The following is a 57,671-nucleotide window of genomic DNA, read 5'->3' as shown; positions in this document are numbered from 1 at the left end:
CCAGCAAGTGGGGCTACACCTACACCGCCGACTGGCGGATCCACGCCGAGCACCCCGAGATCAAGGACCACAGCGTCGCCGCGTACGACCGGCAGGTCGTGGAGACCCGCCGACTGCTCGGCGACCATCTCGACATCTACCAGGTGCACTCCATCACCCCCGACAGCACCGCGCTGACCGACACCGTCCTGCACCGCAGACTCGCCGCGCTCGCGGCCGAGGGCGTCACCGTCGGGCTGTCCACCAGCGGACCCGGCCAGGCGGACGCCGTCCGCGCGGCGCTCGCCGTCACCGTGGACGGCGAACCCCTCTTCCGCAGTGTCCAGGCCACCTGGAACCTCCTGGAGCCGTCCGTCGGCCCGGCGCTCGCCGAGGCCCACGCGAGCGGCCGCTTCGTCATCGTCAAGGAGGGCCTCGCCAACGGCCGGCTGGCGGTGGGCGGAGAGGCGACCGACCGGGTGCTCGGCCCGATCGCCGAGGCCGCCGGCGTCTCCTACGACGTCGTCGCCCTCGCCGCGATCCTGCGTCAGCCCTGGGCCGGCACCGTGCTGTCAGGTGCGGCCACCACCGCCCAGCTCACCTCCAACCTGCGGGCCCGAAGCCTCGACCTCACCGAGGAGCAGCTCGCCGCCCTCACCGAACTGGCCGAACCCCGCGACACCTACTGGGCCGAGCGATCCCAACTGCCCTGGAACTAGGGTTTGTCCGGCCCAGTGGCGGCCCAGCGGCGACCTGGCCGTGAGCGGTGGGGTCCGGTCCTCGTCCCGCCCGGTCCCGGTGGGGCGGCGGCGGGCGCCCGGCAACCGGGTGCGGAGATTCCGGGGTGTCCCGGGCGGGTCGGCGCGCCGGTCCGGCGGGCGCGGTCCGTAGCGTGTTTCCCGACCGGTCCGTCCGGGCCGCCCTCATCCGTCCCGGTCGGTCGCCGATGGTCGGCCTTTCCGTGTTCGCGGCTTTCGATCCTTACCGGAATCGCCACGGAGACCTGCTCGCGAAGGAGAGTGCCATGACCAGCACGCCGCCGCCCGTCACCGCCGGGGCCACCGTGTACGGCCATCCCCGTCAGGGTGGCAGCCGGGAGTTGAAGAGGGCGGTCGAGGGGTACTGGCGGGGCCGGGTGACGGCTGGGGTGTTGGGGGAGGTGGCGGCGGGGTTGCGCCGGGCGAACTGGCGGCAGCTGGCCGAGGCGGGCATCGATGAGGTGCCCACCGGTGATTTCTCCTTGTACGACCATGTGCTGGACACCGTGGTGATGGTCGGTGCTGTTCCGGAGCGGCACCGGGCGGCGGTGGCCGGTGCCGCGCTGGGCGGTTATTTCGCGATGGCCCGCGGTACCCAGGATGCGGCGCCGCTGGAGATGACCAAGTGGTTCGACACCAATTATCACTATCTGGTGCCGGAGGTGGGTCCGGGCACGGTGTTCACGGCGGATTCGACGCGGCAGGTGGGTGAGCTGGCCGAGGCACTGGCGCTGGGGTATGCGGCGCGGCCGGTGCTGGTCGGTCCGGTGACGTTCCTGCTGCTGGCCAGGCCCGCGCCGGGCGTGACGGCGGGTTTCGAGCCGTTGTCGCTGCTGGAGCGGCTGCTGCCCGTCTACGCGCGGGTGCTGGCGGATCTGCGGGCGGCGGGGGCGGAGTGGGTGCAGTTGGACGAGCCGGCTCTGGTGCAGGACCGCAGTGGTGCGGAGCTGGAGGCGGCTGCGCGCGCTTACGCGGTTCTGGGTGGTCTGGGTGACCGGCCCCGGCTGCTGGTGGCCTCGTATTTCGGCCGGCTGGGTGAGGCGTTGCCGGTGCTGGCCGGGTCGCCGGTCGAGGGGCTGGCGGTGGATTTCACCGGCCCCGCCGCCGGGAACCTGGCGGCTCTGGCCGCTGCCGGGGGGCTGCCGGGCAGGCGGCTGGTGGCGGGTGTGGTCGACGGCCGCAATATCTGGCTCAACGACTTCGAGGAGTCCCTGGCCACCCTGAACACCCTGCTGGGTTTGGCCGGGCGGGTGGATGTGGCCGCTTCCTGCTCGCTGCTGCACGTCCCGCTGGACACCGCGCCGGAGACGGACATCGATCCGGCGGTGCTGTCATGGCTGGCCTTCGCCCGGCAGAAGACCGCCGAGGTCGTCACCCTCGCCCGTGGCCTGGCTCAGGGCCCGGGTGTGATCGCGGCGGAACTGGCCGCCAACCGCGCCGCCCTCGCCTCCCGGGCGGACTCGCCGATCACGCATGATCCGGTGGTGCGGGCCCGGGCCGCCGCCGTCACCGACGCCGACACCCGCCGCCCCCAGCCCTACGCCGAACGCACCACGGCCCAGCGCGAGCACCTCAACCTGCCGCTGCTGCCCACCACCACGATCGGGTCGTTCCCGCAGACCGCGGAACTGCGGACCGCGCGGGCTGATCTGCGGGCGGGGCGGATCGACGCCGCCGGCTACGAGGCACGGATCAGGGCGGAGATCGCGGGGGTGATCGCGTTCCAGGAGGAGGCCGGTCTGGATGTGCTGGTGCACGGCGAGCCCGAGCGCGGTGACATGGTGCAGTATTTCGCCGAGCAGCTCACCGGGTATGTGGCGACCCGGCACGGCTGGGTCCAGTCCTACGGCACCCGCTACGTGCGGCCCCCGGTGCTGGCCGGTGACATCTCCCGCCCCGGGCCGATGACCGTGCGCTGGACCACCTACGCCCAGTCGCTGACCGACCGGCCGGTCAAGGGCATGCTCACCGGCCCGGTCACCATGCTCGCCTGGTCCTTCGTCCGGGACGACCAGCCCCTGGGCGACACCGCCCGCCAGGTCGCCCTCGCCCTGCGCCAGGAGGTCACCGACCTGGAAGCCGCCGGCACCCCCCTCATCCAGGTCGACGAACCCGCCCTCAGGGAAACCCTCCCGCTGCGCGCCGCCGACCGCCCCCCGTATCTGGCCTGGGCCACCGAGGCGTTCCGTCTCACCACCAGCGGCGTCCGGGCCGAAACCCAGATCCACACCCACATGTGCTACGCCGAGTTCGGCGACATCGTCTCGGCTATCGACGACCTCGACGCCGACGTCATCAGCCTCGAAGCCGCTCGCTCGCGCATGCGGATCGCCCACGAACTCGCCGCCCACCACTACCCCCGCCAGACCGGCCCCGGCGTCTACGACATCCACTCCCCCCGCATCCCCACCACCAACGAAACCACCACCCTCCTCCGCCAAGCACTAAACGCCATCCCCGCCGACCGCCTCTGGATCAACCCCGACTGCGGCCTCAAAACCCGCACCTGGCCGGAAACCACGGCATCCCTCCACAACCTCGTCACCGCCGCCCGCCAGATCCGAGCCGAACTCGCCTCGACAACCTCCTGACGTCCCACGGAGCCGTCGGCGCGCCCAACACGGCCCGCCCGTACGACCGCTGTTCGGACGCCCCCCGATCGGCGGCCGCGTATTCGGCCGTCCCGGTGGACCTGACGGTCACCCAGCGCGTGCGGCCCGTCCGGGCACTGCGTAGTGGTGAACGTATTCCGGAGCGTCCGTCAAACCGAGCGGGCGCGCGGAGAGATGGGGCGTGATGGGCGTAGAGCGCATCGACACCCGACTGCTGGAACAACTGACCGAGCAGTCACAGGACTTGAACAGCGATGCCGTACGGATCACGGCGGACGCGCTGAAGGACTACGCCGAGACGCCGCCGTCGCCGTCGCGCCGATGGTGGCGGCGCGGCGGTGTCATGGCCGGGGCGGTGGGGGCCGGGGCGCTGCTGACCTCCGGACGGGCCGCCGCGGCGACGACCAACAACGACATCATGGCGCTCCAGACGGCGGCGTCGATCGAGAACCTGGCGGTGAGCGTCTACCGGACCGCCGCCGGGCTGTCGTTCATCAAGAACGGCAACAAGACGGTGGCGACCTTCATCAGCAAGACGATGGCCCAGCACCAGGCGCACGGCCTGGCGTTCAACGCGGCCGCGACCCAGGCGGGCGGCAAGGCGCAGCACGCACCCGACCCGAAGTACGCGGCGGTCGTCAAGCAGGCCCTGCCGTCCATCAAGACCCCGGCCGACGTGGTGAAGCTGGCGCTCACCCTGGAGGACGTGGCCGCCCAGACCTACACCAAGAACGTGAGCCAGGTGAGCAGTTCGACGCTACGCAGGCTCTTCGGCTCGGTCGCCCCGGTGGAAGCACAGCACCGCGCCACGCTGCTGACGGTGCAGGCGCTGCTCGCCGACAACATGGCCAACCTCATCGCCATCCCGACCGATGTCGCCAAACTGCCGGCCGAGATCGGCTCCGTCGGCATCCCCGACACCTTCTACCCGACCGTCAACGCCTCGCCGATCACTGAGGGGGCCGTGAAGTGACCGCGACGCACGACGGCTGGGAACTGCCGATCAGCGAGGAACAACTCGCCGGCCTGACCCGCGACATGGAGACCGCCCACTTCGAGACGCTGCCCGCCATGCGGGCCGGTGCGGTGGACCTCGCCGAGGAGATCCGCACCACGGGCGACGCCGCTCCCGGTGACGGCCCCCGTGACCCCGGCCGGCGCCGCTTCCTGCTCGGCGCGGGCGGAGTCGCCGCCGCCTTCGCGCTGGCCGGCTGCGGCGGCAGCGACACCTCGAGCGCCCCGATCACCGGCGCGGGCGCCAACTCGCCGTCCAGCAGCGGTTCGGCGAGCACCAACTCCAGCACGTACACGGGTGATCTGAAGGTCGTCGCCCTCGCGGTCGCCTTGGAGAACCAGGCCGTCGGTGCCTACAAGGCGGCCCTGGCCGCGGGCAAGGCCGGCAAGCTCGGCTCGGTGCCACCGGCGGTCTCCACCTTCATGACCACCGCGATGGCTCAGCACGCCGATCACGCCAAGGCCTGGAACGCGGTGCTCACCGCGGCGGGCAAGCCGGCGATCAGCAACGTCCCGCTCTCCAACCAGGCCAGTGTCACCAGCGCGCTCAACAGCGCGTCCAGTGTCGGCGCGGTCGCCCAACTCGCCCTGCAACTGGAGAACCAGGCCGCGCAGACGTATCTGTCCGCGCTCTCCAGCCTCACCGGCAAGGCCGGGATCGCGACCGCGGCCACCATCGCCCCGGTGGAGGCGATGCACGCGTCGATCCTGCACTTCGTGCTGGGCCAGTACCCGGTTCCGGACACCTTCCTGCCCACCGACAAGGCCGCCAACCCGGGGCTGCTGACCGTGTGAGCGACTGAACCGCACCGCACGAGGTGGCGGCCCGCCGATTCCCGGCGGGCCGCCCCTCGTTTCCGCGAGGGGCGCGGCCGGGGCGCGGGGGCGTCAGGCGAGCTGGTTGACGACCGTCGCGAAGAGCGCCGGGAAGCGCGCGGCCGTCGGCACGATCCGGGCCGCGCACCAGGGGTGGGCGCGCAGCCCGAGCAGTGAGCCGGTCAGCAGCCGGTAGCGCCGTGACACCTGGCGCCAGGCCCGGTCGTAGTCCTGCGGGCGGTCGGCCCGCACACAGCGGACGAGTTGCGCGGCGGCGCCGAGCGCCATCGCGATGCCCTCGCCGGTGAGCGCGTCGACGTAGCCGGCCGCGTCGCCGACCAGCAGCACCCGGCCGGCCACCCGCGACCGTACGCGCTGGCGCAGCGGTCCCGCGCCGCGGGTGGCGGTCACCGCGCCGGACGGCAGCCGGGCGGCCAGCCGGGGAAAGCGGGCGAGCTGTTCCTCGAAGGGGGCGCGGTCGCCGGTGAGGATCGCGACCCCGACCAACCCGGGCCCCACCGGGGTGACATAGGCCTCGGCCCGCGCCGACCAGTGCACCTCGACGCAGTCGCTCCACGGCGCCACGGCGAAGTGGCGGCGCAGTCCGTAGCGGGCCTGCCGCGGATCGCCGCGGACGCCGAGCCGCAGACCGCGCCGGATCGGCGAGTGCAGACCGTCCGCCGCCACCAGGTAGCGGGCGGTGACGCCGGCCGCGGTGACGCGGTCGGCGTCCTGGTGGAGCCGGTCCACCCGCAACGGCAGGATGGGCACGCCGAGTTCGGCGGTCCGGCGCAGCAGCGCGGCATGCAACTCGGTCCTGCGGACACCGCGCCCCGGCGAGGAGCGGAAGCGTGCCTCGGCCTCCACTCGGTCGTCCAGGTAGCGGATGCCGCGGAAGGGATGGCCCTCGACGGCGACACCGAGTCCGGTGAGCGCGCGGACGGCGGCCGGCATCAGCCCCTCGCCGCACGCCTTGTCCACCGGGCCCGGCCGCGGCTCCGCCACCACCACCCGCAAGCCGGCCCGCGCCGCGTGGATCGCGGTGGCCAGCCCGGCCGGGCCGCCGCCCGCGATGAGCAGGTCGATCACGAGGCCGCGACGGCCGCGCCCGGGGCCGCGCCGCCGGCCACCCCGGGGCACTCGGCCGTCGCCTCGCCCAGCGCGGCGTTCTCGCAGCGCAGCCGCACCGCGAGCAGCGGCAGGTCGGCGAGCGTGAAGCAGACCGCGGTGAGCCAGCAGCCGTGCACCAGCGGAAGCGCGGCGCCTTCGACGACGACCGCCAGGTAGTTGGGATGGCTCAGCAGACGGTACGGCCCGGCCGCCACCAGCGGCAGTCCGGGCACGACGATGACCCGGGTGTTCCAGCGCGGCCCGAGCGTACGGACGCACCACCAGCGCAGGGCCTGGGCGGCCAGCGCGAGGGCGAGCATCGGCCAGCCCAGGGCGGGCAGGAACGGCCGGTGCGCCCAGTGCGCCTCGGCGAGGCAGCCGGCCAGCAGCCCGGTGTGCAGCAGGACCATCACCGGGTAGTGGCCCCGGCCGGACTCCGTGCCGCCCTGCCGCAGGCTCCAGCGGGCGTTGCGCCGGGCGGTGGCGAGTTCGGCGAGCCGTTCGGCGGCCACGAGCGCGATGAGCAGGGTGTAGGGGGACATCAGCGGGCCTACCAGCGGAGGAGGACGAGTTCGGAGCAGAACCCCGGGCCCATCGCGAGCAGCAGCCCGTAGGTCCCGGTCAGCGGGCGACGCAGCGCCAGGGTGTCGCGCAGGATGTGGAGGACGGAGGCGGAGGAGAGGTTGCCGACCTCGGCGAGCGAACGCCAGGTCAGCTCCAGGGCGCGGGCCGGGAGATCGAGGGCGTCCCGGACCGCTTCGAGCACCTTCGGGCCGCCGGGGTGGCAGATCCAGGCCGTCACGTCCTGCGGCTTGAGGTCGTGTTCGGCGAGGAACGTGCGGACCTCGGTGCCCAGATGCCGCCGTACCAGCTCGGGCAGTTCGCCGTCGAGCACGATCTGGAAGCCGCGGTCGCCGATGTTCCAGCCCAGCAGGTGCTCGGTGTCCGGGTAGAGGTGGCTGCGGGTGGCCACCACGGTCGGGCCGCCGAGGTTGCCTCTCCGGGCGGCGCCGCTGCCGTCGTTGTCGTTCCGGTCGCTGTCACTGTCGCCTTCTTCGTCGTCCCCGCGGCCGCCCGGGTGGTCCCGCCCCACCGCGACGACCGCCGCCGCGCCGTCCCCGAACAGCGAGCCGGCCACCAGGTTGGCGAACGAGGAGTCGGCGGGCTGCAAGGTCAGCGAGCACAGTTCCACCGACAGCAGCACCGCCACACCGTCCGGCCGGCCGGCCAGGAAGTCGTGCAGCCGGGCGATCCCGGCGGCCCCGGCCACACAGCCGAGCCCGAACATCGGTACCCGCCGCACATCCGGGCGCATGCCCAGCCGCGTCGCCAACCGGGCGTCGATCGAGGGCGCGGCAATACCCGTCACCGAGGTGAAGATCACCAGATCCACCTCGGCCGGGCGCACCCCCGCCTCGTCGAGCGCGGCGGTCACCGCCCGCTCACCGAGCTCCATGGCCACCTCGATGAAGGTGTCGTTGGCCTCCCCGAAGCCGCTCATCGCGACGCAGCGCGCCAGCGGCACCGCCAGCCGGCGGGACCGGACCGTGGAGGCGGCGTGCAGCCGGTCGAGCAGCTCGCGCTCCTCCTCCCGCACCAGCCCTATGGCCACCAGCGCGTCCCTGATCTCGTGCTGTTCGTACCGATACGGCGGGAGCACTCCGTGAACGGCGGCGATTCGGGTCATTTCGCCAGCATAGGCCCGCAACCGTATGAAACCTCCGGATGAGGGCGCGTCAGCACCCGGTGTCACAACCGGTCGTGCCGATCCGCCCGAGGTACCCGGCGGCGGCCCGGGCCGCGACCCAACCGCCCCGCGCCGCGGGGTATCCGCTCCCGCGCGCTGATCCACCGACCGGGACGCGGCAGCGCTTAGCATCACGACGTGTCCAGCACCCCGGCCCCTCCCGCCCCGGCGCCGGAGGCGCTGACGCCGCCCCGACCGGCCCGCCCGGTGGCCGGCCTGCTGCGGGCCTGTCATCCGGAGCCCACCGTCGCGGTCACCGCGCTGATCACCGCGCTGGCGGCGGCCTCGGGGCGCGGCCGGCTCGCCTGCCTGCTGATCGCCGCCGCGGTGTTCACCGGCCAGCTCTCGGTCGGCTGGAGCAACGACCGGATCGACCTCCAGTCGGACCGGGCGGCGGGCCGCCACGACAAGCCGCTGCCGTCCGGCGCGCTGCGGCCGGTCACCGTGTCGGTCGCGGCCGGCTGCGCGCTGCTCCTGTGCGTACCGCTGTCGCTGGCCACCGGTTCCGTGCCGGCCGGCGCCGCCCACCTGACCGGAGTCGCCGCGGCGTGGGCGTACAACTTCGGCGTCAAGGGGACCGTCCTGTCCTGGCTGCCCTACGCCCTGGCCTTCGGGCTGCTGCCGGCCTTCATCACCCTGGGACTGCCGGGCCGGCCCTTGCCGCCGCTCTGGTCGATGGCCGCCGGCGCGCTGCTCGGCGTGGGCGCGCACGTCACCAACGTGCTGCCCGACATCGACTCCGACCTCGCGGCCGGCATCCGTGGCCTGCCACAACGGCTGGGCAGGCGCCGGAGCAGAAGCCTGGCCCCCGTGCCGCTCGTGGCCGCCTCGGTGGTCCTCGTCTTCGGTCCGCCCGGCCCGGCCGGGCCCGCCGGGTGGACCGCGCTGGCCGTCACCGGCGGACTGGCCGTGGCCACCGTCCTCCCGGCGCGGGCCGGCTCGCACAGCCGGCGCCCGTTCCTCGCGACCCTGGCGATGGCCGTGACCGCGGTGGCGCTGCTCGTGCTGCACGGCGCCGCGCTGGCCTGAGATCGGGCGCACCGGCCGGTCGGCCCGTCACCCCGCGGGCAGGCCCGGCCCGGTCACCCCTCCTGCGGCGGCAACCAGGGGTCCTGCCACGGCGGATGCCCCGCCACCAGGGAGTGCGCCGCGGCCGGCCCCCAACTGCCCTGCTCGTAGGGCTGCACCGGAGTGGGGTGGTCGAGCAGCGGCTGGACGATCCGCCAGGTCTCCTCGACGCTGTCCTCCCGGGCGAAAAGCTGCGGATCGCCGATCATGGCGGCGTAGAGCAGCCGCTCGTACGGCTCGCGCGGCTTGCCCAGCTCCTCGGCGAAGGGGGTGTCGAGATGGACCGGGTGCCAGGTGTCCCCGGCATGTCCGGCGAGCTGCATCCGCAGACCGGGTTTCTTGTCGATACGCACCACGATCTGGTTCCGCTCCACCTGGTGGGAGGTGTGCAGGAAGGACAGGGTGGGCGTGCGGTGCAGGAGCAGCCGGACCTCGGTGACGGTCTCCGGCATGGCCTTGCCCGCCCGCAGGAAGACGGGGACGCCGGACCACCGCCAGTTGTCGATCTCCAGCCGCAGGGCGACGAAGGTCTCGGTGGCCGACTCCCCGGCCACGCCGGGCACATCGAGATACCCCTGGTACTGGCCGCGCACGCAGCGCTTGGGGTCGATCGGCGGGATGGACCGGAAGAGCTCGGCCTTCTTGTCACGCAGGTCGTCGGCGTCCGCGCCGACCGGGGGCTCCATGGCGACCAGCGCCAGCACCTGGAGCAGATGGTTCTGCACCACGTCGCGCAGCGCGCCGACGGCGTCGTAGAAGGAGCCGCGGTCCGCCACGCCGAAGTTCTCCGCCATGGTGATGTGGATGGCGGACACGCTCCTGCGGTCCCACACGTCGGCCATCGCGAGGTTGGCGAACCGCAGATACTCCAACTGGATGACCGGCTCCTTGCCGAGGAAGTGGTCGACCCGGAGGATCTGGTCCTCCCGGAGCACCTTGCGCAAGCGGGCGTTGAGTTCGCGGGCGGACGCCAGATCGTGCCCGAAGGGTTTCTCGACGGCGACCCGGGCGTTGCGCAGCAGGTCCGCGGCGGCGAGGTGCTCGACGATCGGCGCGAAGAGGAAGGGCGGCATCTCCAGGTAGAACAGCGGCCTGCTGTCGCGGTCGATCATCCGGCCGAGCTCCTCGTAGAGCGCGTCGCCGGTGACATCGCCCCGCAGATACGTCAGCCGCCGGGCGAACCGGTCGAACACCCGCTCGTCGAGATCCTCGCCGCCCTCGGTGATCGCCTGCCGGGCGCGGTCCACGAGGTCCTGCCGGGACCAGTCGGCGCCGGCGATCCCGATGATCGGGCAGCCGAGCATCTTCCGGCGCTCCAGGCGGTAGAGCGCGCTGAAGGTCATCTTGCGGGCCAGATCCCCGGAGATGCCGAAGATCACCATCAGGTCGGCGGTGCCGCCGGCGCCGCCCCGCGGGGTCTCGTTCTTCGTACCGGTCGCATCGCTCGCCATGGCCATGTCCCACCTCCGGGATCAGCAGGACCCGGTTCGGCCGCGGAGCCCGGCCGTCACAGCTCGTCCTCCTCCTCACCACAGCACACCCTGGGCCCGGCGGCTACCACACGCACCTGACGGTGCGGGCCGGGGCCCGGCAATACGGCCGAATGGTCGCAGTCCCGGCCGTCCCGGCCGGCGCTGGATCGCCTGACGGCGAGCACCGGACCGAAGCTCTCCTCCCGCGCGATGACGGAGGCGTGGCCGACGTCGGCGACGACAGTGGGCCTGACGCGCCGGTCTCCAGACCCGCCGACTGCCGGGTGGTCTGCCGCCCCGGGGGCGGTCGGAAGGGGCCGCGACCGGCAGCCGCGCTGTAGCGGGCCCACCGGCGGCCCGGGACCGCTAGTGTCTGCACCACTTCCTCCCGGCCCCAGTCGGTTCTTCCCACGGGCCGACTCCGCCCTGACCGGTCAGCCGGCGCCCGATCCCGCGGCGCCGGCCCGGCGCCGGCGGTTCGGGACGGCGCACCCCAAGATCGGCAGAGCGACAAGGTGACCATGAGACGATTATCCGGAACCGGCGGCATACCCCTTGAAGCCGCTGAACCCGCTGCACCCGCCCGGTTCGGGCCGCGTGCGGCGCGTCGACCGGGCGCGGCACGCGGACGGCGCGGACCGCGCGCGTCGCGCGGGCTGCGGGTGCTGCTCACGCTGGTGACCGCGGCCGGCCTGGCCGGCGTCTTCGGTGTCACCGGCCAGGCCGCGGCGGCCACCACCATCCCCAACACCGTGGTGCCCGTGCCGGTGAGCGAGACCGCCAACGGGCAGACCTTCACCCTGGCGTCCTCGGCGACCATCAGCTCCGCCGACGCCAACGTCGGCGGCTATCTGGCCGGTGTGCTGCGCGCCTCCACCGGATACGCGCTGCCGCTGACCGTCGGCTCGGGCAGCGGCGGCACCGTCTCCCTCCAGCTCTCCGGCGCGCCGACCGGCACCGGGACCGAGGGCTACCAACTCACCACGACCACCAGTGGGGTGGTGATCCGCGCCAACCAGAGCGCCGGACTCTTCCACGGAGTCCAGACGCTGCTGCAACTCCTGCCGCCCGCGGTGATGAGCAGCACGGCGCAGAGCGGTCCGTGGACCGTCCCCGGCGGGACCGTGCTGGACTACCCCCGCTATGCCTACCGCGGCGCCATGCTCGACGTCGCCCGCCACTTCTTCACCGTGGCCCAGGTCAAGCGCTACATCGACGAGTTGTCGCTGTACAAGGTCAACTACCTGCATATGCACCTGTCGGACGACCAGGGCTGGCGGATCGCCATCAACAGTTGGCCCAACCTGGCCACGCACGGCGGCAGTACGCAGGTCGGCGGCGGCGCCGGCGGCTACTACACCCAGGCCGACTACAGCGCGATCGTGGCCTACGCGACGGCCCACTACATCACGGTCGTCCCGGAGTTGGACATGCCGGGGCACACCAACGCGGCGCTCTCCTCCTACGCCCAGCTCAACTGCAACGGCGTGGCGCCCGCCCTCTACACCGGCACCAGCGTCGGGTTCAGCTCGCTGTGCGTGGCGCTGCCCGTGACCTACACCTTCATCGACCAGGTGGTCGGCGAACTGGCCGCGCTCACCCCCGGCCCGTATCTCAACATCGGCGGCGACGAGGCGAGTTCGACCCCGGCCGCCGACTACGCCACCTTCGTCAACCATGTCCAGCAGATCGTCGCGTCGCACGGCAAGACCGTGGTGGGCTGGCACGACATCACCCACGCCACGCCGTTGCCGTCGACCGTCGCCCAGTTCTGGGGCACGGGCACCACGGACTCCGCCACGGCGGCCGCCGCCGCCAACGGCACCAAGGTCATCATGTCCCCCGCGAACCGGGCGTACCTCGACATGAAGTACACCAACTCGACCCCGCTCGGGCAGACCTGGGCGGGCCTCATCGAGGTGAACAAGGCGTACGACTGGAACCCGGGCGCGTATCTGAGCGGCGTCGGCGAGTCGTCGGTACTCGGGGTGGAGGCCCCGCTGTGGACCGAGACGATCGTCACCTCGGCCAATATCGACTACATGGCCTTCCCGAGGCTCCCGGCCCTCGCCGAACTCGGCTGGTCGCCGCAGAGCACACACAGCGTCTCCGCCTTCGACCAGCGGGTGGGCGCCCAGGGGCCGCGATGGAAGGCGATGGGCGTCGGCTACTTCCACTCGACGCAGATCACCTGGCCGACCGGCTCCTGACCCGGCCGCAGGCCCCACCGCCAGAGCCGTTCCCCGGCGCCGGCCCTGCCCTGACCACCGGGCGGGGGCGGCGCCCCGGGAACCGCCGCCACCCGGTTGGCCGGGTGGCCGGGCGCCGCGCCGCGGTCGTCCCTAGGCTGCGTATTCATGACCATCATCGAGGAGTCCGTCGATGTCCGGGTTCCGGTCCGGATGGCGTACAACCAGTGGACGCAGTTCGAGAGCTTCCCCCGGTTCATGGACGGTGTGCTGCGGGTCGACCGGCCGAAGTCGACGCTGACCCACTGGGTGACCCGGCACTGCGGGGTGACCCGCGAGTTCGACGCGGAGATCGTGGCGCAGACCCCCGACGAGCGGGTCGCCTGGCGCGGCCTGGGGACGGCCCGGCATTCGGGGACGGTCACCTTCCAGTCGTTCGGCGACGAAAGGACGCGGGTGACGCTGCGGGTCGACTTCACGCCGCGCGGCGTCGTGGGATGGCTCATGGTCCTCACCGGCGCGATCCGCCGGCGGGTGCGCGGCAACCTGCGGTGTTTCAAGCTGTTCATCGAGGGGCAGGGCCGGGAGACCGGCGCGTGGCGCGGGGTGATCAGCGAGAGCCGGGTGCGGCCGGATTCGGGGCAGGATCCGCCGCATGTCCCCGATTGGCCGAGTGGCTGACACCCGAGCGCCTGATTTCGGGTACGCCCATACGGTGATGACGGCGATGACGGTGATGACGGCGATGACCATGGCGACGAAGGCGATGACGGCGAGAGGCTGAGCGGATGAAGAAGCCACCGACCGCGGACCAGGCTGGGGAACCGACCGGCGACAAAGCCGAGATCACCCCGCCCAAGACCTGGGCGGCCGGTGTTCCCGCGGTGGCCCACGCGCTCACCTACTCGCTGACCGAGACCTCCGGTGTGCGGACCGCGCGGACGCTGCTCAGCCTCAACCAGACCAGCGGCATCGACTGCCCCGGCTGCGCCTGGCCGGACCCCGAGCCCGGCCACCGGCACAAGAACGAGTACTGCGAGAACGGCGCCAAACACGTCAACGACGAGGCGACCACACGGCTGATCACCGCCGACTTCTTCCGTACGTACTCGGTCGCCGAACTGGGCCGCGCCTCCGACCAGTGGCTCAACCAGCAGGGCCGGCTCACCGAACCCATGGTCAAGCGCCCCGGCTCCGACCACTACGAACCGGTGAGCTGGCACGACGCGCTCGGGCTGATCGCGGACGAGCTGAAGGACCTGGACTCGCCGGACGAGGCCGTCTTCTACACCTCGGGGCGGGCGAGCAACGAGGCCGCCTTCGTGCTCCAGCTCTTCGCCCGGGTCTTCGGCACCAACAACCTGCCCGACTGCTCCAACATGTGCCACGAGTCGAGCGGCGCCGCGCTGCACGAGACGCTGGGCGTCGGGAAGGGCAATGTCAGCCTGACCGACCTCTACGACGCCGATCTGATCATCACCCTGGGACAGAATCCGGGCAGCAACCATCCGCGGATGCTCTCGGCGCTTGAGGAGAACAAACGCCGGGGCGGCCGGATCGTCGCGGTCAACCCGCTGCCGGAGGCCGGGCTGCTGCGGTTCAGGAACCCGCAGAAGCCGCGCGGTGTCATCGGCCGCGGCATCGCGATCGCCGACGACTTCCTGCAGATCCGGCTCGGCGGCGACCTGGCCCTCTTCCAGGCGGTGAACCTGCTGCTCCTGGAGGCGGAGGAGAACGCGCCGGGCGCCGTCCTCGACCGGTCCTTCATCGACTCCCACACCCATGGGTTCGCCGACTTCGCCGACCACATCAGGGCGACGGTCCGCTGGCCGGACGTGCTGGCCGCCACCGGGCTGACCCGGCGGCAGATCGAGCGGCTGCGCGATCTGATCCTCGGCAGCGAACGGGTCGTCATCTGCTGGGCGATGGGACTGACCCAGCACAAGCACGCCGTACCGACCATCCGCGAGCTGGTGAACACCCTGCTGATGCGGGGAAACATCGGCAAGCACGGCTCGGGCGTCTGCCCGGTGCGCGGCCACAGCAATGTGCAGGGCGACCGCACGATGGGGATCTGGGAGCAGATGCCCCAGCGGTTCATGGCCGATCTCGGCCGGGAGTTCTCCTTCACCCCGCCGGCGGCGCACGGCCTGGACACCGTGGACTCGATCAGGGCGATGCGCGACGGCCGGATCAAGGTCTTCCTCGGTCTGGCCGGCAACTTCGTCCGGGCCACCCCCGACAGCCGGGTCACCGAGGAAGCGGTACGGCGCTGCCGGCTCACCGCGCACATCTCCACCAAGCTCAACCGCTCGCACACGGTCTGCGGCCGGACGGCGCTGATCCTGCCGACGCTCGGCCGCAGCGAACGGGACATCCAAAGCGGCGGCGAGCAGTTCGTCACCGTCGAGGACTCGATGAGCATGGTGCACACCTCCCACGGCCGCGTCGAGCCCGTCTCCAAGCAGTTGCTCAGCGAGGTGGCGATCCTCTGCCGGCTGGCCCGCCGGACGGTCGGCGACCGGGTGCCGGTGCCCTGGGACCGGTTCGAGGCGGACTACGGCTCGCTGCGCGACCGGATCGCCCGGGTCGTGCCGGGCTTCGAGAACTTCAACGTCAGGGCGGCGAAGCCGGGCGGTTTCCCGCTCGCCAACCCGGTGAACGAGGGAGTCTTCGCGACGCCCAGCGGCAAGGCCGAGTTCAGCCGCAACGACTTCGCGATGCTGAGCGCCCCCGCCGGGCATCTCATCCTCCAGTCGATCCGCTCGCACGACCAGTGGAACACCGTCCCGTACACCAACAACGACCGCTATCGCGGCATCCACGGTTCGCGCCGCGTCGTCCTGGTCAACGCCGCCGATCTCGAGCGGCTCGGCCGCTCCGACGGCGAGCGGGTCGACCTGGTGAGCGTCTGGTCCGACGGCGCCGAGCGGCGCGCGGCGGACTTCCGGCTGGTCGCCTATCCCACCGCCCTCGGCTGCGCCGCCGCCTACTACCCCGAGATCAACGTCCTGGTGCCGCTGGACAGCGTGGCCGCGATCAGCAACACCCCGACCTCGAAGGGGATCACCGTACGCCTGGAACCACTGCGCGCGGCGGCGCCCGCCGCCGGGTGAGCGGGGGCGCCGGGTGAGCGGTGGGCGCGGGCTGAACTGCGGGCGCCGGTCGAGTCAGTCCTGTGCGGCCACCCACGCGTACCAGCGGTCCATCCCGGTGCCGGCGGTCGCGGACACCGTGAGAACCCCGACGTCCGGGTTGACCGAGCGGGCGTACTTCTCGCACAGGTCGACGTCGAAATCGACATAGGGCAGCAGATCGACCTTGTTGATGACGATCAGGTCGGCGGCGGCGAACATATACGGGTATTTCAGGGGCTTGTCGGTGCCCTCGGTGACCGAGATGATCACCACCCTGCTGTGCTCGCCGAGGTCGAACATCGCCGGGCAGACCAGATTGCCGACGTTTTCCACCAGGATCAGCGCGCCGCTCACCGGGGACAGCTCGGTCAGCGCGCCGCGCATCATCTCCGCGTCGAGATGGCACCCGGCGCCGGTGTTCACCTGGACCACCGCGCAGCCGGCCCGTCTGATCCGGTCGGCGTCGAGCATCGTCTCCTGGTCGCCCTCGACGACCGCCACCGGTCGCCGGCCGGAAAGCTCGCCGACGGTGCGTTCGAGCAGGGTGGTCTTGCCGGCACCCGGCGAGCTCATCAGATTCACCGCCGTGACGGACCGGGCGGCGAGCCAGGCCCGATTGCGCTCCGCGAGCGTCTCGTTCTTGGCCAGCACCCGCTGTTCGAGCGTGACGGTGCCGCCGTGCTCCGCCGGGTGGAGGTGCTCATGCGCGTGTCCGCCGTCGTCCGCTCCGCCGCAACCGCAGCTACCGCACATACCTCAGCCCACTTTCATGGAGATGATCTGGAGTTCCCGCCCCGAGGTGATGGCCACGTCCGCACTGCCGCAGGGACAGAGCAGCACCAGGTCCTTCAGGGTGAAATCGGCGGCGCACGAGCGGCAGTGTCCACCGCCCGGCGGCTGCTCGATGTCGAGCGTGGCGCCCTGCGCGACCGTCCCGTCGGTGATCAGGTCGAAGCAGAATCGCATGGAGTCGGCCACCACCGCGGTCAGCGCGCCGACCCGCAGTCTGACCGAATGTACCGGGCGGCCCGCGGCGCGTTCGCACACCGCGTCGACAACGCTCTGGGTGATCGACAGTTCGTGCATCGCCGCCTCCTTCTCCGGCCGCCACCTGAATGGGCCATTTCGCGCTTTCGGCAAACCCGGCTGTTCCGGCGGAAGACGGCGAACGATGGCGAACGATGTGCGGATTCCCGTGTTGACAGGCATCTTGAGCGGAGTCTAGATGGTAGCAATGTGAGCGACACCACAGGTGCGGGGCGAAAGTCGTTCGCTACGACGCAAGGGATCGGTCAACGGCCCCGGAAGGCGGCACCGCTATGCCGACAGAACAAGCAGTCACAGCTGAAGACACCCTGATCCATGTGCTGTGGATCAATGCCGGCCTGAGCTGCGACGGCGATTCGGTGGCGCTGACCGCCGCGACTCAGCCGAGCATCGAGGAGATCGCGCTCGGCGCGCTGCCCGGCCTGCCGAAAATCGCCGTGCACTGGCCGCTCATCGATTTCGAATGCGGACCCAACGGCGGCGCCGACGACTTCCTCGAATGGTTCTTCAAGGCGGACCGGGGCGAGCTCGATCCCTTCGTCCTGGTGGTCGAGGGATCGATCCCCAACGAGAAGCTGCACGGCGACGGCTACTGGTGCGGCTTCGGCAACGATCCGGCCACCGGACAGCCGATGACCACCAGCGAGTGGCTGGACCGGCTGGCGCCCAAGGCCACCGCGATCGTCGCCGCCGGCACCTGCGCGACCTACGGCGGTATCCACGCCATGGCGGGCAATCCGACCGGCGCCATGGGCGTGCCCGACTATCTGGGCTGGGAGTGGAAGTCCAAGGCGGGCATTCCCATCGTCAACGTGCCGGGCTGCCCGATCCAGCCGGACAACCTCTCCGAGACGCTCACCTATCTGCTCTACATGGCGACCGACCAGGCGCCCATGATCCCGCTGGACGAGGCGCTGCGGCCGAGCTGGCTCTTCGGCCAGACGGTGCACGAGGGCTGCGACCGCGCCGGCTATTACGAGCAGGCCGACTTCGCCACCGAATACGGCTCGCCCAAGTGCATCGTCAAACTGGGCTGCTGGGGCCCGGCCGTCAAATGCAATGTGCCCAAGCGCGGCTGGATGAACGGAATCGGCGGCTGCCCCAACGTCGGCGGGATCTGTATCGGCTGCACCATGCCCGGATTCCCGGACAAGTTCATGCCCTTCATGGACGAGCCGCCCGGCGGAAAGCTCTCCACCAACTCCGCCAAGGCGTACGGATCGACCATGCGCCGGCTGCGGCAGATCACCACCCACACCCTCGACCGGGAGCCGAAATGGCGCCGGCCGGGCAATACCCTCACGACCGGTGCCACCCGCACCTGGTGACCCACCGCGACACAAGGAAAGATGAGGCGGCGCAATGACGGCGACGCGGAGCAGGGGTGGCGGCCGCACGCAGGGCAAAGACGAACTGGTGGAGATGGCGTGGGACCCCATCACCCGTATCGTCGGCAGCCTGGGCATCTACACGAAGATCGACTTCAAGCAGCGTGTGGTGGCCGAGTGCCACAGCACCAGCTCGATCTTCCGCGGCTATTCGGTCTTCATGAAGGGCAAGGACCCGCGCGACGCCCACTTCATCACCAGCCGGATCTGCGGTATCTGCGGTGACAACCACGCCACCTGTTCCTGTTACGCGCAGAACATGGCCTATGGGGTCAAGCCGCCGCACCTCGGCGAATGGATCGTCAACCTCGGCGAGGCCGCCGAGTACATGTTCGATCACAATATCTTCCAGGAGAACCTGGTCGGGGTCGACTACTGCGAGAAGATGGTCGCCGAGACCAATCCCGGAGTGCTCGAAAAGGCCAACCGGACCCCCTCCCCGCACGGCGACGACCATGGCTACAAGACCATCGGCGACATCATGCGCTCGCTGAACCCCTTCACCGGCGAGTTCTACCGCGAGGCGCTCCAGGTGAGCCGGCTGACCCGGGAGATGTTCTGCCTGATGGAGGGCCGGCACGTGCACCCCTCCACGCTCTACCCCGGCGGTGTGGGCACGGTCGCGACCATCCAGCTCATGACGGACTACATCACCCGGCTCCAGCGCTATGTCGAGTTCATGAAGAAGGTCGTGCCGATGCACGACGACCTCTTCGACTTCTTCTACGAGGCGCTGCCCGGCTACGAGATGGTCGGCAACCGGCGGGTCCTGCTCGGCTGCTGGGGCTCCTTCCAGGACCCCGAGCACTGCAACTTCGAGTACAAGGACATGACCGACTGGGGCCGGAAGATGTATGTGACCCCCGGCGTGGTCGTCGACGGGAAACTCGTCACCACCGACCTGGTCAAGATCAACCTGGGGATCCGCGTCCTGCTCGGCTCGTCGTACTACGGCGACTGGGAGGACCAGGAGATGTTCGTGACCCACGACCCGCTCGGCAACCCGGTCGACCGGCGGCACCCGTGGAACCAGCACACCAACCCGCGCCCGCAGAAGCGCGACATGGACGGCAAATACAGCTGGGTCATGTCGCCCCGGTGGTTCGACGGCAAGGACTACCTCGCCCTCGACACCGGCGGCGGCCCGCTGGCCCGGCTGTGGACCACCGCGCTGGCCGGCCTGGTCGACATCGGCTACATCAAAGCCACCGGACACAGCGTCCAGATCAACCTCCCCAAGACCGCGCTCAAGGGCCCGGTCGAGCTGGAGTGGCGCATCCCGCAGTGGAGCAACACCATCGAGCGCAACCGGGCCCGTACCTACTTCCAGGCGTACGCGGCGGCCTGCGCGCTGCACTTCGCGGAGAAGGCACTGGTGGAGATCCGGGCCGGCCGGACCAAGACCTGGGAGACCTTCGAGGTCCCCGAGGAAGGTGTCGGCTGCGGCTTCACCGAGGCGGTGCGCGGCGTCCTGTCGCACCACATGGTGATCCGGGACGGCAAGATCGCCAACTACCACCCCTATCCGCCCACTCCGTGGAACGCGAGCCCCCGCGACAGCTACGGGACGCCGGGCCCCTACGAGGACGCGGTGCAGGGCCAGCCGATCTTCGAGGAGAACGACCGGGAGCACTTCAAGGGCATCGACATCATGCGCACGGTCCGGAGCTTCGACCCCTGCCTGCCCTGCGGTGTGCACATGTATCTCGGCGAGGGCAAGAAGCTCGAACTGCTCCACTCCCCGACCCAGTCCGCGGGTGCGTGACGTGACCGAACAGCTTCCCCCGACGGCCGCCGACCGGCACACCACCGGCGACCGGATCGACACCCTGCTTGCCGCCGCGGCGGCGGGCGGGACGATCGCCCGCGAACGGAGCGAGGAACTCGTCCGGCTGGTCACCGATTTCTACGGCGCCGGACTGACCAGGCTGCTCGAACTCGTCCATGAGCGGGGCCGTCTCGACGACGACACGCTCGCCGCCCTGGCCGCGGACGACCTGGTGGCGAGCATCCTGCTGGTGCACGGACTGCACCCGTACAGCGTGGAGACACGGGTGGAGGCCGCGCTGGCGAGCGTACGGCCCTACCTGGGCTCCCACGGCGGCGATGTCGAACTGCTCGGCATCACCGACGACGGCGCCGTCCGGCTGCGCCTGCTCGGCAGTTGTGACGGCTGCCCGTCCTCCTCGGCCACGCTCACGCTCGCCGTACGGGGAGCGGTCGAGTCGGCCGCCCCGGAAATCCGTACGATCGAGGTCGAGTCCGCCGCCGACGCGGCGTCGACCGCCGCCGGACCGCTGGTCCCGGTGGACGCCCTCTTCGCCCGGCTGCACGAGCCGGCCCCGGCGCCCGACGAGGCCGGTGCCACCTGGCAGCCCGTGCCGGAGCTGGTCGGCCTGGACTCGGGCGCGGTCACCCGGCTGACGGTCGACCAGGTCCCGGTGCTGGCCTGCCGGATCGGCGCGGACCTCTTCGCCTTCCGCGACCGGTGCGCCCGCTGCGAGCAGCCGCTGGCGGGCGCGGTCCTGGCCCGGCGGCTGGGCGGCGGACCGGCAGACGCGGTCCTGCGCTGCCCCGCCTGCGCGGCGCACTACGACGTACGACGGGCCGGCGCCTGCCTGGACGCGGACGACCTGCACCTGGACCCGCTGCCGCTGCTCGCCGACGGCGCCACCGTCTCGGTCGCCGTCCCGGCCCCGGTGGCGACATGATCCTCCACGGCCGCCGCTCCTCACCGGCCGCCGCACTGCTGAGGATCCGGCACCGCCCGCGCCCGGTCACCGCCGAGCGCTGCGAGATGTGCGCCGAGCCGGTCCGGCCGGACCACTCCCATGTGGTGAACCTGGACACCCGGGCCCTGATGTGCAGTTGCCGGCCCTGCTACCTGCTCTTCGGCGACCAGGACGCGGAGTTGCGCTACCGGGCCGTACCCGAGCGGTATCTGCGCTTCGACGATCTCATCCTCGACCAGCGGACCTGGGACGAACTCCAGATCCCGGTCGGGCTCGCGTTCATCTTCCGCAACTCCCGGCTGGGCCGCGCGATCGCCTTCTACCCGGGGCCCGCGGGCGCCACCGAGTCCGAACTGCCCCTGGACACCTGGGACACCCTCGTCGCGGCCAACCCCGAACTGGCCGCGCTGCACGCCGACGTGGAGGCCCTGCTGATCCGCCGCTCGGACCGGCCGGGCGCCTCGACCTGCCATCTCGTGCCCATCGACGCCTGCTACGAACTGGTCGGCCGGCTGCGTACTCTGTGGCGCGGCTTCGACGGCGGCCGGCAGGCGCACGACGCCATCGACGCGTTCTTCGCCCGGGTCGGAGAACGCAGCACGGGCGTAGACCTGGTGGGTCCGTCATGAGCGGCCTCGGCTTCTCGGTGCTGGACATGTTCGCCGAGCCGTACACCGTCGTACCGCAGTTGACCGCGCGGCTGCGGATCGAGGACGGGACGGGGGAGCGGATCCACGCGATCGTGCTGCACTGCCAGGTCCGGATCGAACCGCAGCGCCGCCGCTACGACGACGCCGAAGGGGACGGCCTGCGCGGCCTGTTCGGCGGGCGGGAACGGTGGCCGGACACCCTCAAGCCCTTCCAGTGGATGCGCTGCGACACCACCGTGCAGGGCTTCACCGGCGCCACCGAGGTCGATCTCGCCCTGCCCTGCACCTACGACTTCGACGTGATCGGCTCCCGCTATCTGCACGCGCTCGGCGACGGCGAGGTGCCGCTCACCCTGCTCTTCTCCGGCACGGTGTTCACCCGGGGCGGGGCGGGCTTCGGCGTACGGCAGGTGCCCTGGGAGTGCGAGGCCCGGCACGCGCTGCCGGTCGCGGTGTGGCGGCGGATGATGTCGTTCCACTTCCCCAACTCCGGCTGGATCAGGCTGGATCAGGACGTCATCGACGAGATCGCCGACTTCCGCGCGCGCCGCGGGCTGATCGGCTGGGACGAGACGGTGCGGGTCCTGCTGGCCGGCGCGGGCGAGGTGGTCGTGTGACCGCCTTTGATCCGGCAGGTCCGGCAGGTCCCGTTGGTTCGGCCGGCCTCGACCGGGTCCGTGCGATCGCCGACGCGGTGCTCTACGAGGGATATCTGCTCTACCCGTACCGCGCCAGCTCGCACAAGAACCGGTCCCGCTGGCAGTTCGGCGTCCTCGGCCCGCCGTCCGCGTCCCCGGAGAGCTTCGCCGAGGATCCCGGCATGGCGACGCAGGTCCTGCTGGCGCGGTCCGACAAAGGGCCGGCCGGGCCGGCCGGGGCCACCGGGCCTGCCGGGTCGGCCGCCGTCACCGTCCATCTCCGCTTTCTCCAGCTCCAGATCCGCGAGGTGCAGCGGCCCGGCGCCGACGGCGACTGGATCCCGGTCGGCGAACTGCGGGTCGACGGCGGGTCGGTGCTGAGCTGGGACGAGGCGGTGGAGCGGGAAGTCGTGCTGCCCGCCCTGGCGTTGACGCAGCCGTACGACGCGCGCCACACGGTCCCGGGCGGCGCCGACATCGAGCCGCTGGCGGCCGCGGACGGCACACCGGTCGGCCGGATCGTCAGACGCCGTGAACCGCTCACGGTCCGGATCCGCGCCTCGGCGACGGCCGACGACGGCTTCGTCCGGCTGTCGGTGGCGGTGGCGAACGAGCACCCGGAGACCGCGGCCGGCAAGGACGCCGCGATCCGCACCTCGCTCATCGGCTCGCATCTCATCCTCCAGGCACACGGCGCCGAGTTCGTCTCCCTGCTCGAACCGCCGCAGCAGGCGGTGGCCGCCGCGGCCCGCTGCCGGCAACGCCGCTGCTGGCCCGTACTGGCCGGCCCGCACGGCTCGACCGACGTGGTGCTCGGCGCGCCGATCATCCTCTACGACCACCCCGAGGTGGCCGAGCAGAGCCCGGGCGCGCTCTTCGACTCCACCGAGATCGACGAGATCCTGACGCTGCGGGTGATGACCATGACCGAGGAGGAGAAGGCCGAGGCGCGCGCCACCGATCCGCGGGCGCGGGAGATCATCGACCGCTGCGACGCCATGTCGGCGGCGGACCTGCAACAGCTGCACGGTCTGCTGCGCGATCCACACCCGGCACCCGCCGTCGCGAGCGCGGGCGCGGGCGTGGGCGTGGGCACGAGCGCGGGTATGGGCACGGGCGCCGGCGGCGACCTGCGCGACACCGAGCCGCCCGCCTTCGACACCGGGGGCGCGCCCTGGTGGGACCCGGCGGCCGACGCCCTGGTCGATCCCGCCTCCGACGCGGTCGTGATCGACGGCGTCCGCGTCAGCAAAGGCGGCCTGGTGCGGGTCCACCCCTCCCGCCGCGCCGACGCGCAGGACCTCTTCTTCGCCGGCCAGGTGGCCCGGGTGACCGGTGTCATCTCCGACGTCGACGGGGGTGTGCACGTCGCGCTCGTCCTCGTCGACGACCCGGCGGCCGACCTGCACGACTGGTACGGCCGCTATTTCTACTTCGCCCCCGACGAGCTGGAACCACTGGCCGTCGACGCCCCCGCCGACCCCCGAGAGGAGAGCCGACCATGAAGGTCCTGGGCATCATCAGTACCGCGCTGGCCGCCGTAGGGGCGGTCACCGCCCTCGTCGTCGGCGTGATGTCGATCCCCGACATCCGCCGCTATCTGCGCATGCGTTCGATGTGAGCGCGGCGGGCGCCGAGAGATCCCGCGCACGCACCGAGGAAGAGGAAGAGACCGAGGAAGGGGATGCGATGACCGAGAAAACCGGGAAACCGGGCAGGCCCGGCGACTGGCTGACCGAGGAGCCGCAGGAGGCGCGGGGTCCGAAGGGCTCCCGCGACACCGGCTCCGACAAGCCCGGCGCCGGCCCCGCCGACCGGCCGGAGAGCGCGGCCGACAGGCCCGATGAGAAGGCCGACACCTCGGTGCGGCCCCAGGGCCCGATCGACCCGGACGCGCCCCCGCTCCAGTCCGGCGGAGGCTGACCGGTGGCCGGCGGGGTGCTCGTGGCGGGCATCGGCAACCTCTTCCTCGGCGACGACGGCTTCGGCCCCGAGGTGGTGCGACGGCTGGCCGCGTCCGACGGCCTGCCGCCGCGCGTCAGGACGGTCGACTACGGCATCCGGGGCATGCACCTGGCCTACGACCTGCTCGACGGCTACGAGGCGCTGATCATCGTCGACGCCTACCCGGGAGCCGGTCCGCCCGGCGCCCTGACCGTGCTGGAGGTCGGCCCGGCGGACCTCGGCAATGGTGCATTCGACGCACACGGTATGAATCCGGTGGCAGTACTGGCAAATCTGGGCTCAATGGGCGGTATCCTGCCGCTCACCTACATCGTCGGATGCACCCCCGCCGGGGTCGAGGAGGGGATCGGCCTCAGTGAGGCCGTCGCCGCCGCGGTCCCGGCGGCGGCCGACGCGGTACGCACCTTGGTCCGGCGGCTGGTGCCGGCCGAACCCGCCGAACCCAGGAGCTCTTGAAGATGTGTCTTGGCATCCCCGGCCGAGTCGTGGAGATCGTGGACGGATACGCCGGCCAGCTCGCGCTGGTCGATGTGGAAGGGGCGCGGCGGCGCGTCAACATCGGGATGCTCGACGAACCCCCGGGCCCCGGCGCGTGGGTGCTGCTCCACATGGGCTTCGCGGTCGAGGTCGTCGACCGGGCCACGGCCGAAGAGGCCCTGTCGGGGCTGGAGATGATGGGGCGGGCCAGGGACCGGCGGATCCGCCGGCGGTTCGAGGTGCGCGGCGTGGTCCAGGGCGTGGGTTTCCGGCCCTTCGTCTACGTCACCGCCTCGCGCCTCGCGCTGGCCGGCTCGGTCGCCAACACCAGCGCCGGCCTGGTGGCCGAGGTGGAGGGGGGCGCTGAGGCCGTGGCGGAGTTCGGCCGGATCCTGCGCGCGGACCCACCGCCCCTGGCGGTGGTGGAGCGGGTGGACTCGTGCGAGCTGCCGACGCGGGGCGGCACGGAGTTCACCATCGAGGACTCCACCGAGGGGGACCGGGCCCGCACCCTGGTCTCACCCGACGTCGCCGTCTGCCGGGACTGCCGGCAGGAGATGAGCGATCCCGCCGACCGGCGGTACCGCCACCCCTTCATCACCTGCACCCACTGCGGCCCCAGGTTCACCATCGTCACCGGCACGCCGTACGACCGGTCGGCCACCACGATGGCCGCCTTCACGATGTGCGGGGACTGCCAGGCGGAGTACGAGGATCCGGGCGACCGCCGCTTCCACGCCCAGCCGATCTCCTGCCACAACTGCGGCCCCCGGCTCGAACTGGTCCGCGGCGACGGCGGAGCCGCGGTGACCGGCGCCGACGCGCTGCGGGCGGCGCGGGACCTGCTGGCCGCCGGACGGATCGTCGCGGTCAAGGGCGTCGGCGGCTATCACCTGGCGTGCGACGCCGGCGACGACCGGGCGGTGGGCGAACTGCGCCGCCGCAAAGAGCGGGGCGGCAAGCCGTTCGCCGTGATGGTCCGCGACCTCGCCGTGGCCGCCGAACTCGTCACCTTGACCGAGGCGGAAGAAGAGCTGCTCACCGGGGTCCGCGCGCCGATCGTGCTGCTGCCGCGCCGTCCCGGCGGCGCCGGGGTCTGCCACGCGGTGGCGCCGGACAATCCCGATCTCGGGCTGATGCTCCCCTACACCCCGCTGCACGTCCTGCTCTTCGGGATCGGGGACGACCACCCGGGGCCCGACGCGCTGGTGATGACCTCCGCCAATCCGGCCGGCGAACCGATCGTCACCGACGACGCCCGGGCGCTGACCGAACTGGCGCCGCTGGCCGACGCCTGGCTGCGGCACGACCGGACCATCCATGTGCCCTGCGACGACTCGGTCAGCCGATACGCGGCCGGCGCCGAACTGCCGCTGCGCCGATCACGCGGCTACGCCCCGCTGCCCCTCGTACTGCCCTTCGACGTGCCGCCGACGCTCGCCGTCGGCGCCGACCTGAAGAACACCTGCGCGCTGGGCGAAGGCCGCTACGCATGGGTCAGCCAGCACATCGGCGACATGGCGGGACTCGCCACCGTCGACGCGCTGACCCGCACCGAGGAGCACCTGGAACACCTCACCGGTGTGCGCCCCGGCCAGCTCGTCGCCGACCAGCACCCCGACTACGGCTCCGCCCGCTGGGCCCGCGGGCACGCGGCCGGCCGGCCGGTGCGCACCGTGCAGCACCACCACGCGCACATCGCCTCGGTGATGGGGGAGCACGGCCTGGGCGCCGACGAGAAGGTGATCGGGATCGCCTTCGACGGCACCGGATACGGCTCCGACGGCGCGGTGTGGGGCGGCGAGGTCCTGGTGGCCGGCTACAAGTCCTTCCGCAGGGCGGCGCACCTCGGCTACGTACCGCTGGCGGGCGGCGACGCGAGCGTACTGCGGCCCTACCGGATGGCCCTGGCCCACCTGCACGCCGCCGGTGTGGACTGGGAGCCCGGCATGCCCGCCGTCGACGCCTGCCCGGTCAGGGAACGTGCCGTACTCGCCCACCAGTTCGGCACCGGCTTCGGCTGTGTGCCCACATCGAGCATGGGCCGCCTCTTCGACGCGGTCGCCTCACTGGCCGGTGTCCGGCACGAGGTGACCTACGAGGCGGAGGCCGCGGTCCAATTGGAGGGGCTGGCCAGGTCCGGGGGAGCGGCCGCCACCGGTCCCGGCGGCGGCTACGCGTTCCGGATCGGGCTCGCGGAGGTCGGCGAACCCGCCGTCGCCGACGCCGGCCCGGTGATCCGCGCCGTGGTGGCCGACGTACGGGCCGGCGTACGGGCCGGGCTGATCGCCGCGCGCTTCCACGCGTCGGTCGCGGCCCTGGTCGCCGACCTCGCCGAGATCTGCCGGGTGCAGACCGGCCTCGACGTGGTGGCCCTGGGCGGCGGGGTCTTCCAGAACGCCGTACTGCTCACCGAGGCCCAGCGCACCCTCACCGAGCGGGGGTTCACCGTACTGCGGCCCCGGCTGCTGCCGCCGAACGACGGCGGGCTCGCGCTGGGGCAGCTACTGATCGCCGCGGCGGGCTGACCGCACCGGCGAGATCGGATCCACCGAGAAGAGGGACCATGTGTCTGGCAGTTCCGGGGCGAGTCCTCAGCACAGCGGAGGTCGACGGCACCTTGATGGCCGAGGTCGACTTCGGCGGCGTGCGCAAGGAGGTCTGCCTCCAGTACATCCCCGACGTGACGATCGGTGAATACGTCATCGTGCACGTCGGGTTCGCCATCCAGCGCCTCGACGAGCGGTCGGCCCGGCGGACGCTGGCCGACTTCGACCGGCTCGGCCTGCTGGCCGAGGAGTTCGGCGACAGCGCCGAACCCGGCGCCGAACCCGGCCCGCGGCGGGACCGGTTGACGGAAGGAGCGGGCCGTTGAGGTATCTGGAGGAGTTCAGCGACCCGGATCTGGCCGGCAAGCTGCTCGACGAGATCCACGCCGCCACCACCCGGCCATGGGCCATGATGGAGGTCTGCGGCGGCCAGACCCACTCCATCATCCGGCACGGCATCGACCAACTGCTCCCCGAGGGTGTGGAGATGATCCACGGCCCGGGCTGCCCGGTCTGTGTCACACCCCTGGAGATCATCGACCGGGCCCTGGCGATCGCCGCCCGCCCCGGAGTGATCTTCTGCTCCTTCGGCGACATGCTGCGGGTGCCGGGCAGCGGCCAGGACCTCTTCGCCGTCAAGAGCGCGGGCGGTGACGTCCGGGTGGTGTACTCGCCGCTCGACGCGCTGCGCCTGGCCAGGGAGAACCCCGACCGGGAGGTCGTCTTCTTCGGGATCGGGTTCGAGACCACCGCGCCCGCCAACGCGATGGCCGTCCACCAGGCCAGGCGCCTCGGGGTGCGCAACTTCTCGCTGCTGGTCTCCCATGTGCTGGTGCCGCCGGCGATGGCCGCCATCATGGAATCCCCCACCTGCCGGGTCCAGGCCTTCCTGGCCGCCGGGCACGTGTGCAGCGTGATGGGCACGGCGGAATACCCGCCGCTCGCCGAGCGGTACGAAGTCCCTATCGTGGTCACCGGTTTCGAGCCGCTCGACATCCTCGAAGGCATCCGCCAGACGATCGTCCAGCTCGAAACAGGCCGCCACGAGGTGAGCAACGCCTATCCGCGCGCCGTGCGCGAGGAGGGCAACCTGCCGGCGATCGCTATGCTGCGGGACGTCTTCGAGGTGACCGACCGCACCTGGCGCGGGATCGGCGAGATCCCGCTCAGCGGCTGGCGACTGGCCCCGAAATACAAGGAGTTCGACGCCGAACTGCGCTTCGACGTCAGCGCGATCCGCACCGCGGAGTCGGCCCTGTGCCGGTCCGGCGAAGTGCTCCAGGGCCTGATCAAACCGCATGAGTGCGCGGCGTTCGGCGCCCAGTGCACCCCGAGGAACCCGCTCGGCGCCACGATGGTCTCCGCCGAGGGCGCGTGCGCCGCCTACTACACCTACCGCCGACTGGAACTGGTCGATACGAAGTGATCGAAGCGACTGAAGTGACGCCCCACGCCCCGGCCGGCCTCGACTTCGAGAGCTGGGTCTGCCCGGTGCCGCTGCGCGACACGCCCCTGGTCGTCATGGGCCACGGCGGCGGCGGGGCGATGTCGGGGGAACTGATCGAGCACCTCTTCCTGCCCGCCTTCGGCGCCGCGGCCGCCGCCGAACTCGGCGACTCCGCCGTCCTCTCGGTCGGCGACGGCACCCGCCTCGCCTTCTCCACCGACTCGTTCGTGGTCAAACCGATGTTCTTCCCCGGCGGGTCGATCGGCGACCTCGCGGTGAACGGCACCGTCAACGACCTGGCCATGTCGGGGGCGTCGCCGCTGTTCATGTCGACCGCGTTCATCCTCCAGGAGGGCACCGAGCTGGCCGAACTCGGCCGGATCGCCCAGGCGATGGGCGCCGCCGCGCGGGCGGCGGGGGTGCGGCTGGTCACCGGGGACACCAAGGTCGTCGACAACGCCGGCGGCGACGGTGTCTACGTCAACACCTCCGGCATCGGACTGATCCCGGACGGCGTCGACATCAACCCGCGGCGCGCCCGGCCCGGTGACGCCGTGCTCATCAGCGGCGACATCGGCGTGCACGGGGTGGCGGTGATGAGCTGCCGGGAGGGCCTGGAGTTCGGCACCACGGTGGAGAGCGACACCGCCCCGCTGCACGGTCTGGTCGCCGCGCTGATCGCCGCCGGCGCCGATCCGCACGTGCTGCGCGACCCCACCCGCGGCGGTGTCTCGGCCGCTCTCAACGAGATCGCCCGCGCCTCGGCCGTGGGGGTCGAGCTGATCGAGCGCGAGCTGCCCATCCCGCCGGCGGTGGCGGACGCGTGCAGCCTGCTCGGGCTCGACCCCCTCCAGGTCGCCAACGAGGGCAAACTCGTCGCCTTCGTGCCCGCCGCGGCAGCGGATCAGGCTCTGGCGGCCCTGCGGGCGCACCCGCTGGGGCGGTCGGCACGCCGGATCGGCACCTGCGTGGCCGAGCACCCCGGCATGGTGGTGGCCAGGACCGGGCTCGGCGGCACCCGGGTGGTGGGCCTCCCGATCGGCGAACAGCTCCCGAGGATCTGCTGAATGAGCACACCGGGCGCGCTGCTGTTCGCGCGCTACGCCTACCCGCCCAATGAGCTGGGGTACTGCGGCCCCCCGGACGCCGCCGCGCTGCTCAGGCCCGACGGGGCGGCCGGCATCGAGGAGCGGGCCCGGCGGTTCGAGGGCGCCTGGTGCTACCTCGAAGTCCTCGCCGAGGCCGCCGGGCTCGCCGACCCGCTCGACGTGAGCGTCGTGGAGGCGTACTGGATCGGGAACGAGCTGCTCGACCGGGTCGACCCGGCGGTCCTCCTCGACCGGCTGCGCGAGCGGTTCAGGGGCCAGCTCGGCGGCACCTGGCGCCAGGCGGCCCACCGCGCCCTCGCCCACCACAGCTTCCAGGTGTTCGACGTGTACCCGTGGGCCGAGATGCTCCGGCGCACCGGCAACCCGACGGCGCTGTCCGTACTCGACCAGTGCCGTATCCGGGGCGGCGTGGTCCTCGGCGTCGAGGGCGAGGCGGCCACCGTGGAGTCCCGCCCGCTCCGCTGGGACGGGACGGGCATGGTCACCGGGGCGCCCCGGCGCGAGGTGGTTCGCTGGTCGACCGGCGGCCGCTCGCTCATCGCCGCGCCACGCCCGGGCGATCGGGTGGCGCTGCACTGGGACTGGCTCTGTGACGTGCTCACCGAGGGGCAGGCCGGGCGGGTCGAGGCGCTTGAGCTGCGCCGACGGGAGGAGCTCAGCGGGCTTGTGCCGTGAATCCGGCGCGCTTCCCGGCTTCCGGCGCCGGGCCGGCCGCGTCCTGCCCGCCTCTCCGCCTTCGTACGGATGGCATCGCCACCGTACGGAGGGTGGAGAGGCCCGGCACGGGGGATGATGGAGGCATGGCTGAGTCGCAGCAAGCTCTGTTGGACAGGCTGGCCGTCCGTGTCGCCGCCCGGACCGGCCTGGATCTCGATGCCGCACGCGCCGCCGTCGACGAGGCGCTCGTCCAGCGGGGGGAGTATCTGCTGGTGGTCCGGGCCGAGGTATCCGCGATGGTCGAGGAGGTCGCCGAGCCGATCAGGGCCGCCCAGCGCTCCTTCAGCGAGGCCCTGCGGCGGGCCTGCGCGACCGCGACGCCTGTCGCGGAGGCCGGCCACGACGACATACCGGCCGGCGGGCGGTCGGGCCTGCGCGAGCATGACCGGGGCCTGCGGATGGTGGCCCACCACCCGGATCTCGCCGAGCTCGACCGACTGCTGAACGCGCTCTACGAGCGTCCTGACGCCTGAGCACGCGCGGACACCGCCCGACCCCCGCGGCCAGGCGCCGCTTCCGCCGCCGCACGCCGCAGCATCATGCCGGCCGGCGCGTCTTCGCCCACCGCGGTCCCAGCCGTGCCGGCCGCCCCGGCCGTCCTCGGTCAGAACCGGGCGCCGGCTCCCGGTGTCGCTTCTCGATGTCGTCACATCGTGTTGACAGAGCCCTCCCCGTCCGGACGGACTTCTACACCTGATCCGGTGCCTTCTGCCTCCGGCACCTGGCCGCCCCGGCTCCGCACCCCCACGCGAAAGCGGACAATGCCTCCGTTTTGCGGTGATTTCATCGCCGCAACCGGATCTGGCCACCGGCAATTCCCCGCCATGCTCGCTCAATCCGGCCATGTTCGGTCCAGAATCGTTCCCGAGCGGCGTTCAGATCCAGCGGTTCCCGCGGACCGCCCGGTTCCACCGACGGTGCACCTCGGCCAACGTGCCCACCAACCAGGGAGAACGCAATGTCCGAAAAAGACACCACCGAGAACGTGAGCTTCGACCTCCAGGATCTGGACCTCAGCGACCTCACCGTCACCTCGATGCGCGACACGGTCGCGCTCCCCGAGAACGGCGCCTCGTGGGGCAACTGCTCCTGCCAGGGCTCCTCTTCGTGTGCTGAGGCACGGCTGATCGAGCCCATCGCGGAGTAAGGCCGGCCGGATCCACCGGGACGGTACGCCTCCGTGACCACAGCCGCGGTCCTCGCCGGGACCGCGGGAGGCCCTACCCGACCACGTACCGGACGGCGCGCTGAGCGCTGTTGACGGTCACGGTCGCACGAGAGCTCCGTGCGACCCGTGATCGTCGCGCCGGGCGCGGCGGCTCGCCGAGGAGGCCCGCCGGCCCGTTCCACCCACCGCAGCCGCCACCTCGACGGGAGACGGGACGACTGTCATGGCGCACTCCGCAGGGTCCGGCGCCGCGGACGGCTGCCACGGCACCGCGGACCACCACCCCACCGCCGACGGCAACGGCGACAGCCCTAGCGGCTGCACCAGCCACAGCGGCTGCACCAGCTATACGGTCCGGTCCGCGCCCTACGCCCTGCTGCGCGCCACCGTGCTGCGGTATCCCGCCCAGAGCCCGCCCGCCGCCGTGTTCCGTGCCGAACTGGCCGAACTGGCCGCGCTGGAGGCCGAGACGGCGGCGCTGCTGCCCGCGCTGTGCGACAGCCTCCACGACGCCCAAGGCGGGCACCCCCAGACCTTCCACCGCGATGTGGTCCTGCCGCTGCGCCGCGCGCTCCACAACGGACGCGAACCGCGGCCCGCACTGCTGGACCGCCTCGGTGACCTGCCGGAACGGGTGCCGCAGCTCACGACGTGGCTCACCCTCCGCGGTCGCCGGGCCGCCCTGCTGGCCCGGCTGCCCGCCGTCGCGGACGACGCGCTCGCCGCCGAACGCGAAGCCCTGGCGGCGCTCTGCCGGGAACCCGCGCTTGGCCGCGCGGTGGCGCTGACCAGCGCCGATCTGCTGCGGGCCGTCGAACGCGCGGGCACCGGCGCCGCCGACCGCAAAGCGCGCAAGGAGGAGCCCGGCGTGCTGCGGCACGTCGTACGGGCGGGCACCAGGACGAGCCCGCTGTCGTGGTTCACCGCCGTCGGCTGGGGCGCCCTACCCGTTGGTGCCGCTGCCGCTGCCGCTGCCGCTGCCGCTGCCGCCGGTGCCGGTGCCGGTGCCGGCGCCGAACGCGGGCGTGGCGTCTGGGACGGGGACGGACTGCCGGTCGCCGCGCTGACCTCGGTGGTCAGCGCCAACCGGACGCTGGTGACCGCCCTGACCGAGGCGCTGGTCGCCGATCCGCGCCGCCGCGCCACCCTTCCGCACCGGATGGCCAGCAGCGCGCGGATCGCCGACGGCCGCGCGGCCTTCGCCGCCGGCCGGGTGCGGTTCGCCGGCGGCCGTTATCTGATCACCACCGAGGACGAGGTGGCGCTCGGCGCGAGCGCCGCCCTGGACCTCATCGTCTCGCGCACCGAAAAGCCTTCTCCGCTGGAGGAGTTGGCGGACGCGCTGAACACCGCGTCGGGCGGCACGGCGGCGTCGGTGTTCCTGCACCGCCTCACCGAGGCCGGTCTGCTGGTCCCCTCCGACCCGGTGGACCCGCAGGACCCGGACCCGCTGGCCGGCCTCGCCCGGTGGCTGCGCGCCGGGTCGGACAGCGCCTCGCCCGAGGAGGCGGCCCTGGCCGACCGGATCGACGCGATCGCCGGTGCGACACGGGAGTTGGCGGCGACGCGGCCCGGGCTGCGCCCCGCGCTGCTGGCGGGTGTCTCGGCGCGCTGGCACACCCTGCTGGCCGAAGCGGGCAGCCCGGTGCCGGCCGGCTCCGCTTCGTTGACCGTGCTCTCCGAGGACGTGGTGGCCCCGGAGCCGGTCCCGCTCGACGGCTGCCTCGGCGCCGCCGATCACCAGGCGCTGGGCGAACTGACCGCGCTGGCCGAACTCTTCGACGTGGGCCACCTCATGCGGCGGTGCGCCCGGGACCGCTTCGTGGCGCGTTACGGCACCGGGGGCGTCTGCCGCCATCCGTGGGAATTCGGCGGCGAGGTCGCCACGGCCTGGGAGGAGGCCGGCCGACTGGCCGCCCTCGCTCCAGCGGACCAGGGCCGCTTTCCGACCGGCGGCGCCGAACTCATCCCGCTGCGGGCCGCGTTGGCCGATGCGGTGCGCGGCGGCCCGGACGGCACGGGGGAAGGCGCCGGGGAAGCCACGAGGGAAGCCACGGGGGAGGGCGGCCCGGCCGCGGATGCCGATGTCGTACTGCCGACCGGGCTGATCCGCGGCCTCGGCGACCGGCTGCCGCACTGGATGCTCCAACGCCCGGTAAGCTACGCCTACTTCCTCCAGCGCGGCACCCCGGACGGACTGCTCTGCGTCAACCATGTCTACGGCGGCTGGGGCCGGTTCAGCAGCCGCTTCCTCGACGCGCTGCCGCCACAGGCCACCGCCGAGGTGGCCCGGCAGATCCGCCGCGGACTCGGCGCGGAAGCCAGGGCCGCCCAAGTGCGCCCCGTCGGGGGCTTCAACGCCAACCTCCATCCGCTGCTCGTCCCCGACGAGATCGGCCCCGACCGCACCTGGGCCTCCGTCGGGGAGCCCGAAGTGGACCTCGTCCACGACGAGGCGAGCGATCAGGTGCGGCTGCGGCTGCGCGCCACCGGGGAGTTGCTCGACGTGCTGTACCAGGGCTTCCTCGCTCCCGTCCTGCTCCCCTTGCGCATCGCGCCGCTGCTCTGCGACCATCCGGGCGGCATGGTCGACTTCCGGGCACTGCTGCCGAAGTCGGCCACGCGGGCGCCGGGCGGCCGGGTGATCCGCACACCCCGGCTGCGCCACCGCCACGTGGTCCTCCATCGCCGCCGCTGGCACCTCCCGGCGGGCGTGGTCCACGCGCTGCGCGCCGACCTCACCGCCGAGCCGGGCGTACCGGTCGCCGTCACCGCCCGCTGGCGCGTCCTGCTGGGCCTGCCGGAACAGCTCTTCCTGCACCCGGCGCCCGCGGTCGCCGCCGGCCGGCCCGCCGAGGACTTCCTCAGCCAGGTAGGGCGGCCCAAGCCGCAGTTCGTGGACCTCGGCAACGCGCTCCATCTGCGCTCGCTGGCCAAGTGGCTCGCCCGCCACCCCGACGGCGCCGTACTGGAGGAGGCGCTCCCCGCCCCCGGCGGCCGGGACCGGGCCGGGCGGGCCGTCGAACTCGTACTGGAGACCTACCGCGCCGGGCGGCCGTCCGCACCGCCCGGGTCCCGCCCGACCGGACCGACCAGGAGACAACCGTGACCGAGCCCGCAGCCGATCCGCGGGACGCCGCCGCCCGCGACGTGGTCGCCTACTACCACCAACCGGTCAAGGGCCCGCTGCTGCGCGAGGCGTTCCTGCCGCTCGCCGACCGCTGCTCGGCGCGCGGCCTGACCGTGCACGTGGAGCGCCACTGGCTGCACGGCCCGCACCTGCGGCTGCGGCTTCGCGGACCGGCCGACCAGGTGGCGCGGGCCGCGGCGGACGGCGCGGCGGCCGTCCAAGGCTGGATCCACGACCACCCCTCGGCCGCCGGCCTGAGCACCGCGGAACTGCTCGCCCAGGCGGCCGAGGCGGGCCGCGCCGAGCTGATCGCGCCGCCCTACGGCCCCGTACTGCCCGACAACACCGTACGGGTCGAGCGCGTCGACCTCGCCCAACTGCGGGCCCTGATCGGCGCGGACGGGGTGACGCTGCGCAACGACCTGCTGCACCTGGGGCTGCCCGCGCTGCGCGCCGCGTCGGGATTCCTGGCACAGCAGGGCGACGGCGCGCCGGCCCGGCTCCAGGTCGCCGTCGCGGCGCTGGCGGCGCACGCGGCGGGCCATCCCGGCGGGCTGGTCGGCGGCCACTACTCCTACATCTCCCATCTTGAGGACTTCCTCGTCCACGACGACCAGGACGGGCGGCTCCGGCGGGCCTTCGACAGCCGGTGGCAGAGCGTGGGCGGAGCGGTGACCGCTCTCGTCGGCCGGATCGCCGAGGGGGGCGCCGCCGGGTGGGAACGGGAGTGGGCCGCCTGGTCGGCGGCGGCCTGGCAGCTCGCCGAGGGGCGCCTGGCCACCGGGGCGAACCTCGCCGGCCATCCGCACGAGTACCGGGCCCGGGCCGCCGCCACCGGTGACCCGGCGGCGGCCGAACGCTGGGACCCCGAACTGCGGACGCGCTACAGCGAGTTCCACCAGTTGCTGCGCCGCTCCGACCCGGCCGGGGCGATGTGGACCCGGCCCGCCTACCTGGTCTACCGGGCCTGTACCAACGGCCTGTACCGGCTCTTCGCCATCTGCGACATCACCCCCCTGGAGCGCTACTTGGCCGCCTACCTCGTCATCCGGGCCGTCCCCGCGCTCACCGGCCACGAGTGGCGCACCGAGGTGACCGCCGTCGTCGACGCGGTGGAGCGCGCGTCGTGACGGGGGCGGCGGGTCCCGGGTCCGATGGGGTCGATGGGCTGGCGGGTTGGTTGTTGCGGCTTGGGGTTGGGGTCACTCCGCTGCGTGCGTGGTGGTCGGGTGCCACTTCGGCGGGGAGCCGGGCGTTGCCGGCGTTGCGGCGCCCGGCCTGGGCCGCCTCCCTGGGGCGGGCGTCGTGACCGGGGCGGGCGAGCGGTCGGGGGAGGCGGGTCCTGGGCTTGACGCTGTTGATGGGCTGGCGGGTTGGCGGCTGCGGCCGGGGGTCGGGGTGACGCCGCTGCGCGATGGTGTTCATCTGCGCGCGTGGCGGTCGAGTGTCACTTTGGAAGGCAGTCGGGCGTTGCCGGCGTTGTGGCGGATCCTGGCGGAGGCGCTGCGCACCGGCGAGCAGGCCGCACTGTCGCGCCAGGCCCCGGCCGGCTCCCCGGTGCGGGCCGCGCTCGGCACGGTCATCGAGCAGCTACGGGCGCACGACGTGCTGGTGCGCCAGACCACTGAACCGGAGGGGGTGGCCTCCCGGTGGCTGCATGCGGTCGCCGAGGACCCGGGCGCGGCGGCGACGGCGCTGGCGGCCGCCAGGGTGCGCGTACTCGCGGCGGACCCCGAAGGGTCGTTGGCGCAGGCCGCCGGGCGGGCGCTGACGGCGAGCGGGGCAGTGCCTTCGTACGGTGAGGAAGGGGACGTGCCCGGCCAGATCCTCTTGCTCGCGGACGGGCCGGGGGAGGGCCACCAACTCGCCGTCGCCGCAGCCGTGTCGGGCGGCACGGCATTCGTCACCGCCCCCGGCAGCCCGGCGCAGGCGCGGGCCGACGCGACGGCACTCACCGCCCGGCTGCGCCTGAGCTCGGACTCCGCGCCCGACCGGGGCGAGCCGGTGCGGTCCGGAGTGCTGGGCCCGTCGGCTGTGTCGGGCGCGTCCGCCCTGCCGGTGTCGCCTGGCGTGCCGGCGCCGTCCGCCGCGCTGGGCCCGTCGGCCGTGTCGGGTGCGTCCGCCCTAACCGTCCGGCCTGTCGCGCCGGGCCGGGGCGAGCCGGGCCCGCCCGCCTTATCGGTGCCGTCTGCCGTGCTGGGCCCGTCGGTCGTGTTGGTACCGTCCGCCCTACAGACGTCGCCTGGCGTGTCGGCGCCGCCTGCCGCGCCGGGCCGGGGTGAGCCGGGCCGATCCGCCCTACCGGTGCCGTCTGCCGTGCTGGACCCGTCGGCTGTGTCGGGCCCGCCCGCCCTACCGGCGGCGCCTGCCGTGCAGAGCCCGTCGGTCGTGTCGGGTGCGTCCGCCCTAACCGTCCCGCCTGCCGTGCAGGGCCCGTCCGTGCCGGAGCTGTCCAACTTGCAGGGTCCGTCTGTCCTGCCGGAGGCGCGGGCTCTGCCAGACCCGCAGGGGCCGCTGGTCGCGCTGGTTGCCGGGGCGGCAGCCCATCGGCTGGTTTGTGCGGTTGCCGGGCTGCCGGACCCGGCGGAGGAGGGCGAGGACCAGCGGGTTCTGGCTGACCGGCCGGCGGTCCTCGTCGCCGGCGCCCGGCCGCTGCGGGCCGACTACCACGCCTGGCTCGGGCCGGACCTGCTGGACGCGGATCGCTCGGCGCCGCCGGCCGTCCCCGGCACCCTTGCCGAGGCGTTGGCGCGGGTGGCGGCGCTCGGTGACGAGCTGGTCGGGGTGCTCCCGGCGCCGACGCCGGGCGCGTTGCCGCAGCTTCCGGTGGCACTGGTGACCTGCCCGGTGCGGGGCGGCACCCTCTGCGCCGGATCAGCTCGGGTCGACCTGGCCCGCCTCGACGCGATCTGCCGGGCGGCCGAACTGCGCCTGGCAGCACCGGACTCCACGGTCACGGTTGGCGTGGACCTCGACCACGCATGGGGACGTGCCCTGCGACGAGAGGCCGCGCGCCTGCCCTGGCCGGCCGGGCCCGAGCTGCCGGCGGCGGAGTGGGCCGCCCACCCCCAGGCCCGTCACTGGTGGACCACCCTCACCGTACGGCTTTGCACATCCGCGACGCTGAGCGTCGTCCCGCTCGCGCCGGGGGAGGCCGTCTGCCGCGCCACCGTCCGGGACGCGTCCGGTCGGCTGCTCGGGGTCGCGGTGGAGGCGACCCCGGGTGACGCGGCGGCTTTCGCGGCGCTGGCGGCGACGGCCCATGTGCAGTCCGTAGCCACTGGAATGACGGTGCGTCAGCAAACCGCACCCAGCGGCGCCGTCACCCCGATCGCCACCGCCGGTACGGAATCCGCCGGTTGGGAGGACGACGGCTGGACCACCGCCTGGCTGGCCGGACTCGCCACCCGCGAGGCCCCGTTGCAGTCGGCCCTCCGCCGTCTCACCGGTCTCCGCCCCCAGCGAGAGAACCCCCGGGGACCCGACCCCGACCCCGAAGCCCGCGCCATCACCGCCGCCCTGCACGGCTGCGGTTTCGCCATCCTGACCACGCCCGGCGGCGCCGAGTGAATCCGCCGACCGAAGCGAGCGGTGTTCCCGAGCCGGGCCCCGCCGAGGGCCCGCCCCGCCCGGGGAGTTGGCCCGGTGCGCGCGGCAGCAACTGCCCGATCCGCCCGCCTGGTCACCGTGGCCCGATCCGAGCGGGACGCCGCACCCCCACCGGGGCGGGAAACGCCGGTGGGCGGCACAAACAGAGTGCGCGCCGGCCGGACGGCGTCCGCCCCGCCCGCCCGGGTCCCACCGCTTTCGTGGCGGCTACGCCAAGCACCTGCGGAGGTCCGCGATGACCGCGCCCATCACCCTCGTGCCCGGCGGCATCGACGGCAGCGACGCCGCCGCCGGCTCGATCAGGGTGCCGGACGGCGTCCAGGTGGTGGACGCGGAGCGCGCGCTCGCCCTCACCGAGGGGGCCGCCGTCGTCGTGCTGGCGGAGTGGACGCTCGCCCTCGGCGCTGAGTTGAGCCGGCACGCGCTCAAGCACCCGGTGGTTCTGCTGCCGGTGCGGTTCGACGGCGCGCTCACGGTGGTCGGACCGGTGCTGCGGCCCGGGGCGGCGGCCTGCCTGGCCTGTACGGAGTACCAGCGGCTGGCCACCGCCGGGGGCCGTGTGCCGTACCGGAGCCCCGGCCTGGTCATGGCCGGGCTGCCCGCTCCCGCCCTGGCCGAGGCGATCGGGGCGCTGGCGGCTGACCTGCTGCTCGAAGAGCCGGAACCGGCGGCCGGCGCCACCGTCCAGGTGGTGCACAACGGCCGGGCCACATGGTCCACCCACCAGGTCCGCCCCGTCGGCGGCTGCGCGGTGTGCCGACCGCTGCCGCCCGACACCGAACAGGACGCGGTGATCCCCGAGGTACCGCGCCCGCTGCCCGACCCGGCCGTACTGCGCGGCGCCAACCCCCGTACCGGCAACGCGAGTCTGCGGGCCGCGCTGTACGACGAGCGCTTCGGGCCGGTCCGCCGGCTGATCAGGTCCGAGCACTCGGTCTTCGGCCTGAGCAGCGCGTTCGTCACCGACGGGCGGCTGCTCGACGACGGCGGCTACGGCCGGTCCACCGACTTCGAGAGCGGCGAGCGGGTGGCCCTCTTCGAGAGCGTCGAACGGCTCGCCGGGATGCGGCCGACCGGGCACCGCACCGTGCTGCGCGCCTCGTTCGCCGCGCTGGGCGCCGAGCGGGCGCTCGACCCGGAACGGCTCGGCCTGCCGGAGCCCGCCCACCACGGTCACCCCGCCTCGCGCACCGTGCCGTACACACCGCGACTCGAACTCGACTGGGTACAGGGCTGGTCGCTCACCCGCCGACGTCCCGTCGCCGTCCCGGAACACGTCGCCTACTGGGACGTGCCGGGGCCCGACCGCCCCCGGGTCGTCTACGAGTCCTCCAACGGCTGCGGCCTGGGCAACAGCCGCCAAGAAGCCGTTCTCTACGGCCTGTTCGAGGTCGCCGAGCGCGACGCCTTCCTGATGGCGTGGTACGCCGCCACCCCGCTGCGCCGGATCGCGGTGCCCGCCGACGACCCCGAAGTCGCCGCACTCGCGGACCGCGCGGCCCTGGCGGGCTACCGGCTCACCCTGCTGGACGCCACCAACGACTTCGGTGTTCCCGCGGTCGTCGCGCTCTGCCGCTACCGGGGCGGCCACCCGGCGGCCCCCCGGGCGTTCCTCGCCGCGGGCGCCCACCACGACCCGCGCGCCGCCATCCGTTCCGCCGTCGCCGAGGTGGTCACCAACGTCCACGAGGCCGCCGCGCGGGCGCTCGATCCCAAGCGCCCGCACGGGCCCGAACGCCTGCGCCCGATGGTGGACACCCCCGAACTCGTGGTCTCGCTCGACGACCATGTCGGCCTCGGCACCCTCCCGGAGACCCAGTCCCGGCTCGACGTCCTCGTCTCCGACGCCCCGGCGGCCGACTGGCGCGAGGTGTGGCCGGGCGGGCCGGCCCCGGTCACGGACCTGACCGCGCTGCTGACCGAGACCGTGCGGCGGCTGTCGACCCAGGGACTCGAAGTGATCGCCGTCGCCCAGGACGAGCCCGGCGTACGCGAGCGACTCGGCCTGCACTGCGCCAAGGTGGTGGTGCCCGGTTCGCTGCCGATGACCTTCGGGCACGTCAACCACCGCACCCGCGGGCTGCCCCGGCTGCTGGAGGTCCCCTACCGGCTGGGCCGCACCGACCGGCCCCTGAGCTACGACGAGTTGGCCATCCACCCGCACCCGTTTCCGTGAGGACACCCCGTGACCGACGGCCCCGCACCCGCTGACCCCGCCGGCTGGCGCGGCCTCCATCTCTTCCTGCACACCGGCACCGAGGAGACCGACGCCTTCCTCACCGACGACCTCGCGCCGCTGCTCGACGCCCTGGTGGCCGACCGGGAGGCCGCGGACTGGTTCTTCATCCGCTACGGCGAGGACGGTCCCCACCTGCGGATCCGGGTCCGCGGACTCACCACGGCCGCCGCCGCCGAACTCGCCTCCGCCCTGGAACGCCTCGCCAAGGCCCGCGCCGCGGTCGACGGTCCCTGGCCGTCCCGGCACGCCGAGGTCCGCCCGGTGCCCTACGTCCCGGAGATCGAGCGGTACGGCGGCCCGCTCGCCCTCCCGGTCGCCGAACGGACCTTCGCGGTCTCCTCCCGGGTGGCGATCGACGCCCTGCGCCGGAGACCGGGCGGCGCGGCCCGGTTGACGGTCGCCGCCGACCTCGCGCACACCACCGCCCGCGCCCTCGGCCTGGACGGACTGGCCGCCGCCCAGTGGCTGCGACGGCACGCGGCCGGCTGGCGCTGGACCACCGAAGTCGCCCTGCTGCCCGCCGAGATGGTGCACGCGAAGGTCAACTCCGTCTACGCGGGGCAGCACGAGAGCCTGGTCCGGCGGGCACGGACGCTGGAGGAGGCGCTGGAGCGGGGCACCGCCGACCCCTGTCTGAGCGACTGGGCCGAGTACGTCCGGTCCGCCGACCGGCAGTTGCGTGAGACCGGCGCCGTGACAGGCGCCGTGGCCGGCCCGGCCGACGCCTCGACACTGCGGATCTGGGGCTCCCAACTGCACATGCTGCTCAACCGCCTTGGCGTCACCCCCGACGAGGAGCGGGCCGTCTGCCGGCTCGTCTCGCGCACCCTGCTGGACGCGGGCGAACCGCCGTCGTTCTTCCCCACCGGGCACCGCGCGCCCGACCGGCAGTATCTGGAGCGCAGCAAGTTCCAGATCGGGCGCAACGCCGACAGCGCCGTACGGTCCCTGCCGCCGACCGGACCCGCCGGGCGCCCGGCGGGGGAGATCCCGCTGCCGGCCGAACCGCTCCCCGACATCTCCCTGCACGCCGCGCTGACCGGCCGTACCTCCGCGCGAGGGCCCCTCACCGGTCCGCTGACCGCCGCCCAACTCGGCACGCTGCTCTGGGACGCGCACGCCGAGAGCCACCGCTCCCGGCAGCGGACGGCCGACGGCGCCGAGCGCGCGCTCAGCCACCGGCCCTATCCGAGCGCGGGCGCGCTCTACACCGTGCGGTTGACGCTGATCGCCCTCGACGTCGAGGGACTGCCCGCCGGTACCTATCGCTGCGTCCCGGGCCGGCGCACCCTGGCGCCGGTCGGCCCGGCGCCGTCCGTCGAACAACTCAAGCCGCTCTCCTCGTACTTCTCCCGGCCCGCCGACGACCCGGACTGGATCGGCGTCGACCACGCGCCGGCCCTGCTCGGCCTCCACCTCGACCTGGGGCTGCTGCGCCGGCGCTACGGCCTGCGGGCCCTGCGCCTGGGGCTGTTGGAGGCGGGCCATCTCGCCCAGACGCTGGTGCTCGTCGCCACCGCGCTGGGGCTGGCCACCACCACGCTGGGCGGTTTCCACGACGACCTCGCCCATGAACTGCTCGGCCTCGACGACTTCGACAACCCCCTCCAGTACCTCCTCCCGCTGGGCCGCCGGGCTGGCGGTGCCTGACCGCCGGGTGGTCGGTGCCTGAGGAGAAGAGCCGCCGGGCAGCCCCTTCCGCGACGGGCGGCAACTACCATGAGGAAATGTTCATGCGGAGGGACGGCATGGTGATCGCCCGGGTCGCGGAGGGAGTGCACTGGCACGCTCTCGACGACGACGAGGTGGTGGGGCGGGGATACGCGCTGCACCGGCCGGACGGCCGGGTGTTCCTCAGCGTCGACTCGTGGCAGGACGACGTCTTCCACCGGCTGGCGGACGCGATGCTCGCCGACCTCCCGGCACCGGTCTACACCGTGGTGGACGACGACGACCGCGAGGTGCTGGCCCGCTGGCAGGGCGTGGGCTTCGTGCCCCACCGGCGCGAACGGGAGTACGTCGTCCCGACCGACCCGGCGACCACCGGACTCGATCGGCCGCCGCCGCCCGGTGTGACCGTCCTGCCCGTCGGACAGGCCGCGGAAGCCCCGCTGCGCGCGCTGGACCAGGCGCTGCGCGACGAGGTCGGTCCCGTCGGGTGGCAGTCGATGCCCGCGGAGGTCCTGGTCCGGCCGGACGGGAGCGGCGGCGTGTTCGACCCGTCGCGGTACGCCGTGGCGGTCAGGGACGGGCGCTACGTGGGCCTGGCCCGGGTGGCCCCGCTGCCCCGGCGGCCGCGGCTCGGTCTGCTGGCCGTCCGGACCGACCACCGGCGCCTGGGGATCGCCCGGGCGATGCTCACCGAGGTGCTCGGCTCACTGCACCGGTCCGGGATCGCCGAACTCTCCACCGAGGTCGACGAGGACAACGCCCCGGCCCTGGCGCTCTTCGAGAGCGCGGGCGCGCGCCATCTGCGCGACGCCGTGGAGTTGCTCCACACCTGACCCCGAGCCCACGGGCCCCTTGTCGAACGCGCCGGGTGGAACGCCGGCCTGCCTGGCGCCTCGCCGTCTCTCCGGACCGCGTCGGGTCCGCGCCCCCGGGCGGGCGCGGAACTGATCTGAACCGGTGCCCGCCGCCGTCCGTGTAGGAGAGGACAGGCGGCGGCGCACGGCGGGAGTCGGGAACACCATGGCAAGGCGGCACGCGAGCAGCCAGGACTTCGCGCTGGTGGGAATGGGCCAGGACCCCACACCGGGCGACCCTGACCTCATCCGGGGCGTCCTCCAGCGCTACCAGGACATCGGGGACGCCGCGGAGAAGGCGCTCAACATCATCAAGAAGGACGGCACCATCGCGCAGGGCCGCGGCTCGGCGATGGACCAGCTCAAGGCGAAGATCGGCGACGATCTCCCCGACAAGCTGACCAAGACGATGAACTCCTACCACGACGCCGCCCGCGCCTACACCGACTACATCCCGCGGCTCCAAGAGGCCCAGGACACCTTCGACAAGGCGGTCGACCAGGCCGAGAGCGCCTCGGCCAAAGCCGGTCAGACGCCGCCGGCCCTCGGGGACGACCCCACCGACGAGGAGCGTTCGGCGGCGCGTTCAGCCCAGGATCGGATCGACCAGGGCAAGAGCGAACTGAGCGCCGCCAAGAGCCTGGCCGAGCAGGCGAAGACACTGCGCGAGACCGCGCAGCGCGCCTGCGCGGACGTGCTGGACCGGGCGGCGGGCGAGGCGATCCCGGAGCGGAACATCTTCCAGAAGATCTCCGACTTCTTCAAGGACTTCCCGTTCGTCCAGATCCTGCTCGGCCTGCTCATCGCCGCCGTGTCGGTGTTCTTCCCGGTGGCCGGACTGCTGCTCGGCGGCGCGCTGTTCGCGATCACCCAGATATCGGCCATCGCCAGCGGCAACTTCAGCCTGGGCGACTTCGTGACCGGACTCATCGGTCTGGTGCCCGGCGCCGGGCTGCTCGGCAAGCTTGGCGGGGACGCGGCCAAGGGGGCCGTCGCCGCCAAGGAACTGGGCGGCGTCGCCAAGGTCGGCGGCGGCTCCATCAAGGAAGGCGTGGCGGCGTCGGCCGGCTCCACCAAGTCCATCGGGCCGCTGGTGAAGACCGGCGGCAGCCGGGCCGTCGGTGACGCGGGGGAGACCGCGGGCAAGGCCGGCGGCCTGAGCGGCAAGATCGGCAACGGCCTCGTCGACCAGGTGCTCGGCAGCAACGAGATCAAGCCGATCACCGTCACCCGGGTCGCCAAGGGCATCATCACCCACGCCGCCAAGGGCGCGGGCGAGGAAGCCGGCAAGGAGGCGGTGGGAGACGTCGCCGACGGGCAGCCGGTCAGTCTCGACGTCGGTAAGATCGCCGGGGCCGCCATCGGCGGGGCGATCGTCGGAGCCGGCGGTGTCGTCGCCGCGGCCGGCAAGTTCGGGACAAGTAAGGGCGCCCGGATCGGCGCGTCCGCGGGTATCCACGGCGTGGGCGGTGCCACCGACGAGGCGTCCGCCGAGGCGATCGACGGTGAGCCGCTCGATCCGCTCAAGATCCTGGAGAAGGGGGGCAAGAGCGCGGCGACCGGTGCGGCGCGGACCGCCGCCAGCGTCAACGTCCCCCGCCCCGGGGCCAACCCGGCCGCCGGGACGCAGCCCGCGGACACCGGCGCCGCGGCCGGGCACGGTGCCCCGGCCGGACACGGTACGGGCACCGGGAGCGGCCATGAGCCGGCCGGGTCCGGCACGGGAAGCGGGACCGGGCCCGGAATCCCGGTCAAGGTCTCCGACCCGGCGGCCGGCCAGCCCGGCCCGGCCGCCCCGGCCGCCGGTCCCGCCGGGAGCAGCGGTCCGGGCGGCATCCCGATCAAGGTGTCCAACCCGGCCGCCGCCCCCGCCGGAACGTCCTCAGCGGCCGGCAGCGACGGCCCGCCGGTCCTGCCGCAGATCGATTCCCCAGGACCGCTGCACATCCCTGGCGTCAACCTCCCGCACACCGCCCCCGACCCCGCACCCCCGCGGCCGCCGCGCGGCGCCTGAGCCGGCGGTTTCCCGACCGACCGGCCCCACCTGACGGGATCCGCTCGACCCCCGCGATCGGCAGGGGGATGGACCGTCGTGTGTGCGGCCGGGTCGGCCGGGCGGGGCGCCTCGCCCGGCGGGCGGAGTGCCGGCCGCCGCGGCCGAGCGGCGAGGCAGGCGTGCGGCACCGTACGGGCGGGCCGGGGCGGACGGCCGCTCGGGTCCGTTCAGGCGCGGGCGAGCAGTTCGAGGGTGTCGACGACACGGTTGGAGAAGCCCCACTCGTTGTCGTACCAGGCGACCACCTTGATGTGCTTGCCGTCGACGCGGGTGAGAGCGGCGTCGAAGACCGAGGAGGCCGGCAGGCCGGTGATGTCACTGGAGACCAGCGGCTCCTCGGCGTATTCGAGGATGCCCTTGAGCTTGCCGTCGGCGGCGGCCCGGTAGGCCGCGATCACCTCGTCGCGGGTGACCTCGCGCGCCACCGTGGTGTTCAGCTCCACGATGGAGCCCACCGGCACCGGCACCCGGATCGAGTCGCCGGTCAGCTTGCCGTCGAGGTTGGGCAGCACCCTGCCGATGGCCTTGGCGGCGCCGGTGGTGGTGGGCACGATGTTCACCCCGGCGGCGCGGGCACGGCGCAGGTCGCGGTGCGGGCCGTCCTGGAGGTTCTGCTCCTGGGTGTAGGCGTGCACGGTGGTCATGAAGCCGTGCTCGATGCCGGCCAGGTCGTCCAGTACGGAGGCCAGCGGAGCCAGCGCGTTGGTGGTGCACGAGGCGTTGGAGATGATCACGTGCGCGGCGGGATCGTAGTCCTCGGTGTTCACCCCGTAGGCGAGCGTCACGTCGGCGCCGTCGGACGGGGCGCTCACCAGTACGCGCTTGGCGCCGGCCCGGATGTGGGCGCGGGCGGCCTCCGCCGAGGTGAAGCGGCCGGTCGACTCCAGCACGATCTCGACGCCGAGTTCGGCCCACGGCAGGTTGGCGGGTTCGCGTTCCGCGAGCACCTTGATACGGCGGCCGTCGACCACGAGGTCGCCGCCGTCGACCTCTACGGAGCGGCCGAGACGGCCGAGCGAGCTGTCGAACTTGAGCAGATGGGCGAGGGATCCGGGGGCGGTGAGGTCGTTGACTGCGACCACTTCGAGGTCGCTGTCCCGCTCCAGCAGGGCGCGCAGCGTGTTGCGTCCGATACGGCCGAATCCGTTGACGGCTATGCGGGTCATGGAGAGGTCCTTTCGTCTCGTTCTCCATGGTCGGCGTCTGCCGGCCACCCGGACAGTGGCTCGAACGGCAGCGTGCGCAAGGATGCCGCCAGACATTTCGCCATCGTCCGCAAGGATCTCGCCACCGGCAGTGGCACTGCCGCCATCACCACCGCCGCCACGAGCGTCACGGCGGCACGGTTCGCTCGGAGCCAGCCGGCCTTCGCGCGGGTCAAGCCGCCGTCAGGCCGAGAACGTGTGGCGGTACTCCGTCGGCGAAGTACCCAGAATGCGCTGGAAGTGCAGCCGCAGATTGGCGCCGGTGCCGAGCCCGACCCGGTCGGCGATCTGCTCCACGCCCAGATCGGTGCGTTCGAGCAGCTCGCGGGCGAGGTCCACCCGCGCCCGCAGCACCCACTGCATCGGGGTGTAGCCGGTGTCCGCCACGAACCGCCGCGAGAAGGTGCGCTCCGACACCCGCGCGTGGCGGGCCAGGGACCCGAGGGTCAGCCGTTCGGCGAGATGCGCCAGGGCCCACTCACGCGTGCTGGCGAAGAGATCGCCGAGCGGCTCGGGCACGCTCCGGGGAACGTACTGCGCCTGCCCGCCGCTGCGGTACGGCGCCGCCACCAGCCGGCGCGCCACGTGGTTGGAGAGCCCCACGCCGTGGTCGCGCCGCACCAGGTGCAGGCACAGGTCGATACCGGACGCCGCGCCGGCCGAGGTGAGCACGTCGCCCTCGTCCACGAAGAGCACGTTCTCGTCCACCCGCACCCGCGGATGCCTCTTGGCGAGCGCTCTGGTGTAGTGCCAATGGGTCGTCGCCCGCTTGCCGTCGAGCAGCCCGGTCGCCGCCAGCGCGAACGCGCCGGTCGAGATGGCGGCGAGCCGGGTTCCCCGGCGGTGGGCCGCGGTGAGCGCGTCGACGACCGCGGCCGGCGGCTCGGTCGTGGCCGGCTCCCGGTAGCCGGGGACGAAGATGGTGTCGGCGTGCTCGAACGCGTCGAGTCCCTCGGCCACGTGATAGGAAAGGCCGTCGCCGCCGGTCACCAGTCCCGGCGCGGCGCCGCAGACCCGCACCTCGTACGGCATGCTCGGCCGGTGCGAGAGCACTTGGGCCGGGATGCCGACATCGAGCGGCTTCGCGCCCTCCAGCACCAGCACGGCGACCCGGTGGTTCCGCCGGGCCGCCGGAGGCGTTTGAGGCGTCGGGGTCGGCTGGCTCATCGCGCTCCTTCGGCTCTCCCGCGATCGCACCGGGAGGCCGCGCGCACCCGTGATCCCGGTGATCTCTTCCGGAAGCATCCTGCCACCCGCCGAGCCCGGGACCCCGAGCCCACCCGCGCCGACGCGGCGGCACGCGGTCCTCGGTCCGGTCCCGTCCGCTCGCCCCGGTCCGGCCCGCCCGGGTCCCCGCCGACCTTAGCCGGTCCCCAGCCTGGCGACGCGGGGTCTGGCCTCCCAGTCGTCCTTCTGGGCGGTCGACTTGGCGGCGTGGCCGCAGTGTTCGCGGCCGGTGAGCGAGGTGCGGACGAAGGTGCCGTCGGCGAGCTGGACGTAGATGTCGTGGTGGTCCGAGATGACCGCGCTGGCGGGCGCCCGCAGAAAGCCGGCCAGCACGTACGCGGCCGCCATGGTGGTGACGTCCCGGACGGTGCCCATCGGCAGGAGCGACAGCGTCTCCGCGATGGCCTCGTGCTCCCCGGCCCGGATGACGACGCGGGTGTCGGGGGCGATGGCGTGCGCGGCGATGGACACCGCGATGTTGTCGAGATCGTCGGAGCCGACGGCGGCCAGCGCCCGGGCGTGGCCGAGCCGCAGCCGCTCGAGGACCGAACGGTCCCCGCCGTTGCCGATCATGACGGGAATGCCCAGGGATCGCGCCAGCCGCGCGGTGGCGGCGTTCTGATCGCGTTCGACGCCGACGACCGGGATGCCCAGGGCCCGCAGCTCCATGCACAGCCGCATCCCCACCTGCCCCATGCCGACGACGATCACATGACCTGACCGCGGCAGGGTGCGCAGCCCGATCAGCCCGATGAACTTCGGGCCGAGCATCCGCTCCACGATGCCGGCGGTGAACACGGCGGTGAAGGCGATCGTGCAGAGCATCGCGGCACTGGCCAGCACCTCGTAGCCGTGGTCGCCGGGCGCGGCGGTCGCCGGGCCGACGCCCGCGACGACCCGCGCCGCGTCGAACAGCGCCTCGGCCGGCTGGCGGCCGTGGCCGACCAGCCACGCCCAGTCGCCGAGGAGCATCGTGAAGACCGCGATCATGCCGAGCACCAGGAGGCGGGTGCCGCTGTCGTGGGGGCGCATCTGGCTGGTTATCCGGCTCAGTCTCGCCCGCCAGCCGGCCTGCCGGTGGGGATGCCAGTCCTCGACGCGCGGCTCGCCGGCGCGTCTTCGCACCGCGCGGACCTGGTCGCCGTGCCGTTGTACGGCGATCACCGAGGGGTCCAGACACGGGCCGACCAGCGCCGGTGCCACGAGATCGGCCGGTGAGGTGACGTCGCACTGGGGGAGCAGCCGGGTGAGCTCGTCGGCGACCGTGCGGTCGAAGATGGTGGCGATCAGCGGGACGGTGGGCGAGATGTGAGCCACCGCCAGGGCGTAGCGCAGGGCGGCCACGTCGTCGTGCGAGAGGACGGCCACGCCCTCGGGTTCCCGGTCGATGGCGGCGCGCAGATCCTCGTCACCCGGGCGGGCCAGGTGGAGGACCTCGTTGTCGGTCGAGCGCAGGGAGGCGCAGACACTGCTGGCCAGATGGGTCTCGCCGATGACGACGTAGGTGCCGGGAGAACGGCCTGCCGACGAATGGTTGACGTAGTTCACTATGCTTGACGTCCTGTCGTGAGAGGGCGGCGGAGGGGGCGGCTCACTGCGCTCGGTCTCTTACAGGTGCTCTTGCCGGTGTGCTGACAGGTGCTCTGACGCGTGCCCGCGCCGACGTGCCGGCGCCGACGTGCCGGCGAGGAGTTCACCGCCTGGCCGGGACCGCCTCCGGGGTCGCGTGGCGGTCGATCGCGAGGGCGCCAGAGTGATCGTAGGACTAATCAGACCGCATAAGCGGTTTGTTTACCACGCTGTAACCACGGTTTGTGACGTTCGCTCAGCACCCTTGACGGCGAACCGTGATCGATCGTCGGGACGGCGGCGGCCCGCCGACTGTTGCCGGGGCGTGAACACCGTCAACATCGTCGCCGCTGGTCGGCCCGCCGGCCGCACGCCGTTGACACCGTTCGCGGCCGCCGCCTAGCTTACGGCGACGTCAGCGGGCCGGCGGCACCCCTCGGCGGCGCGCGGCCGGGGGAGAGAACAGCAACAGCCAAGGACAGAGAGGGCCGATCCGGCATGCCGCCCCATATCGTCGTCGTCGGTGGTGGAGTCATGGGCTCCGCCGCCGCCTGGCACCTCGCGGCCAGAGGCCGACAGGTCACCCTTTACGAACAGTTCCCGCCGGGGCACGACCGGGGCAGCTCGCACGGCAGCTCCCGGATCTTCCGGCTGGCCTACCCCGATCCCTTCTACGTGGCGCTGGCGGTCAGGGCACTGCCGCAGTGGCGCCGGCTGGAGGAGCGGACCGGGCGGCGGCTGCTGGAACTCACCGGCGCCGTCGACCACGGTCCCGCCGAGGCCACCGAGGCCCTGCGCCAGGCGCTCACCGCGGCCGGCCGCCCGGTCGAGACCCTCACTCCCGGTCAGGTCGCCGAGCGGTGGCCCGGACTGCGCGCCGACACCACCGTGCTCTTCCATCCGGAAGCCGGGCGGCTGCACGCCGATGACGCCGTCACGGCCTTCCAGACCGCGGCCCGCGAGCACGGCGCGAGCGTCCGGCACGGCATCAAGGTCACCCGGCTGACCGTTCGCGGCGAGCGGGTCGAGGTGGTGACCGAGGGCGCGGAGACGGTCGTCGCCGACGCGGCCGTGGTCGCGGCGGGCGGCTGGGCTCCAGGCCGGCTGTCCGGGCTCGTCACCGGGGTGCCGGCCCTGCGCGTCACCCAGGAGCAGCCCGCGCACTTCCCCGCGGCGAACCCGCTCGACTGGCCCAGCTTCATCCACCACGCCGGCGCCGGCCTGCCGCCCGGCTCCGGGGTCTACGGACTGGGCAGCGTCGACGGGGTCAAGGCCGGCTTCCACGGCATCGGACCCGTCGTCGACCCGGACCACCGGGACCGTACGGTCGACGCCCGGGCGCTCGGCGAACTGCGGGCGTACGCCGAACGCTGGCTGCCGGGCGTCGACCACACCGCGCCGGCCGCGGTCACCTGCCTCTACACGACCACCCCTGACCACGACTTCGTCATCGACCGGCAGGGACCGCTGACCGTACTGGCCGGCTTCTCCGGGCACGGCTTCAAATTCGCCCCCGCCATCGGCGAACTCGCCGCCGACCTCGTCGACGGTGTCCCGGGCCCCGCGCGCTTCGCCCTCGGTCCGCCCCGCGCCGCTTGACCGCCCGTCGGCCCCGGGTGCCGGGGCCGACGGGCCGCCGGGCGAGCGTGTCGTCCGGCGGCGGCGCTCAGCGGCGCAGCGCCCGGCGGGCCGGCCAGTTGCCGAGGAACTGGCCGGCCTGGACGATGACGACGATCGTCGCCACCGTGATGTACACGACCGGCCAGTTGTAGCGCTGCGAGCCGTAGGTGATCGCGAAGTCGCCCAGGCCGCCGCCGCCGAAGAGCCCGGCCTGCGCGGACATGTCGACCGCCGCCACGAAGATGAACGTGTAGCCGAGGATCAGCGGGCCGAGCGCCTCGGGGATCAGCACCGTCAGCAGGATGCCGACCGGGCGGGCGCCGGCCGCCCGCGCCGCCTCCACCACGCCGGGATCGACGGTGAGCAGATTCTGCTCCACGATCCGGCTGATGGCGAAGGCCGCCGACAGCGACAGCGCGAAGGTGACCGCGTTGGTCCCGATCGTGGTGCCGAGTGTGTGCAGCATCAGCGGCTGGATCGCGGTGAGGAAGATGACGAACGGCACCGGCCTGACCACATTGACCAGGATGTTCACCGCCACGAACAGCGGCCGGCGGGTGAGCAGATTGCCCGGCCGGGTCCCGTACAGCACCAGTCCGAGGGCGAGGCCCAGCACACCGCCCGCGACGAGCGAGACGATGACGATGAAGAAGGTCTGCCGGATCGCCTCCCGGTACACCGGCAGATTGGAGGTGAACTCGCGCATCTCAGGCTTCCTTCTCCTCGACGAGGTCGACGCCGTCCGTCCGCAGCGCCGTGAGCGCGGCGTCCACGGCCCCCGCGGGGCCGGTGAGTTCGAAGGTCAGGCTGCCGACGGGCCGTTCCTGGAGTTCGCTGATACCGCCGAAGACGATGTCGGCGGCCACGTCGTGGTCGTGGAAGGCGCGGGCCAGCCCGGTCTGGAACCCCCGGCCGGTCGCGGACCCGGACCGTGACCAGCCGTCCGGTGTGCCTGGCCCGCAGCCGGGCCAGCGTCTCCGGCGACGGGCGGTCGCGCAGCGTCGAGCCGACGAAGCGCGCGGCGGCCTCGGCGCCGGGCGTCGCGAAGACGCCGTAGACGGTGCCGGTCTCGACCACCCGGCCGGAGTCCAGCACCGCGACCCGGTCGGCGACCGAGCGGATGACGTCCAGCTCATGGGTGATGATCACGATGGTGACACCGAGGTCCCGGTTGACCTGGCGCAGCAGGGCGAGCACCTCGCCGGTGGTCTCCGGGTCGAGCGCGCTGGTCGCCTCGTCGGCCAGCAGCAGCGACGGTATCGCCGCGAATCCCCGCCGCGCGGTCCGGTTGTCGGACGGCTGGGGTCGGTGGTTAATCGATTGCCGGGGGAGCGGGAGCGAGCGGAAACTGTCGTGATGTTCTCCGACGCCGACACCGCCGCGCTCTACGACACGCTCAACCCATGGGATCCCGACCGGCGGTCCGATGACGGCTTCTACTTCCCGCTGGTCATGGGCGCGGAGTCGGTCCTCGACGTCGGGTGCGGCACCGGCGCCATGCTGCGGCTCGCGCGCGAGCGTGGCCACGGCGGCCGGCTGGCCGGCCTGGACCCGGACCGCGCCGCGCTGGACCGGGCCCGGCGGGGGGCCGACGTCGAATGGGTGGCGGGCACGGCGGCGGACGCCGAGCGCGGCGCGGGATTCGACCTCGCGACCATGACCGGCCACGCCTTCCAGAACCTGCTCACCGACGACGAGATACGCGCTTCCCTCGCCGCGATCCGCGGAGCACTGCGCCCGGGCGGCCGATTCGCCTTCGACACGCGGCATCCGCGGGCCAGGGCCTGGGAGCGGTGGACGTCCGCGAACCCGGACGACCGGGTGGACGTCGTGGACGAGACCGGACGTGCGCTGCGCTACTGGCACGACGTCGATTCCGTCGTCGGTGACCTGGTCACGATCCGCGGCACCGTGGCCGACCCGGACGGCACGGTGCTTCGCGTCTTGAGCGAGGTGCTGCGCTTCCTCGCCCCCGAAGCGGTCAACGCGTTCCTCGCCGAGGCGGGTTTCGGGATCGAGGCCCAGTTCGGCGGGTGGGACCTGGCGCCCGTCACCGAGGCGAGCCCGGAGATCATCACGATCGCGCGCCGGCGGTAGCAGCCCTTCGCCGCTCTTTGCCTCCCGCGCGCCGGGTCTCAGCCCCCGGGCGCCGGGTCAGGGACGGGGACGGGGTCGATGCCGGGGTCGGGGGCGTTCGCCACCCGTCCCAGCCATTCGTCGAGCAGTACGGTTTCCGCGCTGGTCAGCGTGGTCGGCGGCGACCGGCGGAGCAGGGCGCCGAGCCGGGCCGCGGCGGTGGGCGCGCTCTCGGCGGACGCCCCGGGCGGGCGGTCTCCGGGTGTGCCGTGGGTGTGCGGCGGGCGCATCACCTCGGGGATGAAGACCGAGGTGTGCACGGCGTCCCGCACCCGCCGTGAGAGGTCCGGGTCGCGGAACATGGCGGGCCGGGAGACGAGCATCAGCGCGACCCCCACGTTCGCCGACATGATCATCTCGGCGGCCAGTGCCGGGGAGACCCGCAACTTCCCCTGCCGCGCCGCCAGTTCGAGTTCGCGGGTGAGGATCTGCTGCGACTCCGCCGCCGACGCCGGCGGGGTGCGCATGGCCGGGGAGTTCATCAGCCGGTACAGATTGCGGTTCGCCAGCGCGAAGGCGACATGGCTGTCCCAGCCGTCCCGGATGTCCTGGACCGGGTCGGCGCCCGGATGGCGTTCCCGCTTGGTCGCCAGATACGTGTCGAAGCCGCGGTCGACCACCGCCGCGAGCAGCCCTTCCTTGTCGCCGAACTGCCGGTACAGGACGGGGGCGCTGATCGACGCGGCCGCACACACCGCCCGCGTCGAGATGTCGCCGTCCGGTGAGGTCGCCAGAAGATCGATCGCCACCGAGAGGATGCGGTCACGGGTGGTCATGAGCGGCTGCCCTTCTCGGATACGGACCTGGCTCGGTCCGTGTCATTACGTGTCGGTCTGTGTCGCTCGGGCCGGTCGGGCTGGTCCGGCCGGTCGGGATGGCGCGGCCGGCGCGGTGCCGGTCAGTCGAAGGTGATCACCGCTCGCCCGTCGGCGCCGCCGCCGCCCAACGTGTCCAGCGCGGCCGGCGCTTCGTCCAGGCCGATCGGACGGACCTCGGGGAAGATGTCGTGCCTGGCCGAGAAGGCGAGGGTGTCCCGCAGGTCGTGCGGGGAGCCGGACGGCGAGCCCATGACGTGCAGACGGTTGAGGACCATCGGCTGCACGGGCAGGGAGAGGGGCTCCGCGCTGTAGCCGCAGAGGACCAGGGTCCCGTCGGGCGCCAGGCCCCCGAGGGTCGCGGCGGCAGCGGCGTTCGAGGGCGCGGCGTTGAGGATGACGTTCGCCCCGCCGTCCCACGCCTTGAGCCCGGCCGCGGGATCGGCGTCGGCGGTGGAGATGAAGAGTTCGGCGCCCAACTCCTTCGCCCGCCCCTCGCCGCGCGCGGACCGGCCGACGACCGCGACCCGGGCGCCCATGGCACGGGCGTAGCGCACCGCGAGCGAACCGATCCCGCCGGAGCCGATCACGGCGATCCGGGAGCCGGCCGTGGCGCCGGCCTGGCGCAGGCCGTTGAACGCGGTGATCCCCGCGCACATCAGCGGGGCGGCGGACACCGGGTCCATGCCCGCCGGGAGCGGGGTGACGTAATCCGCCTTGAGCAGGGCGTATTCGGCGTAGCCGCCGTCGGTGACGATTCCGGTGACGCGCTTCTTGACGCACAGGATCTGCTCACCGCGCACACAGAAGTCGCAGTGGCCGCAGGAGTCGTAGAGGAACTGGGCGCCGACCGACCGCCCCGGCTCCAGCGCGGAGACGCCGGGGCCGACCGAGGCGACGACGCCGGTGATCTCGTGGCCGGGTATGACCGGGAAGCGGGCGAAGGGGTAGTGGCCGCGGACCAGGCTGAGGTCGGAGTAACAGACGCCGCACGCGCTGATCTTGACCAGCACCTCGCCGGGGCCCGGCTCCGGGATCTCGCGGTCGGTGAGGGTCAGGGGCGCGTCGACGGCGGTGGCGATGGCAGCACGCATGCTGGTGCTCCTTGGCTGGTGCGGGTAGGCGCCGCCTGGGGCGGCGCCTGGGCGGCGTGCGCGGGAAAAGCGCACTTAGCATTGTTAACACAGAATCGCTGATGACGCTAACGCCAAGTTGTTAGCAACGATACGGAACGGGTGAGTCGATCCCAGGGATGTTTCAGTCGCCCCAGCTCAGACCGGCAGGGTGAAGAGCTGGTACGAGGAGACGGCGGCGAATCCGTAGCGTCGATACAGCGGTTCGCCGGCCGGGCTCGCCAGCAGCGCGGCCGACCGCATCCCGCGCTCCCGGCCGACCCGCAGCGCGGCCGCGGTGAGCGCTCCACCGATGCCGCGCCGGCGGTGGGTCTCGGCGACGTGGACGAGGAAGACGCCGGCCACCTCGTGCGCGGCGATGACCACGGTCGTGCCGACCACCCGGCCGTCCAGCACCGCGGCGAGCCGGACAATGTCCGCGTTGTCCGCCCGCCCCGCCTCGATCCGCACCACATCGGCCGCCAAGCCGGGCGCGACCCCCATGGAGGCGCTGTAGGTGCGGACCAGCTCCGTCAGCCGGCCCGGTTCCTCGACCACCTCGATCCGCGGGCCGGCGGTCGGGTCGGTCGTCGGGTCGGCGCTCGGGTCGGCGCTCGGGCCGGCCGGCTCCGCGGCGCCGTCGAGCGGCCGGATCATCAACGGCAGCGTGCCGAGCGCCACCGCGCCGTGCTCGACGAGAGCGGCCGCGGTGCCCTCGGGACTGTCCGGGCCCACCCACCACCACCAGGGCACGCCCGCCAGGTCCGTTCGCGCCGCCGCCACGGCCGGTCCGACCGCGTCCAGGGACCGGATCCGGACCACGCCGTTGAACTGCGGCTGGGCCAGCCCGCTGCGGTAATGGTCGAGGTCACCCTCGGCGTGCCATTCCTCACCCCAGCCCGCCAGGTACTGCCGGAAGTTGGCGGTCACCCGGGCCAGATCCCCGGCGTCCGCCGACGCCGACGTCTCCGTCCTGGCCGTCCTGGCCGCACTGCCCGTCCTGGTCGAGGTTTCCGTCACCGTCGTTCCCTCCGCCGCGCCCGGGTGTCTTCGTCCCCATATGGGCCCTGATCACTCGAAGCCTAGCCTCTGACCTGCGCGGACTCGCCGGCGCACCCGGCGGGGCGCTCCCTTCGCGATGGTGGTGGGGGGTTAAGCGTGGTGGGGCAGACTGGGCGCATGAGCTCCTCGAACGCCGTTCCGTCGCCGACCGGAGCGGGACAGCCCGATCGCCGGCGCGCCGACGCGCGCCGCAACCACCGGCGGATCATCATGGCCGCTCATGAGGTCTTCGCCGAGCACGGACGGCAGGCGACCGTGCCGCAGGTGGCCGAGCGGGCGGGGGTGGGGAAGGCCACCGTCTACCGCAGCTATCCCACCAAGGAGGATCTGGTCGCCGCCGTCGCGCTCGAGGGGTTCGAGAAGCTGGCGCGGCGCACCGAGGCGGCCCTCGCGCTCCCGGATCCGTACCCGGCGCTGAGCGGCTATGTCATCGAGCTGTTCGCCTGTCTGGCCGAGGACCGGATCCTCGCGGACGTGCTCTCCGACCCGGTCGGCGCCGACGCGGTCCGGATCACGGAGCTGCTGACCGGACTGCTGGCGGCCGCCAAGACCTCGGGCTCCGTCCGGCAGGACGCGACGTCGATGGACATCCAGGTCCTGCTGTGCGGCGCGGCCGTCCAGTTGATCGCCCTCGGCGAGCGGGATCCGGCGGTCTGGCGCCGCTACGGCACGCTGGTCCTCAACTCACTGCGGCCCTGACCGGCTCGCCGGACCCACCGCCGAGCGGCACCCCACCGCCGAGCGGCACCCGACCGCCTTGACCGGACCCTTGGGTCCGTTTACGGTGGCCGAGGTAACCGGACCTCCGGGTCCGGTTATGCCCTTGGTCCCCGAGAAGTGAGCCGCGCGATGATCTTCCCCCCGTTGTCCGTCCTCGATCTCGCCGTGGTCGGCGAGGGAACAGACCCGGCGACCGCCCTGCACGAGACCGCCGACATGGCGCAGGCGGCGGAGCGGCTGGGGTATCACCGCTTCTGGGTGCCCGAGCACCACAGCTTCCCCGCCTCCGCCAGTCCCGCCCCGGCGGTGCTGCTGGCCCATCTCGGCGGCCTCACCAGCACGATCCGGCTCGGCTCCGGCGGGGTCATGCTGCCCAACCACGTACCGCTGCTGGTCGCCGAGCAGTTCGGCGTCCTCAACGCCCTGCACCCGGGGCGGATCGACCTGGGCGTCGGACGCAATCCCGGGGCGCTGCCCGGCATCGCCCAGGCCCTGCACCGCACCGAGGAGGATCCCGGCGCCGACGCCTTCGCGCGCCAGGTCGAGGAGCTTCGCGGGTTCCTGGGCCAGGGTTTTCCCGACGACCATCCGTACACCCGCGAGGACGTCCATGTGGTGCCGCGCGCCACGGGCCTACCCGTCTGGATGCTCGGTTCCGGCGATTCCGGCGCCGACGTGGCGGCCCGCTTCGGCCTGCCCTTCGCCGCCGCGCAGCACATCAACGCGGCCCGCGCGCTGCCGGCCATCGACAAGTACCGCGCCGCGTTCCGGCCCTCCGACGCCCTGGCCGCGCCCTACACCATGGTGTCCGTCAACGTCGTGTGCGCCGACACCGACGGGGAGGCCCTCGGGCTCGC

51 protein-coding genes (2 of these 51 running past the window's edge) are annotated in these 57,671 nt (G+C 73.0%); 36 read left to right on the top strand and 15 right to left on the bottom strand.

Going from position 1 to position 57,671, the window contains the following annotated elements:
- The 4 genes from OG519_RS02010 to OG519_RS01995 all read left to right on the top strand — a co-directional run.
- On the top strand, nt 1–698 hold the 3' portion of the coding sequence (locus OG519_RS02010) for an aldo/keto reductase (RefSeq protein ID WP_405592406.1). Its footprint begins 235 nt before the window's first position; the window shows 698 of its 933 coding nt (coding positions 236–933); its start codon lies beyond the left edge, outside the window; the stop codon is at nt 696–698.
- 305 nt (nt 699–1,003) lie between these two features.
- Complete coding sequence (gene metE / locus OG519_RS02005; RefSeq protein ID WP_405577818.1) at nt 1,004–3,328, top strand: 5-methyltetrahydropteroyltriglutamate--homocysteine S-methyltransferase; 2,325 nt, start codon at nt 1,004–1,006, stop codon at nt 3,326–3,328.
- Nucleotides 3,329–3,533: 205 nt separating this feature from the next.
- Nucleotides 3,534–4,322: a ferritin-like domain-containing protein gene (locus OG519_RS02000; protein WP_405577816.1), complete on the top strand. Its 789-nt coding sequence runs from the start codon at nt 3,534–3,536 to the stop codon at nt 4,320–4,322.
- Nucleotides 4,319–5,158, top strand: coding sequence for a ferritin-like domain-containing protein (locus OG519_RS01995; RefSeq protein ID WP_405577814.1), 840 nt, complete (start codon nt 4,319–4,321; stop codon nt 5,156–5,158). Before OG519_RS02000 ends, OG519_RS01995 begins: the two co-directional genes overlap by 4 nt.
- A 93-nt stretch (nt 5,159–5,251) precedes the next feature.
- Here OG519_RS01995 and OG519_RS01990 read toward each other — a convergent pair whose 3' ends face one another.
- Genes OG519_RS01990 through OG519_RS01980 form a run of 3 tightly spaced genes read right to left on the bottom strand, consistent with a single transcriptional unit; the run spans nt 5,252 to nt 7,976 of the window.
- The gene (locus tag OG519_RS01990; RefSeq protein ID WP_405577812.1) at nt 5,252–6,268 is read right to left on the bottom strand and encodes an NAD(P)/FAD-dependent oxidoreductase; all 1,017 of its coding nucleotides are present in this window, start codon (nt 6,266–6,268) and stop codon (nt 5,252–5,254) included.
- Complete coding sequence (locus OG519_RS01985) at nt 6,265–6,831, bottom strand: isoprenylcysteine carboxyl methyltransferase family protein (protein ID WP_405577810.1); 567 nt, start codon at nt 6,829–6,831, stop codon at nt 6,265–6,267. Before OG519_RS01985 ends, OG519_RS01990 begins: the two co-directional genes overlap by 4 nt.
- A gap of 8 nt (nt 6,832–6,839) precedes the next feature.
- Nucleotides 6,840–7,976: a type III polyketide synthase gene (locus OG519_RS01980; RefSeq protein WP_405577808.1), complete on the bottom strand. Its 1,137-nt coding sequence runs from the start codon at nt 7,974–7,976 to the stop codon at nt 6,840–6,842.
- Nucleotides 7,977–8,174: 198 nt separating this feature from the next.
- Here OG519_RS01980 and OG519_RS01975 point away from each other — a divergent pair, with 198 nt between their 5' ends.
- Nucleotides 8,175–9,065 (top strand): UbiA family prenyltransferase, encoded by an 891-nt coding sequence (locus OG519_RS01975; RefSeq protein ID WP_405577806.1) that lies wholly within the window; start codon nt 8,175–8,177, stop codon nt 9,063–9,065.
- Nucleotides 9,066–9,118: 53 nt separating this feature from the next.
- Here OG519_RS01975 and OG519_RS01970 read toward each other — a convergent pair whose 3' ends face one another.
- Together OG519_RS01970 and OG519_RS01965 are read right to left on the bottom strand one after the other, a co-directional pair.
- Nucleotides 9,119–10,555 (bottom strand): glucose-6-phosphate dehydrogenase, encoded by a 1,437-nt coding sequence (locus tag OG519_RS01970; RefSeq protein WP_405577805.1) that lies wholly within the window; start codon nt 10,553–10,555, stop codon nt 9,119–9,121.
- A 56-nt stretch (nt 10,556–10,611) separates the two neighbouring features.
- Nucleotides 10,612–10,926, bottom strand: coding sequence for an aldehyde dehydrogenase family protein (locus OG519_RS01965; RefSeq protein WP_405577803.1), 315 nt, complete (start codon nt 10,924–10,926; stop codon nt 10,612–10,614).
- 312 nt (nt 10,927–11,238) lie between these two features.
- Between OG519_RS01965 and OG519_RS01960 the strand changes: the two genes are divergently transcribed.
- The 3 genes from OG519_RS01960 (at nt 11,239) to OG519_RS01950 (ending at nt 15,881) form a co-directional block, all read left to right on the top strand.
- Nucleotides 11,239–12,786 carry a beta-N-acetylhexosaminidase gene (locus tag OG519_RS01960; RefSeq protein WP_405577801.1) on the top strand — a complete coding sequence of 516 codons (1,548 nt, stop codon included), beginning with the start codon at nt 11,239–11,241 and terminating at the stop codon, nt 12,784–12,786.
- Between the two features lie 147 nt (nt 12,787–12,933).
- Nucleotides 12,934–13,446 carry an SRPBCC family protein gene (locus OG519_RS01955; RefSeq protein WP_405577799.1) on the top strand — a complete coding sequence of 171 codons (513 nt, stop codon included), beginning with the start codon at nt 12,934–12,936 and terminating at the stop codon, nt 13,444–13,446.
- Between the two features lie 107 nt (nt 13,447–13,553).
- A complete protein-coding gene (locus tag OG519_RS01950; protein WP_405577797.1) occupies nt 13,554–15,881 on the top strand; it encodes an FdhF/YdeP family oxidoreductase in 2,328 nt (775 codons plus the stop codon).
- A gap of 54 nt (nt 15,882–15,935) precedes the next feature.
- Here OG519_RS01950 and hypB read toward each other — a convergent pair whose 3' ends face one another.
- Together hypB and OG519_RS01940 are read right to left on the bottom strand one after the other, a co-directional pair.
- A complete protein-coding gene (gene hypB, locus OG519_RS01945) occupies nt 15,936–16,655 on the bottom strand; it encodes a hydrogenase nickel incorporation protein HypB (RefSeq protein ID WP_405577795.1) in 720 nt (239 codons plus the stop codon).
- Nucleotides 16,656–16,658: 3 nt separating this feature from the next.
- A complete protein-coding gene (locus OG519_RS01940; RefSeq protein ID WP_405577793.1) occupies nt 16,659–16,988 on the bottom strand; it encodes a hydrogenase maturation nickel metallochaperone HypA in 330 nt (109 codons plus the stop codon).
- A 233-nt stretch (nt 16,989–17,221) separates the two neighbouring features.
- Between OG519_RS01940 and OG519_RS01935 the strand changes: the two genes are divergently transcribed.
- The 23 genes from OG519_RS01935 (at nt 17,222) to OG519_RS01825 (ending at nt 45,306) form a co-directional block, all read left to right on the top strand.
- Nucleotides 17,222–18,277: a hydrogenase expression protein HypE gene (locus OG519_RS01935; RefSeq protein ID WP_405577792.1), complete on the top strand. Its 1,056-nt coding sequence runs from the start codon at nt 17,222–17,224 to the stop codon at nt 18,275–18,277.
- A gap of 34 nt (nt 18,278–18,311) precedes the next feature.
- A complete protein-coding gene (locus OG519_RS01930; protein WP_405577790.1) occupies nt 18,312–20,102 on the top strand; it encodes a nickel-dependent hydrogenase large subunit in 1,791 nt (596 codons plus the stop codon).
- 1 nt (nt 20,103) lies between these two features.
- Nucleotides 20,104–21,048 (top strand): NifU family protein, encoded by a 945-nt coding sequence (locus tag OG519_RS01925; RefSeq protein WP_405577788.1) that lies wholly within the window; start codon nt 20,104–20,106, stop codon nt 21,046–21,048.
- Nucleotides 21,045–21,698: a DUF5947 family protein gene (locus OG519_RS01920; protein ID WP_405577786.1), complete on the top strand. Its 654-nt coding sequence runs from the start codon at nt 21,045–21,047 to the stop codon at nt 21,696–21,698. Before OG519_RS01925 ends, OG519_RS01920 begins: the two co-directional genes overlap by 4 nt.
- On the top strand, nt 21,695–22,336 hold the full coding sequence (locus tag OG519_RS01915; protein WP_405577784.1) for a DUF6084 family protein: 642 nt from the start codon (nt 21,695–21,697) through the stop codon (nt 22,334–22,336). Before OG519_RS01920 ends, OG519_RS01915 begins: the two co-directional genes overlap by 4 nt.
- Entirely contained in the window at nt 22,333–23,862 is a 1,530-nt protein-coding gene (locus OG519_RS01910) for a hypothetical protein (protein ID WP_405577782.1), read from the top strand. The genes OG519_RS01915 and OG519_RS01910 overlap by 4 nt, the downstream gene beginning before the upstream one ends.
- Nucleotides 23,859–23,978, top strand: a complete 120-nt coding sequence (locus OG519_RS01905; RefSeq protein WP_405577780.1) for a DUF6893 family small protein — start codon at nt 23,859–23,861, stop codon at nt 23,976–23,978. Before OG519_RS01910 ends, OG519_RS01905 begins: the two co-directional genes overlap by 4 nt.
- Nucleotides 23,979–24,046: 68 nt before the next feature.
- On the top strand, nt 24,047–24,280 hold the full coding sequence (locus OG519_RS01900) for a hypothetical protein (protein WP_405577778.1): 234 nt from the start codon (nt 24,047–24,049) through the stop codon (nt 24,278–24,280).
- Nucleotides 24,281–24,283: 3 nt separating this feature from the next.
- Entirely contained in the window at nt 24,284–24,778 is a 495-nt protein-coding gene (locus OG519_RS01895; protein WP_405577776.1) for a hydrogenase maturation protease, read from the top strand.
- Nucleotides 24,779–24,780: 2 nt separating this feature from the next.
- Nucleotides 24,781–27,327 (top strand): carbamoyltransferase HypF, encoded by a 2,547-nt coding sequence (hypF, locus tag OG519_RS01890; RefSeq protein ID WP_405577774.1) that lies wholly within the window; start codon nt 24,781–24,783, stop codon nt 27,325–27,327.
- Between the two features lie 38 nt (nt 27,328–27,365).
- Nucleotides 27,366–27,674, top strand: a complete 309-nt coding sequence (locus OG519_RS01885) for a HypC/HybG/HupF family hydrogenase formation chaperone (protein ID WP_405577772.1) — start codon at nt 27,366–27,368, stop codon at nt 27,672–27,674.
- Nucleotides 27,671–28,774 (top strand): hydrogenase formation protein HypD, encoded by a 1,104-nt coding sequence (gene hypD, locus OG519_RS01880; protein ID WP_405577770.1) that lies wholly within the window; start codon nt 27,671–27,673, stop codon nt 28,772–28,774. The genes OG519_RS01885 and hypD overlap by 4 nt, the downstream gene beginning before the upstream one ends.
- 95 nt (nt 28,775–28,869) lie before the next feature.
- Complete coding sequence (gene hypE / locus OG519_RS01875; RefSeq protein ID WP_405592404.1) at nt 28,870–29,862, top strand: hydrogenase expression/formation protein HypE; 993 nt, start codon at nt 28,870–28,872, stop codon at nt 29,860–29,862.
- Nucleotides 29,863–30,579, top strand: coding sequence for a DUF6390 family protein (locus tag OG519_RS01870; protein ID WP_405577768.1), 717 nt, complete (start codon nt 29,863–29,865; stop codon nt 30,577–30,579).
- A 125-nt stretch (nt 30,580–30,704) separates the two neighbouring features.
- A complete protein-coding gene (locus tag OG519_RS01865) occupies nt 30,705–31,094 on the top strand; it encodes a hypothetical protein (protein WP_405577766.1) in 390 nt (129 codons plus the stop codon).
- A gap of 485 nt (nt 31,095–31,579) precedes the next feature.
- Nucleotides 31,580–31,768: a thiazolylpeptide-type bacteriocin gene (locus tag OG519_RS01860; protein WP_405577764.1), complete on the top strand. Its 189-nt coding sequence runs from the start codon at nt 31,580–31,582 to the stop codon at nt 31,766–31,768.
- Nucleotides 31,769–32,012: 244 nt separating this feature from the next.
- Nucleotides 32,013–34,898, top strand: coding sequence for a lantibiotic dehydratase (locus OG519_RS01855; protein WP_405577762.1), 2,886 nt, complete (start codon nt 32,013–32,015; stop codon nt 34,896–34,898).
- Nucleotides 34,895–36,049 (top strand): hypothetical protein, encoded by a 1,155-nt coding sequence (locus OG519_RS01850; protein ID WP_405577760.1) that lies wholly within the window; start codon nt 34,895–34,897, stop codon nt 36,047–36,049. The genes OG519_RS01855 and OG519_RS01850 overlap by 4 nt, the downstream gene beginning before the upstream one ends.
- A gap of 322 nt (nt 36,050–36,371) precedes the next feature.
- Nucleotides 36,372–38,489: a hypothetical protein gene (locus OG519_RS01845; protein ID WP_405577758.1), complete on the top strand. Its 2,118-nt coding sequence runs from the start codon at nt 36,372–36,374 to the stop codon at nt 38,487–38,489.
- 274 nt (nt 38,490–38,763) lie between these two features.
- A complete protein-coding gene (locus tag OG519_RS01840; protein WP_405577756.1) occupies nt 38,764–40,704 on the top strand; it encodes a TOMM precursor leader peptide-binding protein in 1,941 nt (646 codons plus the stop codon).
- A gap of 9 nt (nt 40,705–40,713) precedes the next feature.
- Nucleotides 40,714–42,417 carry a thiopeptide-type bacteriocin biosynthesis protein gene (locus OG519_RS01835; RefSeq protein WP_405577754.1) on the top strand — a complete coding sequence of 568 codons (1,704 nt, stop codon included), beginning with the start codon at nt 40,714–40,716 and terminating at the stop codon, nt 42,415–42,417.
- Nucleotides 42,418–42,494: 77 nt separating this feature from the next.
- Nucleotides 42,495–43,271, top strand: a complete 777-nt coding sequence (locus OG519_RS01830) for a GNAT family N-acetyltransferase (protein ID WP_405577752.1) — start codon at nt 42,495–42,497, stop codon at nt 43,269–43,271.
- Between the two features lie 187 nt (nt 43,272–43,458).
- On the top strand, nt 43,459–45,306 hold the full coding sequence (locus tag OG519_RS01825; protein ID WP_405577750.1) for a hypothetical protein: 1,848 nt from the start codon (nt 43,459–43,461) through the stop codon (nt 45,304–45,306).
- A 209-nt stretch (nt 45,307–45,515) separates the two neighbouring features.
- Here the strand turns inward: OG519_RS01825 and gap are convergent, their stop codons facing one another.
- From gap to OG519_RS01810, 3 genes are all read right to left on the bottom strand, one after another.
- Entirely contained in the window at nt 45,516–46,514 is a 999-nt protein-coding gene (gene gap, locus OG519_RS01820; protein WP_405577748.1) for a type I glyceraldehyde-3-phosphate dehydrogenase, read from the bottom strand.
- Nucleotides 46,515–46,736: 222 nt separating this feature from the next.
- Complete coding sequence (locus tag OG519_RS01815; RefSeq protein WP_405577746.1) at nt 46,737–47,720, bottom strand: GlxA family transcriptional regulator; 984 nt, start codon at nt 47,718–47,720, stop codon at nt 46,737–46,739.
- A 195-nt stretch (nt 47,721–47,915) separates the two neighbouring features.
- Nucleotides 47,916–49,328 carry a potassium channel family protein gene (locus tag OG519_RS01810; protein ID WP_405577744.1) on the bottom strand — a complete coding sequence of 471 codons (1,413 nt, stop codon included), beginning with the start codon at nt 49,326–49,328 and terminating at the stop codon, nt 47,916–47,918.
- Between the two features lie 519 nt (nt 49,329–49,847).
- Here OG519_RS01810 and OG519_RS01805 point away from each other — a divergent pair.
- A complete protein-coding gene (locus OG519_RS01805) occupies nt 49,848–50,948 on the top strand; it encodes an FAD-dependent oxidoreductase (protein ID WP_405577742.1) in 1,101 nt (366 codons plus the stop codon).
- 67 nt (nt 50,949–51,015) lie between these two features.
- Here the strand turns inward: OG519_RS01805 and OG519_RS01800 are convergent, their stop codons facing one another.
- Both OG519_RS01800 and OG519_RS01795 read right to left on the bottom strand, forming a co-directional pair.
- A complete protein-coding gene (locus OG519_RS01800; protein ID WP_405577740.1) occupies nt 51,016–51,675 on the bottom strand; it encodes a methionine ABC transporter permease in 660 nt (219 codons plus the stop codon).
- Nucleotide 51,676: 1 nt separating this feature from the next.
- Complete coding sequence (locus tag OG519_RS01795; protein ID WP_405592402.1) at nt 51,677–51,862, bottom strand: NIL domain-containing protein; 186 nt, start codon at nt 51,860–51,862, stop codon at nt 51,677–51,679.
- A 38-nt stretch (nt 51,863–51,900) separates the two neighbouring features.
- On the opposite strand from OG519_RS01795, the gene OG519_RS01790 reads away from it, so the two are divergent.
- Both OG519_RS01790 and OG519_RS01785 read left to right on the top strand, forming a co-directional pair.
- Nucleotides 51,901–52,026 (top strand): hypothetical protein, encoded by a 126-nt coding sequence (locus tag OG519_RS01790; RefSeq protein ID WP_405593193.1) that lies wholly within the window; start codon nt 51,901–51,903, stop codon nt 52,024–52,026.
- A gap of 299 nt (nt 52,027–52,325) precedes the next feature.
- Complete coding sequence (locus OG519_RS01785) at nt 52,326–53,066, top strand: class I SAM-dependent methyltransferase (RefSeq protein ID WP_405577739.1); 741 nt, start codon at nt 52,326–52,328, stop codon at nt 53,064–53,066.
- 38 nt (nt 53,067–53,104) lie between these two features.
- On the opposite strand, the gene OG519_RS01780 is transcribed toward OG519_RS01785, so the two are convergent.
- The 3 genes from OG519_RS01780 to OG519_RS01770 form a co-directional block, all read right to left on the bottom strand.
- Nucleotides 53,105–53,881: a TetR/AcrR family transcriptional regulator gene (locus tag OG519_RS01780; protein ID WP_405577737.1), complete on the bottom strand. Its 777-nt coding sequence runs from the start codon at nt 53,879–53,881 to the stop codon at nt 53,105–53,107.
- Between the two features lie 122 nt (nt 53,882–54,003).
- Complete coding sequence (locus tag OG519_RS01775; protein WP_405577735.1) at nt 54,004–55,014, bottom strand: alcohol dehydrogenase catalytic domain-containing protein; 1,011 nt, start codon at nt 55,012–55,014, stop codon at nt 54,004–54,006.
- A 177-nt stretch (nt 55,015–55,191) separates the two neighbouring features.
- Entirely contained in the window at nt 55,192–56,052 is an 861-nt protein-coding gene (locus tag OG519_RS01770; protein ID WP_405577733.1) for a GNAT family N-acetyltransferase, read from the bottom strand.
- Nucleotides 56,053–56,211: 159 nt separating this feature from the next.
- Between OG519_RS01770 and OG519_RS01765 the strand changes: the two genes are divergently transcribed.
- Entirely contained in the window at nt 56,212–56,793 is a 582-nt protein-coding gene (locus OG519_RS01765; protein ID WP_405577731.1) for a TetR/AcrR family transcriptional regulator, read from the top strand.
- 150 nt (nt 56,794–56,943) lie between these two features.
- On the top strand, nt 56,944–57,671 hold the 5' portion of the coding sequence (locus OG519_RS01760; protein WP_405577728.1) for an LLM class flavin-dependent oxidoreductase. Its footprint extends 304 nt past the window's final position; 728 of the gene's 1,032 nt are visible here — the first part of the coding sequence; the start codon lies at nt 56,944–56,946; its stop codon lies off the right edge, out of view.

The organism is Streptomyces sp. NBC_01190, assembly GCF_045039895.1.
In the GTDB taxonomy this organism is placed as follows: domain Bacteria; phylum Actinomycetota; class Actinomycetes; order Streptomycetales; family Streptomycetaceae; genus Actinacidiphila.
The sequence above is the reverse complement of the archived record's forward strand: the minus strand, read 5'-3'. Positions and strand labels throughout refer to the sequence as shown.

Bases quoted from the DNA above. Each gene is read 5' to 3' on its own strand.
- metE (WP_405577818.1), top strand. From the start codon at position 1,004: ATGACCAGCACGCCGCCGCCCGTCACCGCCGGGGCCACCGTGTACGGC.
- OG519_RS02000 (WP_405577816.1), top strand. From the start codon at position 3,534: ATGGGCGTAGAGCGCATCGACACCCGACTGCTGGAACAACTGACCGAG.
- OG519_RS01985 (WP_405577810.1), bottom strand. From the start codon at position 6,831: ATGTCCCCCTACACCCTGCTCATCGCGCTCGTGGCCGCCGAACGGCTC.
- OG519_RS01980 (WP_405577808.1), bottom strand. From the start codon at position 7,976: ATGACCCGAATCGCCGCCGTTCACGGAGTGCTCCCGCCGTATCGGTAC.
- OG519_RS01970 (WP_405577805.1), bottom strand. From the start codon at position 10,555: ATGGCGAGCGATGCGACCGGTACGAAGAACGAGACCCCGCGGGGCGGC.
- OG519_RS01955 (WP_405577799.1), top strand. From the start codon at position 12,934: ATGACCATCATCGAGGAGTCCGTCGATGTCCGGGTTCCGGTCCGGATG.
- OG519_RS01950 (WP_405577797.1), top strand. From the start codon at position 13,554: ATGAAGAAGCCACCGACCGCGGACCAGGCTGGGGAACCGACCGGCGAC.
- hypB (WP_405577795.1), bottom strand. From the start codon at position 16,655: ATGTGCGGTAGCTGCGGTTGCGGCGGAGCGGACGACGGCGGACACGCG.
- OG519_RS01940 (WP_405577793.1), bottom strand. From the start codon at position 16,988: ATGCACGAACTGTCGATCACCCAGAGCGTTGTCGACGCGGTGTGCGAA.
- OG519_RS01935 (WP_405577792.1), top strand. From the start codon at position 17,222: ATGCCGACAGAACAAGCAGTCACAGCTGAAGACACCCTGATCCATGTG.
- OG519_RS01930 (WP_405577790.1), top strand. From the start codon at position 18,312: ATGACGGCGACGCGGAGCAGGGGTGGCGGCCGCACGCAGGGCAAAGAC.
- OG519_RS01920 (WP_405577786.1), top strand. From the start codon at position 21,045: ATGATCCTCCACGGCCGCCGCTCCTCACCGGCCGCCGCACTGCTGAGG.
- OG519_RS01915 (WP_405577784.1), top strand. From the start codon at position 21,695: ATGAGCGGCCTCGGCTTCTCGGTGCTGGACATGTTCGCCGAGCCGTAC.
- OG519_RS01905 (WP_405577780.1), top strand. From the start codon at position 23,859: ATGAAGGTCCTGGGCATCATCAGTACCGCGCTGGCCGCCGTAGGGGCG.
- OG519_RS01900 (WP_405577778.1), top strand. From the start codon at position 24,047: ATGACCGAGAAAACCGGGAAACCGGGCAGGCCCGGCGACTGGCTGACC.
- hypF (WP_405577774.1), top strand. From the start codon at position 24,781: ATGTGTCTTGGCATCCCCGGCCGAGTCGTGGAGATCGTGGACGGATAC.
- OG519_RS01885 (WP_405577772.1), top strand. From the start codon at position 27,366: ATGTGTCTGGCAGTTCCGGGGCGAGTCCTCAGCACAGCGGAGGTCGAC.
- hypE (WP_405592404.1), top strand. From the start codon at position 28,870: ATGGGCCACGGCGGCGGCGGGGCGATGTCGGGGGAACTGATCGAGCAC.
- OG519_RS01870 (WP_405577768.1), top strand. From the start codon at position 29,863: ATGAGCACACCGGGCGCGCTGCTGTTCGCGCGCTACGCCTACCCGCCC.
- OG519_RS01865 (WP_405577766.1), top strand. From the start codon at position 30,705: ATGGCTGAGTCGCAGCAAGCTCTGTTGGACAGGCTGGCCGTCCGTGTC.
- OG519_RS01860 (WP_405577764.1), top strand. From the start codon at position 31,580: ATGTCCGAAAAAGACACCACCGAGAACGTGAGCTTCGACCTCCAGGAT.
- OG519_RS01855 (WP_405577762.1), top strand. From the start codon at position 32,013: ATGGCGCACTCCGCAGGGTCCGGCGCCGCGGACGGCTGCCACGGCACC.
- OG519_RS01840 (WP_405577756.1), top strand. From the start codon at position 38,764: ATGACCGCGCCCATCACCCTCGTGCCCGGCGGCATCGACGGCAGCGAC.
- OG519_RS01830 (WP_405577752.1), top strand. From the start codon at position 42,495: ATGTTCATGCGGAGGGACGGCATGGTGATCGCCCGGGTCGCGGAGGGA.
- OG519_RS01825 (WP_405577750.1), top strand. From the start codon at position 43,459: ATGGCAAGGCGGCACGCGAGCAGCCAGGACTTCGCGCTGGTGGGAATG.
- gap (WP_405577748.1), bottom strand. From the start codon at position 46,514: ATGACCCGCATAGCCGTCAACGGATTCGGCCGTATCGGACGCAACACG.
- OG519_RS01815 (WP_405577746.1), bottom strand. From the start codon at position 47,720: ATGAGCCAGCCGACCCCGACGCCTCAAACGCCTCCGGCGGCCCGGCGG.
- OG519_RS01805 (WP_405577742.1), top strand. From the start codon at position 49,848: ATGCCGCCCCATATCGTCGTCGTCGGTGGTGGAGTCATGGGCTCCGCC.
- OG519_RS01800 (WP_405577740.1), bottom strand. From the start codon at position 51,675: ATGCGCGAGTTCACCTCCAATCTGCCGGTGTACCGGGAGGCGATCCGG.
- OG519_RS01785 (WP_405577739.1), top strand. From the start codon at position 52,326: ATGTTCTCCGACGCCGACACCGCCGCGCTCTACGACACGCTCAACCCA.
- OG519_RS01780 (WP_405577737.1), bottom strand. From the start codon at position 53,881: ATGACCACCCGTGACCGCATCCTCTCGGTGGCGATCGATCTTCTGGCG.
- OG519_RS01775 (WP_405577735.1), bottom strand. From the start codon at position 55,014: ATGCGTGCTGCCATCGCCACCGCCGTCGACGCGCCCCTGACCCTCACC.
- OG519_RS01765 (WP_405577731.1), top strand. From the start codon at position 56,212: ATGAGCTCCTCGAACGCCGTTCCGTCGCCGACCGGAGCGGGACAGCCC.